Genomic DNA, 57,671 nt, shown 5'->3' on the forward strand with positions numbered 1-57,671 from the left:
ATGAAAGTTCTTTAGCATGTGCTCCTTCGCTATGTAAGTGAGTAGATAATACGCCACTCCCATCTTCTTTTTCATTTCTAGATAGAACCATTGCTCCTGCTCCATCTCCAAAAATAACAGAAACTCCTCTACCTCTAGTAGTCATATCCAATCCCCCACTATGATTCTCACTTCCAATAATCAAAACATTTTTATACATACCCGTTTTGATAAATTGATCAGCCACAGATAATGCGTACACAAATCCACTACACTGATTACGAACATCTAAGGCTGGCACAGTTCCCATATCCATCATATCCTGAACTCTTACACCACCACCAGGAAAGTACATATCCGGACTAAGTGTCGCAAAAATAATTAGATCAATATCATCTTTTGTCAGCTCAGCCCTTTCTAAAGCTATTTTTGCTGCTTTTACTCCCATTACAGAAGTACTATTTCCATCTCCTTTCTTGATATGTCGTCTTTCTTTTATTCCAGTTCGTTCTTGAATCCAAGCATCATTGGTATCCATTACCTTAGAAAGATCGTCATTAGTTACAACATTCTCAGGAACATAGCTCCCTAATCCTGTTACTTTTGAAGTATACATATATTTTTAATATTGAGTGTGTATTGTGTGCAATAATAGCTAAATACTAAAGTTGCTAAAAAACTGCAGAGCAAGATATGTATTCTTATGTTTTTGATAAAAGAAACCGCAATCTTATTGTATGCACGCATAATAAAATCCCCATATTCTTTATTTGTATGCTAAATATAGTCCAAGAAAATAATATGTTTATTGGAAAAACTAAAACAAAAAGGCACAGTTAAAACTTTAATATTTCTTTTGATATTTTATTTACATTATCAGTAACTTCAACCTTATACATCCCAGAAGGAAAAGGATTTAGAGACAATTTATTTCTTATAGATAAATTATTTTTTGATTTTATAATTTGCCCTTCTTTATTATATAAGACATAAGAAACGTTAGCATCTTCTTCATCTAAATCAATATAAATAGCATTTGAAGATTGAATTAAATATACCGAAAATGTATACTCTAAAGTTTCCTTTAAATCATTTTGAAATATAGAATGTGTATTCATATTAAACTATTTTATTTTTTAAAACAATAACGCTTAGTACTTTAGACAGAACTAATATTAATAATCATGGTGACTAAAACTACTGATTTAAAATATCTGAGTAGAGCGAAAATTTTTTATAAAAATCACTTTTTTCGACTAATGACTAATGACTAATAAAATCTACAAACGTATGTCAATAATAATTTTGAATTATCTTTTTCTAAAAAAAACAGGAAAACGAATTAAATGATTTTTAGTTTCTAATAGAATAACTAATAAAACGATTAGTGTTACGATACCAACATTGGAAAAATCCCTTGTTCAAAATTCGAAATAAAGTTTATGCTTATGATATAACACAAAACTACTTTCTATCAAATAGTACGGTATATCGACAAAAGAGTTTACAAAATGTTAAAATACCCGTTTGAACATACAATAACATTTGTTAAATTAAATATAAAATATCGTTAATTTAACATATTAAACACCTTAATTAAAGATAATTAAAAAAATTTAAAAACATAAACATGCGTTAAAACCATATTTTAATTCTTGTTAAACCATATTTAATATCGAAGTGTAATTCCTACATTTGACCCGAGGCTGTTATCATAGTAAAAATTCAAAAAGAGCAACCAACTCTAAATCGTAAACTATGAAAACTATATTAAAGTTTTACCATCTTTATTTAGACAAATCCTATTCCGTTTTAATCAGGAATCAGCGGGTTCAATGCTAAGGAATGTATCATGAATAAATTTGATAGATTCCATCGTGTATTAACCAAAACCTCTCTATTCCTAATTGCTTTAATAATCACCTTACTTATTGTCTACATAATTCTTCGAGTTTTTTAAGGATAAACATGTAGAAGATTAAAAACACATATAATGATTCATTAACCTATAAAATACAGAAAAACCAATCTAGTAAACCCTGAAAATCTGTTAGTTAAGATAGCAGCCTCAATTTTCAATATTTCACAGAATTGGTTCCGGGAACTATTATTTAGTTCCCGGTTTTAAAAAAACCATAAACGCAATACTTTATTTTGGTGTTTTAAAGTGCACAGCGGGTTATTTAGTATTGTCGTTTTACCGGAGGTTTTGTATTAATGAGCCTCCGGATTTAATTTGTCCCCAACCAAAAAAATATCTTTGAATTAAACTTAACGCACAATCATCAAATTTAATTTTAAAAGGTGTTTTCCGGGAGCTAACCCCATAGCTTCCGGTTTTTTTTTAAGGAATGTTTCTTTATATAATTAAAGCTTAAAAAAGCGAAAGGCACGCCAACCACAGCATGCCTTTCTAACAACCTAACCAATAAATAAACAAACCATAGTCAGTCGATTGACCGACTAAAGGTAATTTTCAAAATTTTTAACACGAATCGTTGATTTCAGATCGTGTAATAAATTGTATAAACCGAAAAATGTTCTATTGATATACAGGAAATGCTTACTTCCTCTATTACCATTCATCTTTCTTAACTCTGTATCTTTAGAATACTTTTCACTTAAATCTGTTATTTTATTCCAAAAATCTTCATCGGCAAAATCAAAAACCTCTTCATTAAAAGGTTTAGTGAATAGACTAAGCATTTCATAGAACAACTCCGAGAAAAATGCTTTCTCTTCTGCCGAGTCATCTTCTCGGAGTATTTCCAGTTCGAACATCTTTAGAGCAAAAAAATCGGGATTCTCGATATTTTCTTTATCAGCTAACTCAAAATATGGAGTATAAAACTCTAAAGGAACTTTTTTGACGCAACCGAAATCGATTGCTATTAAATTATCGTCTTTATCTACAAGAAAATTCCCTGGATGAGGATCGGCGTGCACGGCTTTCAGTACATGCATTTGATACATATAAAAGTCCCAAAGTGCTTGCCCAATTCTATCAGCTTTTTCTTGATCAGTATTTTCTTTTGCAAATTCGCTTAAGTGAACACCATCCATCCAATCCATAGTGATGATCCGTTTACTGGATAAATTTTCATAATAATTCGGGAATCTTAAATTAGGAATCCGCGAACAAGAACCAGTAATATCTTTGCTTTGCTGTACTTCTAAAACATAATCGGTTTCTTCTAGTAGCTTACCTTCTAATTCCTGAAAATATTTATCAGAATCTTTCCCTTTTAAATTAAACATTCTGATGGCGATGGGCTTTACCATCGCCAGATCAGAACTTATACTGTCTGCAACTCCAGGATATTGAATTTTCACAGCAAGTTTTTTCCCGTCTTTAGATGCCTTATGTACCTGTCCGATACTGGCAGCATTAACAGATTGAGTTGCAAACGTATCATATAATTCTTCCGGATATTTTCCGTGATATTTCTTAAATGTTTTTCTTACCAGTGGTGCAGATAATGGAGGAACGCTAAACTGTGCTAACGAAAATTTCTCCACATACGCGCTTGGTAAAATATTTTTTTCCATTGAAAGCATTTGCGCAACTTTCAACGCGCTACCTTTTAAATTTTTTAACCCATCATAGATATCAGCGGCATTACTCTCATTTAATTGATCTCTTGTAATATTAGGGTTTACTGCTTTTTTACTATAATATTTTAGATAATTACCACCTACTTTAACTCCTGTCTTTACAAGTTCGGTAGTTCGTCCAATTTTTGATGTAGGTATTTTATCAATTGTCTTCATATTCCTTTTCTATTCTTTAATTTTCTATAAAATATCTAGTTCCACATCGTTTTTTCTTTCCATAGAAACTTTCCAAAATCCAACACACTACTTAAAGGTGTATTGTCGAATAAATCGAAAATTGTATGTACTGATTTTTCTATAGCAACATCTGTTTTTTCGAATCCTGGAGATTCATCTTGCATCCAGAATTTTAAAAGAAATAGAAACTGTAACCAAGCTCCTTCTGAATATATAGACACCGGATTTTTAGCTATCCTAAACATTTTATCATCATTATCAACCTCAATTAATTCCTTAGCAAAATCCTTAATATGATTTCGTAAACTTTTTAATTGTCCTAAATTTTTAAGTGGCATTTCATGATATTTCAAAACTAAAAGAATATAACTCCTATTTAGTGTTAGTAATTCAAAAAAAGTGAAGAAAAATGTTAGCATTTTATCCTTACTTGATAAAGAATCATATTCTTTATTCCCATTCATTGCATCTATAGTAGTACTAAAAAAAGTGTTCCAAATTCCTTTATTTACACTGTCCAAACTACCAAAAAACTCATAGAACTCTTCCTCCTTAATTTTTGACTCTTTACAAAATTTGTATACCGATTTAGGGTACTTATCATGTTCGAGTACATAGTTCATATACTTCGTTATAATGTACTGACTATCTACAGTTTGTTTCTTATTAGATGCTGCCATAATTCTCATTTTACAGAGTAAAGATAATAATTGTTTAACTTTTTGTAAAAAAACTTGAACAAAAAAATTGTTAAAGTTGTTTCATAAAAAATGAAACTTAATTTCTCTTCTTTCTAATAGACGAAATTGTATTAATATACTTACGTTTTTGTATTCACAATTTTATTTCAATGTCAGTTTGTCAGCAAAATATAATTGGTATTTTTTTTGACTATAGAGAATCACAATAGTGATAATTAAAACTAAAACATAAAAAAATGGCAACAGGAAGTATTAATGTGTCGGTAGAAAACATTTTTCCTTTGATTAAAAAATTCTTGTATTCGGATCATGAGATCTTTTTAAGAGAATTAATATCTAATGCAACAGATGCTACGTTAAAATTAAAGCACTTAACTAATATCGGAGAAGCTAAAGTAGAATATGGTAATCCTAGAATTGAAGTTAAAGTAGATAAAGAGAATAAACGATTACATATTATCGATCAAGGAATCGGTATGACAGCCGAAGAGGTTGAAAAATATATCAATCAAGTCGCTTTTTCTGGCGCTGAAGAATTTTTAGAAAAGTATAAAGACAGTGCTAAAGATTCTGGTATAATAGGACATTTTGGGCTTGGTTTTTACTCTGCGTTTATGGTTGCAGAAAAAGTAGAGATCATTACCAAATCTTTTAAAGATGAACCAGCTGCCCATTGGACTTGTGATGGTTCTCCTACTTACACTATAGAAGCTCATGATAAAACCGAAAGAGGTACCGAAATTATACTTCATATTGGAGAAGAAGAAACTGAATTTCTTGAAGAAAATAGAATCAGTGAGTTATTAGTAAAATATAACAAGTTTATGCCTGTTCCAATTAAATTTGGAACTAAGACAGAAACATTACCAAAACCTGAAGGAGCAAAAGAAGAAGATCCTGCACCTACAGAAGAGGTTGACAATATTATTAACAATCCAAGTCCAGCCTGGACAAAACAACCTTCTGAACTAAAAGATGAGGATTATAAAGGATTCTATAGAGAATTGTATCCAATGCAGTTTGAGGAACCTTTATTTAATATTCACCTTAACGTCGATTATCCATTTAACCTTACTGGGATTTTATATTTCCCTAAGCTTGGTCAGGATATGAATATGCAGAAGGATAGAATTCAATTATATCAAAATCAGGTATTTGTAACGGATAATGTAGAAGGTATTGTTCCTGAATTCCTTACGATGCTTCGTGGTGTTATTGATTCTCCTGATATTCCTCTAAACGTTTCTAGATCATATCTACAAGCTGATGGCGCTGTAAAAAAGATTTCTAGTTACATTACTCGTAAGGTAGCAGACAAATTAAATTCTTTATTCAAAAATGATAGAGAAGATTTTGAAAAGAAATGGAATGACATCAAGGTAGTTATTGAATACGGGATGCTTTCTGAAGACAAATTCTTTGAAAAAGCAGACAAATTTGCATTATATCCTACTGTTGATGATACTTTTTTCACTTTTGATGAATTACAAGAGAAAATTAAAGATAGTCAAACAGACAAGGATAATAAGTTAGTAGTCTTATATGCATCTGACAAAGATGAGCAACATGCGTACATATCAGCTGCAAAAGATAAAGGATATGAGGTATTATTACTAGACTCTCCTATCGTTTCTCATTTGATCCAAAAATTAGAAACTAGCAAAGAGAATATTTCTTTTGTTCGTGTAGATGGTGATCATATTGATAATTTGATCAAAAAAGATGAAGAAACTATCTCTAAATTATCTGATGAAGAAAAAGATAGCCTGAAGGCTGATTTGGAAAAGGTTATTCCTGCTGAAAAGTATACAGTACAGCTAGAAGCTATGGATAGTAATGCTTCGCCGTTTATGATTACACAACCAGAATTTATGCGTCGTATGAAAGAGATGCAACAAACTGGAGGTGGTGGAATGAACATGTTTGGTAATATGCCGGAGATGTACAACCTTATAGTAAATACTAATCATGATTTAATTAGTGAAATAAAGGACACTAAAACTGATAAAAAGAAAGAACGCCTAATCAAGCAATCTCTTGACCTAGCAAGACTTTCTCAAAATTTACTAAAGGGTGAAGAATTAACTGAATTCATCAAACGTAGTTTTGAAATGATTAAATAATTAAAGAAAAGCGTGTACTTTTTCTTCTTTTAAGATTTTTAAATTAGAAGAATTAAGCTTTTTGGATATAAATTATAAGACCGCTTCACTGTCTAACAGTAGAAGCGGTTTTTATTTCTGATCTATACATGTATTACATATTTTATTATTTTTACAACATCACTCCTTTCTATTAAGATAATAAGACAAAATGAGAACTAAAATTTATCTTTTCATATTAATACTCTGCATTGGTTTTAATACGAATGGACAAGAAATCGTGTCAGGCTATTTACATATAGAAAACCCAAAAGATTGGGAACAAGAAGTACATCTAAGTAAGGTAGAATTAAATGAAAGTAATAACAGCTATACATATACTCCAATAGCGTCATCGGATATTTCTGAAAAGGGATACTTCGCTTTTGATCAAAAATGGTTTAATACTACTGATCATATATACAAAATCCACCTCAACCCTATATCAGAATCAAAAAATAAAGAATTAGTTAAAAATTCTAAGTTATTCATTTTATCAAAAAATGATTCTATTCATTTCGAAAAAGGAGAAACATTATTTGCAAATTATTCTACCAATAACCAAGCTGATAAAGAATGGCAACAGTTAAAGAAATTTGAATCTAAATTTGAAAGTTTACACGATAACTTTGATACTGAAGAATACTTGCTAAGGACAAAAGGATATATAAAAGACTCTTTACAAATACTATTGGTAAAATTAATCAGTATTAAAAAACTTGATGATAAAAAATTACTAGAAAAGGACATTAAAGAAAATACCGCATATTATAACAGCTTATTAAAAGAATTAAAATCTAGCGAAATTGATCCTTCTTTATTTATATATCTTGAGAACAAGCTTTCTTTAGTTGATAAAAGAATTACTGAAAAAAAATATTCTTTAAGTATGTTCTTAAATGGGATTGCTGGGTTTATTATATTAACGCTTGTCTTTTTAATTATAAGAAAACGAAAAAAAGGAAATAGTGCGCCCATAAGTGCATTAAGCAATCAAGAAAACACTATCAAAGAGTTAATTATTTCTGGAAAGAGTAACAAGGAAATTGCTAATGAGTTATTTATTAGTATCAATACAGTAAAAACTCATATCTCCAACATTTACAGCAAGTTAAACATAAGTAGTAGAAAAGAATTATTAGTTAAAAAGTAAAATCATACCCGTACTAGTACTTTATTACGACTTCTAAAATCACATTTTTTTTAATATATACGCTTCTTTTGATTACCAAAACAAAGGCTATCAAAACGAATGAATATTTCTCTTTTTAAAAAATGGAATTTATTACTTGGCTGGACCGTATTTACTATTTCTTTGGTAGTCTATGTAATAACTGCTGAACCTACAAATAGTTTTTGGGATGTAGGAGAATACATTTCTGCTTCTTCTAAATTGCAAATTGGACATCCTCCAGGTGCTCCTTTATTTCAGATGATCGGTGCATTTGCTTCTCTTTTCGCTACTGCTCCAGAGCAAATAGCATATACCTTAAACATTACCTCTGGAATTGCAAGCGCATTTACCATATTATTCATGTTTTGGTCGATTACCTTGCTTCTTAAAAATCTAGCAATTTCTAGATCAAGTTTTACAACTAGCTCAGCCATAACAATACTAGGTAGCGGCTTTACTGGTTCCTTAGCATTTGCTTTTACAGATAGTTTTTGGTTCAATGCAGTAGAAGCCGAAGTATACGCAATGGCTACTCTTATATTATCGGTTATGTTCTATTTAGGGCTTTTATGGCAGCGAGATATGTATACCCGTAACGGAAATAAGTGGATCATTCTAATTTCATTTATTATTGGGCTGTCTTTTGGTGTTCATTTTATGGGATTGCTTTCTATCCCAGCAATAGGTTTGTTATATTATTTCAAAAATTATAAAACTGTAACGTTCAAAAATTTTATTGTTGCTAATAGTATTGTTGTGGCTGCATTACTTTTCATTTTCAAAATGTTACTCCCCTACACATTAGCATTTTTTGGAACTTCGGAAATATTCTTTGTAAATTCTATTGGATTGCCTTTTCACTCAGGAACAATAATAGCAGGTACAATCTTGATCATTTGTTTTTATGTAGGTCTACGATATACTAGAAAAAAAGGGTATCCTTTGGCTAACACTTCTCTACTCTGCATTCTTTTTATTCTAATAGGATTTTCTAGTTGGTTAATGATTCCGGTTAGAGCAAATGCAGGTACAGTTATCAATGAAAACAATCCAAATAACGCTCGAGAATTATTAGCTTATTATAATCTAGAACAATATCCAAAAACTCATCTGTTTTACGGGCCTCAATTCTCTGAAATCTACGGAAACTTAGATGAGCAAGAACCCTATTTAGACGATAAACCTAAATATGAAAAAGATTTAAACACAAACAAATATGTGATTGTTAATGATTGGAAAAATGCCCGACAAAACTTGGATAATGCTCATAAAACTTTATTACCAAGAATGTGGAGCACTGAACATATTAGCAATTATATGTTATTCAGTGGACCTTTAGAATTCTCTGTTAAAAATGAATATCAAGATCAACAAGAACTGATTGAAACAGTCATTGATTTTAGAAAAAAGTATGCGTCTGGCGCATTAGATTATGATGATTATCACAAGTTCTTAGAATCATTTGGTCAGTTTTTAGATATAAAACCACCTTCTTTCTTTGATAATGTATCCTATTTATTTCAATACCAAATCAACTATATGTATTGGAGATATTTTATGTGGAACTTCGTTGGAAGACAAGATGATGTCCAAGGCAAGTTATCTTCTTTGCATGGAAACTGGCTCAGTGGAATCCCTATTATCGACGAATCCCGTTTGGGTTCTCAAAATAATTTACCAACAGATACATTAAAAAATAAAGCAAGAAACACCTATTACTTTCTTCCTTTAATTTTAGGATTAATTGGATTTATTTTTCACTTCCAAATTGATAGAAAAAATTTCTGGGTATTGCTAGTATTCTTTTTATTTACAGGATTGTCATTAAAAGTATATCTTAATGAAAGACCTTTTGAGCCAAGAGAAAGAGATTACGCCTTGGTGGGTTCTTTTTATGTGTTTGCTATTTGGATTGCATTTGGAGTCTATGCCCTTTTTGATATCTTAAAGAATCAGATTAATACTAGAAAAGCTGCATATTTAACTCTTGCAATTTCATTACTTGCCGCACCTTCATTATTAATTTCTCAAAACTGGGATGATCACGATCGATCTAATCGATATACTGCTCAATCCTCTGCAAAAACGTATCTATCTTCTTGTCAGAAAGATGCTATTTTATTTTCTATTGGAGATAATGATAGTTTTCCATTGTGGTATACACAAGAAATAGAAGGCTATCGAACAGATATACGGATTTTAATTACGAATTTATTGGCTACAGATTGGTATGTTGATCAAATGAAGAAAGCAGCCTATGAAGGTAAACCTGTTCTTTCGGGATTAGAGCATTCATTTTATGCCTATGGAAACAACGATGCTATTTTCTTTAAAGAGGTAACAAAAGATACCATGCATATTAAAAACTGGATGAGATGGATAACCTCTAATGATCCAAGAACGAAGGGTGAACTTATGAATGGAAAAACAGTATCTACCTTTCCTACTAAAAACATTAGGATTCCGGTTGATAAAGAGACGGTGTTAAAAAATGGAATTGTATCAGAAAAAGATGCCGATAAGATTGTACCCTATATAGATATTCATTTAAAAGGAAATTACATCCCAAAACATAGATTAGTCATGTTAGATATCATTGCGAATAACAACTGGGAACGTCCTATTTATTTCACAGGAGGTAGTTTTGGTGATGACGATTACATCTGGATGAAAGATTATTTACAGCTAGATGGAATGACCTATAAACTTGTCCCTATTAAAACAAAAGTAAATCCAAACAATCCTTATCAATTAGGCAGAGTGAATACGGATATTATGTATCAAAACGTAAAAGCTTGGGACTGGGGAAATGGAGATAGTACAGAAATTTATCACGATCCCGAAACTAGAAAAAATGGGATATCATACAGGACCAATTTAGGCAGACTCGCAAATCAATTAATAAAAGAAAATCAGTTGATTAAAGCAGAAGAAATTCTAGATTTAGGAATAGAAAAAATGCCTTTGGAATTCTACGAATATTATACTCCTTTACACGATTTTATAAATAGTTATTATCAGATAAGTAAACATGAAAAAGCAAGATCTCTTTGGAAACAAGTAGCTAAGAAATATCAGGAACAATTACAATATTTTGCAAATCTATCCTATGAAAATCAACAAGAACATTTTGAAAGTATTATGGATAATATAGCATATTATAGAGATCTTATAGACACACTTGTTGAAAATAAAGACACTGACTTAATCGATACAGAAATAGATTTATTTAACAGGTACATAGGCTTATTTCCGAGATTTTTCACAAAACAGGAAAGACCTACATTAGAAGATGAAGAAAACTTACTAAAGGAATTAAAATCAGAACAAGAAATTGAATGAAAAAAATAATATCTTGTATGCTTTTAATTGATTAAAAAACATACAAGATATATGAGACTGGCTTTATTTTTTCTTTTTGTAAGTTATATTTCTGTAAATGCGCAGCGCAAGGATATTGAGGTAGATATTGGTGATTCTTTTCCAGCTTTCGAATTGAAAAACTTAAACAATAAAACGGTTACTCTTGAAGATTTAAAAGGAAAAGTTATTTTCTTAAATACATGGTTTAATGGATGTAAACCATGTGTTGAAGAAATGCCAGAACTTAACAAACTTAGTAATAAATATAAAGATCGAGTACTATTCTTATCAATGACTTTAGATAATAAAGAGGAAACCAAAGAATTTTTGAAAACACATCCTTATAATTTTGAACATTTAGTAGATGCAGAGCCTTTTTTAAAGGATGTACTAGGTAGTAAAGCATATCCAAGAAATATTATCATAGACAGGAATGGAAAAATTCAGTTTATCACCTATGGATTGCCTCATATCAAACGTCCAGAAGATAAAGAACCAATAATGTCAGATTTTACTTTTTTTGAGAAACCACTTTTAAAAGTATTGTCTCTATAGTTTTCTTATCATATTCTTCTTTAAAGACATAAAAAAACCTCCTGACCCAAGTTTTCAGGAGGTTTTTACTACATAATCAAGTTAAAAATTATCCTTTAACAGGTTTTGTAGTTGTCTTTTTCCCAATGTGTTTTGCATAGAATCCCATCATTGCCTTATACATTGCTACAGAGTTTTCTTCTTTTGCAAAACCATGACCTTCATCATATTTTACCATATAAGGAACATCAAACCCTTTTTCTCTTAGCGCTTTTACGATTTGATCAGATTCATCAATATTAACACGAGGATCATTTGCCCCTTGTACTACAAATAATGGTTTCTTAATCTTATCTATTTGATATACTGGTGAAACTTCTTCCATAATAGCTTTTTCTTCAGCTACGTCTTCATCATACCAGATTTCTTTGATTATTTTTAAGTACGGTTTCCAATATGGAGGAATAGTTCTCATAAAAGTAAATAAATTAGATACTCCTACATAATCAACTCCGCAAGCATATAAATCTGGTGTTTTTGTTAACCCGCGTAGTACAGCATAACCCCCATGACTACCACCATAAATTGCTACTTTATCCTTATCGACCCAACCTTGATCAATTACATATTGTAATCCATCCTCTACATCATCCATAGCTTTTCTTCCAATTTGTTTGAATCCGGTTTCTAAGAATTCTCTACCATACCCTCCAGAAATTCTAAAATTTACCTGTAATGTAGCGTATCCTCTGCTTGCAAACAACTGTGACTCTGGATTGAATCCCCAAGAATCTCTTATTCCCTGTGGTCCGCCATGTGGATTTACAATTAAAGGTACTTTTTTACCTTGTATTGCTTCTTTAGGTAATGTAATATATCCGTGTATCGTTAATCCATCTCTACTCTTAAAAGTAATAGGACGCATCTCTGCCATATCATTTTCCTTAAGTTGAGGCATTAAGTTATACAGCAACTTAAACTCATCTTTTTTAACATCATATGAGTAATACACTCCGTACAATTTATCACTTTGGAAAAAGATCAAATATTTATCTTCATCATCAGTTTTTCCTGCTATAGAATATTGGTGATCAGGAAATTCTTTAGAAATTCTTTCGTGTAATTTCTTATAATAATCACTAACAGGAATGATTACTCTTTTTTCTCCTTGGTATGAGAAATAATCTAATTCATATCCTCTTTTTCTGGATAAAGAAAGATTAGAGACATCATACTTATCATTAGAGAATAACTTCTTAATTACTTTATCTTTTTTCAAGTCATACAAGTAGATTTGTGACTTGTCTGTATCTAAGTTAGATACCACATACGCATCATGAGGGTTATCTGTGGAATAATCATAGTTTAGGATAGAAAAAGTGTCTTTCCAATTCATTTGCTTAAGGACGTCATATTTTCCATCTTCTTTAGCGTAATAGAAATCTACATTTACTCCATCTCTTATCTTTCCATATCCTCGTAGATTACCATCCTTATCAAAATTATAGCCTGCTATTGGATTTGCAGCATCTTCATTGTTAAATAATTGCTTAATCTCTCCTGTAACAATATTGATTTTATAAGGTTCGAAGATTTGTTTATTATTCTTATTCATAGAGATGATCATATGATCTTTATCCTCTTTTAGGCCTTCTAATATATTTACCTGAACACCTTCATACGGAGTTAATTCTTTCTGATCGGTTCCATCTATGTTTGCTGCAAAAAGATGGTAGTCTTCATCTCCTCCTTTATCCATTACGTACACAAGTCGTTCATTATTAGCCCAACCATATCCACGAATTAATTCTTCTTTTTCTTCGATTACCCTAGTTACTTTATCCGAAGCTATTTCCTTAACATATACGTGATTTTTACTATTCTCATCCTTCTCTCGATAAGAAAGGTATTTTCCGTTTGGAGAAAACTGAAAACTTCTTGCTTTTGGTCTTGCAAAGTAATCTTCTACTGAATACTTATAATTACCTTGATCCAAACTTGCAATTTTATCTAATTCGACATCAGAAGAAACCAATGTTGGATTTCCAGGTATTGTTTTTTCTGATTTTTCCATTTCTAATGGTAGTTCCATTCCGCCTTGGTAAAAAGTTCCTGTTAACTTATTATTTCCCAGAGCTGCCACATATTTGATCCCTGCTTGTTTAAAAGTCAAAGTTAATTGATTGTTTTCAAAAACCGTAGTATCCATAGGAATTCCACTTGCGCCTTGAGATGGACTATCCATTTTAGAAGATAAAGCTCCTTCTTTTCCTTCTATATGGAATATTAAAGGCATTTCTGTACCCTGCACAGATAGTTTCCCTTTCCAAGTTCCTAGGACTTCTTGTCCATGTATTTGAGTAAATGACGCACATAATAATATTATGAACACCCCCATAAATGATTTTAATAAATGTTTCATTTGATTTTATTTAGATTGATGTAAATTATGTAGATATCTATCGAATTAGTAAACGTTATATGGTTTTTGTTACAATATTTATATCATTTAGCAAATATGGTTTCACAATTTTAGCTTAATTAAATCATCAATCTGTTACAATTTTCATAAAGATTATATCACTAATTATGCTTTTAGTACTTTAGTTTATGAACACAAATGACCCTCATTATGAAAAGAATTTTAGTAGTATTATTAACGATCTCTATTATAGGTTGTAATCAAAAGAAAAAAGAAAAAAAAACTGCTCCTGAAGTTACTGAGACTAAAGATGCTATTCCTTTGGAGCCTAATGGTGGAATCGGGGATGGAGCTTTATCAATCTCAGATCACTTTATTAAAAGCATAGAAAAGGCACATAAAAAGGATAAGTTTTTAGATCACAAGGCAGTTAGTTTTTACATTAAAATTATTTTCAACGGAAAAGAACACTTAGAGGGTAAAGTTACCATGCTCACTAATTCATCAAAAATTAGAATTGATAAAAAAGATGAAAGTAAACTTATTTATGATGGAGAGAAGGTATATCTCTGTCCTGCTGATGCTAATGATAAAGGAGCTCGTTTCGATATGTTTACTTGGACTTATTTCTTTGGGTTACCATACAAGTTAAGTGATCCTGGTACGAAATGGGAAATGCAAGATGATAGAACTCTTAATAATACTATACACAGTACCGCTAAACTTACTTTTGAAGCCGGAACAGGAGATGCGCCTGATGATTGGTATGTGATTTATGCTGATCCAGTTGCTAAATCACTACAAGCTGCTGCTTATATTGTTACTTTCGGAAGTGATGGTGATACTTCTAAAGCTGAGGCAGATCCTCACGCCATACACTATAAAGACTTTACCTCTATAGATTCTATTCCTTTTGCAACAAAATGGGAATTTTACGGTTGGACTTCAGAAAAAGGAATGACTGATAAGTTAGGGGAAGCTACTATTAGTGATATTACATTTCTAGAAAATGAAGGTAAATTATTTGATGATCCCGAAAACTCTAAAATCATTGACTAAAAATATTAGTTAAACAAAAAACACCGCTTTTAAAGCGGTGTTTTTTTTATTCACAACTTCAGTAAAGTTTACAATCCCAAAATTACGAATTCCTCCCAGTTTCCTATTGATATTCTATTACAAGTCATTGATTGACCGCCATTTTCTGAACTAATATACTTATCATTATTTCCTTTTAACGCGTATTTGTTTCCTCCTCTATCTACTAATGTAAATTGTTCCCAAGAACCTATTTGTGATCTATTACAAGTGATAGGCTTAGTACCATCCTCGCTACTTACATATTTTCCGTTATTCCCTTTAAGTGCTATTTTTCCACCACCTAATGTTATTACTTCAAATTTCTCCCATACTTGTGGACTTGTTCGATTGCAATTCATGGGTCCGCTGCCATTTTCGCTGCTCACATATTTACCATTACTCCCTTTTAGTTCAATTATATTGTTAGAAACCTGCGCCGGATACATCTTATTAATTCCGATAACATCACTATCAGACAAACCATTACGTTGAGCATTGTACGTATTCCCATTAATACGAGTTATGGTTGGCTGACCATTTTTAGAAAAAGCATATGATCCATACATCATAATACTTCCTAGATCTAGATTAGAAGTGTATTCATTACCGTCCTGGCCTTGTTCTATATAAGTTTTAAAGTTAAATTCTCTACCATTTTGAATATTTTCGAATACTACCTTAATATATTGATCTCGATCTTTTCTACTTTGTTCATGCCATAATCCAATAGCATGCCCAATTTCATGAATTGTATTACCAGTCGAACATCCATTTGCCAAGGTGATATCTTGGCGTCCTCCAATACGCCCAACGTATGAAAAACATCCTGATCCATTTTTAAAATACACATAATTGGATTGATTTGTGCGAGATTCGAATCTTAACGCTGTTTTAGATTCCCAATGAGCTATTGCATTTGTTATTCGAGCTTGATTAGGCATTCCACTCTGGATTGCATAATACACAATGTTATTAGGCCATCTCCCACCAGTTCTACCTACTCCTTTGTTTGTATCAGATAATTCTATTTTTATATCACCTTCTAAAATGTAATATTTATTAATGCTCTCAACATCTATCTCTTCTCCATTTAAAGTGATTTGTAACAACTCTCCTGTTTCATTTGGATATGCCTGCTCTAAACTAAAATCATCATATATAATTTGTTGATCATCGGATTGTAGTTCTTTTGATTCGCATGAAATTAACAATATGCTTATTATCAATCCTATCCATAAGGGTTTTAGAATTCTAAAAAAATCCTTCATAATATGAGTTTGTGTGGCTTTAAAAACAATGCTATATTAACTATAACTTTTCTTTTTATTTTATGGAAAATACTAAGTGCCGTAAAACTTTTAAAAAACGATGTATATAAAAAAGTATTCGTTTACACGATGCAAAAGGACTTAATAATTGTATTATACTTTCTCTATTTTTTGTATCTTGTAGTAAACACAGGATATCCAAACTTAAATTCAAACTCATGACTCCATTATTCAAAAAATTACAACTACCTCCATCACTTGATGAGATATTAATACTGAATGAACCAGAAGGATTTTGCAAAGAACTAGATTGCCTAAAGGATGTTATAGTAAAAGAATCTTTAATACAAGTATCTGAAGTTGATTTTGCACTAGTCTTTGTTATGGAACAAAAACAAATCGAAAACCGAATCGAAACTATTTTTCCTAAATTAGTTGGTGATGCTATTCTTTGGTTTGCTTATCCTAAGAAAAGTTCTAAAAAATACAAGTCTGAAATCACAAGAGATAACGGATGGGGAGTTTTAGGTGACTATAACTTAGAACCTGTAAGACAAGTAGCTATTGATGAAGATTGGAGTGCATTACGTTTTAGAAAAGTAAGTTTCATAAAGCATATGAAAAGAAGTAAAGATTTTGCACTTAGCAGTGCTGGTAAGGCAAAAACAACTGGAGTTTAATGAGTTGGCATTTATATATTTTATCCGGTATTTTTATAATTGCCGGTATTTTTCACTTTATTAAACCAAAGGCATTTATGAGAATTATGCCGCTATATATTCCATATCATAAGCAACTAGTATACCTAAGTGGTATTACTGAGATCATTGCTGGTATAGGTCTTTTATTTTCCCAGACACGGTTTTTTTCTATTTGGTCTATTATATGCATGTTAATTCTATTTTTTCCTGTTCATATACATATGCTTATGAATAAAAAAGCAGGTTTAAATTTACCAAAATCAATTCTCATTTTCAGGTTATTACTTCAATTTGGCTTGATTTATTGGGCACAATCATATCTTTAAAAAACAAAATCATTGAATCTATTTAGTTCTCAAAACGAACATATTCAGCTAAAAATGGCAGATGGAGATGTACATTATTATCCATTTCTTTTTAAAAAAACCGAAGCCGATCATTTTTTTGAAATATTAAAAGAGTCCATTCAATGGCAACAAGATAACATAAAGGTATTTGGGAAAACCCATAAGCAACCTCGCCTTACTGCCCTTTATGCAAATAATGAAAATACCTATTCATATTCTAACATCACCATGCAACCTCATCTATTTACAGATCATTTATTAAAGATTAAAAAAAAGGTAGAAGATGTAAGTTCTGAGATTTTCACAACTTGTTTACTAAATCTATATCGTAATGGTCAAGATAGTAATGGTTGGCATTCTGATAATGAAAAAGAACTTGGTCCAGAACCAATAATCGCATCTGTAAGTTTTGGCGAAGAAAGATGGTTTCATTTTAAACATAAAACTAAAGAACTAAAGCAAAAACTATTATTACAACACGGCAGTCTACTTCTAATGCGCGGAAAAACTCAAGAGAATTGGTTACATCAATTACCAAAATCTAAGAAAATTACAAATCCACGAATTAATCTTACCTTCAGGATTATTAATTAGTTTTTAATTATCTAAAGTGAGATTAGAGATATCTATTATATCATTAGATACATATCTCGAGAATAATCCATAGATTTTAAATTGTAATTATCTTTTTTCCATAATATTAAGGTGAGTATAAAAAATCCTAAATGTAATATCGATAGTTCTATTGAATTTGCATCTAATAAAAAGAATGATAAAAATAAAAACAAAATCGATGCACTTATTAGCGTATTTCTAGTAAAATAACCAAGAATCAGAAACATTCCCAAGACAAATTCTTCAAAAGGGACTAATGGGGCTAATGCTTCAACCAAGTCATATTTAAAAATTGTTATTCTTGTAAAATACGTATCAATTTCATTCAGAAATTCTGAATAAACAATCACATTATAAGTACTGTGCACAGTTAAAAAAGCCCCGAACAGTATCCGTACTACTGTATATAAATAAACTCTAAACCTCATTGCTGATTTGTGTGAAAAATTCGCAGGACAAAAATATCTAGTGCCATCAATTACCTACTTGTAGAATTATAGGAACTACCTGTACTTTTAAAACATAAATAGTTAATTATCAGTTAAATAAAGTAAAAATATTCAAAAACACTTGTACAAAACAGTTATTAGGTTTGATTTTATTTTTGTAACTTTAAAACAAAAGAAAAATTGATTATGAATCGTTATACCTTACACGAGACCTTTGTTGTACATCAATATTCATTCGATAAATGGGAAGCGGAACCTCATAATCACAATTATTTTGAGATCATTTTTGTCGAAAAAGGAAGCGGTTATCACACCATTAATGGTATCCGATTTCGATATAAAAAAAATGACATTTTTCTACTTGCTCCAGAAGACACCCATCATTTTGAAATAGAAAAACATTCTGGTTTTACTCACTTTAAATTTACCGAACTTTTATTTTCTAGTAAAGTCAACTTACCCGATAGGAAATATTGGTTACAACGAATTGAACAACTACTACATCATCCTAATATCATTCCAGGAGATGTAATTTCTCATGAAGAAGACAGAAGTATTATCTGGGATATTCATAATGTAGTTATGGAAGAGTTTAAAAATGAAAAGATTTATTATCAAGAGATAATTTCGAATGCAATCAGTACTATACTAAGTATTATTGTACGTAATATTTCTGACAAATACAGTTCTCATGATAGAAATGTTTCAATAAACGATTCGAGAATAGATCAAATACTTGGTCATATTAGACAAAATGTATATGACAATGATCTTACCAAAATTAGTTATATGGCTAATAAGTTTAATATGTCACAAAGCTCAATAAGTACTTATTTTAAAAAGGCAACTGGAGAATCCATACATCAATATGTAACTAAGTACAAAATGAAACTTGTAGAATATAGATTACAAAATACAGAGTTTACTATTGCAGAAATTGCCTATCAATTAGGATATACTGATGAGAGTCATCTTACTAAGACTTTCAAAAAGTATTTCTCTATGTCTCCTAAACAGTACCGAAAAGATCTTACAGTAAGTAAATAAATTATAGTTTTATTTAACCAAAAATATCATTCAATATTTTAGCTAAACGTATTCCTCCCTTTTGTAATTGGGCTCTTACAATTGGAAAATTATTATACATATACTTATAGCCTAACTTTTCTCCAATATTTGCAGAAGCATATACTTTCTTTGCAAGACTCTGTGATTCATATATCCAGTCTAATACTTCGCCTTTTTTTATTGCTTCTACTTCTAATGTGGATAATTCATCTGCATTATCAGCTAATTCGGTATAACTCATGCCATAATAATCTAGCATTTCGCTATCCCAAACTCTATGTAAATTAGACCCGTCTCTAAACCAACGTACCTGGATATCGTTTCCTCCTTTATCCTCTCCTCTTCCCACATGTAATGGTTGATGTAAATCACCAATAAAATGCACTAACATTTTAAGATAAAACTCTTTATCTTCTTCAGAAGAGTCCGCACTTTTCAAAACTTCTACACATTTTTGAATTCCTTGAACCAAATCTCCATGTTTACTCGGAGTTTCTTCTCCATATTTTTTGTCAAAAGAAAAATTCACATAATGCCAGGGGCTATAGCCTCTATAGCGATCATCGCTTTTTATTTCATCAGCATAAATTGATACAAACGCTAATCCTTTGCCCTTTAAAATGTTAGAAATATTTCTTTTTGCCTTTTCTGTAAGATAGCTATTTGCTATCTCTCCTGTAACTCTATGACCGGTTTTACCCCAATCATCATTAAATGAGAATGCGCTAAAGGAAATAGTAAACAATAATAAAAAGGTAATGTATCGGGTAATCATTGGTATATATTTTGAAGCAAAGATAAAAAAGGGTATGTTAGTGAATCGTTAAATATTATTTTTAACAAAGATATTTTACCAAAAGAATTTTAGATCAAAAATATGGTAGCATATTTATCGTTTCATAAAGACATATCCTATAAACCCCAATATATATGAAAATAAGATTTTCATTATTTCTGATTGCTTTTACAACATTTTGTTTCGCTCAAGAGAAAGAAGAAAAGGAATATAATTCTGCGACCGTTAGAGTTAATCGTCTTATCGAAGGTACATTAACAACTCCATACTCCGACGATAGCGTTCCTCTTGTTATTTTTATTATGGATGCTGGAGCTATCAACAGAGAAGGAAATGACAGAATGTCTAAAAATGATGCTTTTAAATTATTGTCCATAGCATTAGCAAAGAAAGGTGTAGCATCTTATCGTTATGACAAAAGATTGTTTAAAATTGATGCTTATGGAATTAGAGAGCATGAAATTTTATTAGAACATTTTATTCAAGATGCACAAGCAATAGTTAAATATTTCAAGGAAAACGGCAATTACACGAAGGTAGTTTTGGCTGGTCACGGACAAGGTTCTTTAATCGGGATTGTAGCTGCCAAGGAACATGTTGATGGTTTTATATCAATTGCAGGAAATGCACAATCGGTAGATCAAATTGTAATACAACAATTAGAAAAACAGGCACCAGGTTTGGATAAAAGTGCCGCAGTAGCTTTTACTGAGTTAAAAGAAAAAGGAAGAGCTACAGATTACGATCCAGCTTTAGAATCTATATTTGGTTATCAATTACAGCCTTTTATGAAATCTTGGATTAAGTATACTCCTTCAGAAGAGATACAGAACTTAGAAATACCAATTCTAATATTACAAGGTGATAAAGATTTACAAGTAGAAGTCTCTGAAGCAGAAAAATTAAAAGAGGCCGCTCCTAATGCCGAGTATGTAATTATAGAAAATATGAATCACATACTTAGAGAAATAAAAGGTAGTAGACTAGAAAACCATAAATCTTATAACGAATACTGGCTTAAAATTATGCCAGAAGTTATCTCTAGTATTGCTAACTTCGTAAAAGACTAACCAATTAGAAGAATCACTAACCCTAAGCTAATTTAATTGAATTCACATCGTATTGTATTTTCTGATATTGACGGAACACTTCTTAACGCAGAAAGAGAACTTTCTGAATTTACTATTTCAGAAATAAAACGAATAAAAGATACTATTCCTGTTATATTAATTTCTTCTCGTATGCCAAGTGCTATGATACATTTACAAGAAGAATTAGATATCACTCACCTACCACTAATTTGTTATAATGGAGGTTTAGTTCTAGTAGATAAAAAACCTATTCATTCTACCTTTATACATCCAGATATAATACAGGAACTCGACAACTTTAATAATAAGAGCTCATTTCATATAAGCTTGTATCATAATGATGATTGGTTTGTTCCCGAAATGGATTTTTGGGCAAATAGAGAATCACAAAACACTAAAGTAACTCCAGTTGTCAAGTCAACAAAAAAAGTTATAGAAGAATGGAAAGCGGAAAAAAAAGGAGCTCATAAGATTATGTGTATGGGGGACGAAAAATATATTGAAGAAGCTTTTATTTTTTTAAAAACACATTTTAGCGAAACATTACACTTATATAGATCAAAGCCTACATATATTGAAATTGCTCATAAAAGTATTTCAAAATTAACTGCGATTGAATTACTGCTTAATGAGCATTATAACATTTCTCTTTCTGAAGCAGTAGCTTTTGGCGATAATTATAACGATATTGCTATGATAAAAGCTGTTGGTACCGGAGTAGCTGTTGCCAATGCGAAACCTGAAACATTAAAAATTGCTGATGTAATAACACTACCCGGAAAAGAAGATGGTGTTGCTACATATATAAAAAACAATATCTAATACTTGTGCTAAAAAAAATTACTCTGATTAGAATTCTAATATTTTACATTTTTACTATCTACTCTTTTACAGGTTGCAAACCAACAAAATCTGCAATAAAAGTAGATACTACACCAATTATTGCATCCTTAGATTTGGTAAATATTATAGATGATAAAGTGAAGGTAGAATTAAAAATCAATAGCATAAACTCAGACACAATCAGTTATTACCTGCCTAAAATTGTTCCGGGAACATACCAAAACAATAATTACGGAAAATACATCGAAGATTTTAAAGCTTTCGATAATGAAGGCAACGAATTGTATGTAAAAAAACAAGGAGATAATCGCTGGAAAATAAACAGTGCAAAACAATTAAGTTCCATAACTTATTTAGTAAACGATACTTTTGATACAGAAAACAATCATCAAATATTCTCTCCTACAGGAACAAATATTCTACAAAGCAAAAACTTTGTTCTTAATTTATATGCTTTTGTGGGGTATTTTGATAACAAAAAAGAAAATAAGTACAACCTTTTTATTAAACATCCCATAGATATGGAAGCTTCAACTTCTTTATCTGAATATTTACCAAAAGAGCCACAAGAAGGAGCTTTATATGATACAGATGTTTTTATTTTTAAGAGATATGCTGATTTAGCTGATTCTCCAATAATGTATTCCATTCCGGATAAAATAACTTTTAACATCAATGAAATTGAGGTTTTATTAAGTGTTTATTCTCCTACTAAACTACATCGTGCCGCGCAATTAATACCGCAAATTGAACGAATGATAAGAGCACAAAAGAATTTTTTAGGATATATTAATACCACAAAAAAATATAGTATTCTACTGTATCTCTCTTCTTCTAAAAGCGATGATGCAAAAGGTTTTGGAGCTCTGGAACACAATACCTCCACCGTTGTTGTACTGCCTGAATCAATACCGTTAAAAAAACTAAATGAATCATTAATAGATGTTGTTTCTCACGAGTTCTTTCATATTGTAACCCCATTAAGTATACACTCTGAAGAGATTCATGATTTTGATTATAATAACCCAAAAATGTCAAAGCATTTATGGCTATATGAAGGTACTACTGAATATTTCTCTTTATTATTTCAGATTAATCAAGCACTTATCGAAAAAGAAGATTTCTTTGAAAGAATTTTAGAAAAAATAAATAATTCTAAAAATTTTGATCAAAGCTTTTCTTTTGCAGAAATGAGTAAAAACATATTGCAAGATCCATATTTAGAAAATTATCGTAATGTCTATGAAAAGGGTGCTCTAATTTCCATGTGTATCGATATTATAATGCGAGAAAAAAGTAGTGGAGTTTATGGTATTGTTGATCTTATAAAAGGATTATCAGGAAGATTTGGAAGTGAAACTCCTTTTAAAGATGAAGAGTTGATTGATGTAATAAAAGAAGTTTCTTATCCAGAAGTAGCAGATTTTCTAAAATCTCATGTTATGAATAGTACGCCAATTGATTATGGATATTATTTAGAAAAAGCTGGTTTGATTTACAATACTATAGAAATTCCTTCCGAATATTTTATTCATGAACAAGAACCTTTTATTAAAGGTTCTGAAACTACTAAAAAGGTAGTTTTTACTGCTGGTGCAGAACGTAATAACTTTCTAAAAAAAGTAGGAATAAAAAGAGGAGATATTCTATTAGGCATCGATAATAAAACATATACCATAAAAAACATTTATGACCTTTTTAGTGATTCTAATAAATGGAATATCGGTGATGATGTTGTTTTTACGATCGAACGAAATCAAAATATTTTAAAACTTACTTCTAAAGTAATTACTCCTGCTGTAGAAAAAATAATTCTTAAACAGAATCCTGACGCTACTGAAGCACAAATAGCTATTCTAAAGAGCTGGATTAATGATTAACTCAACTTAGGAAGTTAATTTAATTTTAATCCAAAAATTGTATTTTGCAACGCATCTCACAATATAATGAACTCACACTATGGAAAATGTTCCTTTTTTTACCAATGACGCCATTGTTTTTGGAATTCTAATGCTATGCTTAGGTCTTGTTTTTTACACTTCATCGATTAAAACAAGTTTTTGGGAAGGGTTTTATAAATTTGTCCCAGCATTATTACTGTGCTATTTACTCCCTGCTATATTTAACTCCTTAGGAATTATATCTCCTGAATGGAAAGAACTAGATACTAATGGAGAGATTATCAAAAAATCTTCTAATGTATATTACATAGCAAGTAGATACTTATTACCTGCTTCCTTAGTATTGATGACACTTAGTATAGATTTAAAAGCAATCTTTAATTTAGGGCCAAAAGCATTAATTATGTTCGCTACAGGAACTATCGGTATCATAATTGGGGGGCCTATCGCTATTTTATTAATCTCTTTAATTTCTCCAGAAACTGTTGGAGGTGCTGATTTTGATGCGGTCTGGAGAGGTTTATCTACACTTGCTGGTAGCTGGATTGGTGGAGGAGCTAATCAAGCTGCTATGTTAGAAATTTACGAATATAATCCTGATAAATACGGAGGTATGGTACTCGTAGATATTGTAGTGGCAAACCTTTGGATGGCTATTTTACTAATTGGTATTGGAAAAAGTAAAAAAATTGACAAATGGCTAAAAGCGGATAGTAGTGCCATTGAATCACTAAAAGAAAAGGTGTCCTCTTATGCAGAAAGCGTAAATAGAAATCCTACTTTAACGGATTATATAATTATGTTATCTATCGCTTTTACGACCGTGGGCTTAGCACATTGGGGAGCAAATGGAATGTCTGGATTTTTATCCAATAACTTCGAAGTATTTAATGATAAAAGTTCTGCCTTATCATCCTTTACTTCTCAATTCTTTTGGATGATCACTATAGCAACCGCTATTGGAATTCTACTGTCCTACACCAAAGCGAAAAAATATGAAGGAGCAGGAGCTAGTAAAATCGGTAGCATTTTTATTTATATTCTAGTTGCAACAATTGGGATGAAAATGGATTTAAAAATGATATTAGAAAATCCTGGATTAATTGGAATTGGGTTGGTTTGGATGACCATACATGCACTTCTTTTAATTGGAGTTGCTAAATTGATAAAGGCACCCTACTTTTTCCTAGCTGTGGGTAGTCAGGCTAATGTAGGAGGAGCAGCATCAGCTCCAGTAGTAGCAGCAGCATTTCATCCATCCCTAGCAACAGTTGGCGTACTCTTAGCAGTGTTTGGTTATGTGGTAGGAACCTATGGTGCAATTCTATGTACAATATTAATGCAAATTGCTTCTGGAAGTTAGTTTTTCAATCTAATTTATAGCATCTTTGTATTCGATTTTTTCAAAATTAAAAACCCATCAATGCGACAATTTTTTACCATATTATTGTTATCTACTCTCATCCTAAGTTGTAGTTCTCCTAAAAAAGAAGGAAATGTTTCTATAAACGGAACAGTAAAAGGACTTAAAAAAGGAACATTATATCTTCAAAAAATTAAAGATACTATCTTAATAAACTTAGATTCTTTAGTTATCGATGGAGATCCTCAGTTTACATTTCAAACTACTGTTCAAGAACCTGAAATTCATTATTTATTTTTAGATAAACATGATGGAACTCAATTTAATGATCGTATTGATTTTTTTGCAGAGCCAGGAGTAATTACGATCAACACTTCTTTGAATGGTTTTGAAAAGGAGGCAATTATTGCCGGAGGCAAAAATCAAACTAAATTGATTGAGTACAACAAAATGAATAAAAGATTCAAAGAAAGAAATCTAAGAATTATAAAAGAAGATTATGAGGCGAAGAAACAGAATGATGATGAAAAATTAGCTGAAAACGATATCGCTTACAAAAATCTACTTCGACAAAAATATTTGTACACTATCAATTTTGCCATCACCAATAGAAAACTAGAAGTAGCTCCATACATAACTCTTCACGAAGTTTTTGATGCCAATATTAAATATCTAGATACTGTAGCAAAATCATTATCTCCAAAAGTTAAAAAATCAATATATGGCAAACAACTAACTGATTACTTAAAAGAGAGAAAAACAAAAGAAGCTGAAAGAGTAGAAAAAGATCAGTAAATATATTTTTCTAAAAACAATGACATCGTAATTTAACCATAAAATATTGATAGAAATACCGCAGGCTACTTAAAACAATTTTCATTAACTTAATTGACTCACAATTAACTCTTTAAACTACAATTATGTTAAAAAAAATTTTAAACTTACAAGGGGCTCAACAATTAAATAGAAAAGAACAAAAAGGTATTTCTGGAGGAGGACGTCCTGGTGCTGGAGGCGGTGGATGCTGTAATCCTTCATTGTCTTGTTGTACAACTACTGACTTAGTTAATAATCCAGCATGCGGAGCGACTTACATTCCTGGATGTTACTTTCATCCCGCTAATCCAAATACACCAAGTTATCCTTACTATAACTGCTGTATCTAAAAAGTTATCTTACATTTTTTTTGGTAAAAACGTTATTAAAAAATAGTAAGTGATATCACTTAAGACATTAATAGCCCTAAACTTCTAAAGAAGATTAGGGTTGTTTATTTAATAGAATGTATTAAGAAGGATATTTAACTCGAAATAATTTTCTATTCTTATTAGAAATATATCCAATAAAAAAAATCCCAACTCCTTTAGGAATTGGGACTTACACTATTAAGAGCCGATGGAGGGACTCGAACCCACGACCTGCTGATTACAAATCAGCTGCTCTAGCCAGCTGAGCTACATCGGCAAAGCGGTTGCAAATATAATTTCTGAAATCATATTTGCAAATACTTTTTTAAAAAAATTATAATGAATTTACTTTTTCAGCTAAAGACTTCGCTGTTTTTTCTAAATCTTCTTTGATAGATTTAAAGTGTTTTGCCGCATTTTCTACATTACGATCACTAACTCTTGCCATAAAAGCATCAAAAGAGTTGATTGCCTCATCTATAATAACTTCTCCTGCCTTTTTATCTTTATCTGGATTATTCTCTTCCCAGATGTATACTTCTTCTATGATATCCCCTAATACGTAGTTAATATCTTTCTTAAGATTTCTTTTATTTGCCATTTTCTAAAATATTTTATGCAAAATTAGTCTTTTAAACCATTTATCAAACGGTTTTACTTTTAAATATAGACTTGTAGTAGTTTTGCCCCTTCAGAAATCAAGTTAATTTCTTTTATCGAAGCGGGAACTAAAATTGTCTCTCCAACAGCAATAGTAACTTTTTGAGACCCATTTATCAACTGAGCTTTACCTTTTACACACATATATATTACAAAAGAATCTAATTTAGTATGTGACATAGAAATTTCTTTATCCACTTCTACAAGATTCGTAATAAAGTGTGGACATTGAACTAAATCAGTTATTTGATTATTTTTTGAAGTATACTCTACTTTATAATCAGAATTATTATTAAAATCAATTGCCTCTAAAGCATCTTGTTGATGTAATTCTCTGTAGTTACCATCAGAATCTTTACGATCCCAATCATAAACTCGATAAGTAATATCAGATGTTTGCTGTATTTCTGCTAACAGCACTCCTTTTCCTATTGCGTGTATCAACCCTGAATACACAAAAAATGTATCTCCTTCGGTAACCGACTCATAATGCAAAATATCTTTGATGGTCTTATCGGCAACATGTTTTTGATATAATTCAGAATTTACTTTTTGATTAAAGCCAATTATAATATTAGCTCCTTCATCTGCTTGAGTAATATACCACATCTCCGTTTTACCTAATGAATTATGCTTCGCTTTAGCGATTTCGTCACCGGGATGCAACTGCACAGAAAGATCCTGTTTAGCATCTATAAATTTTATTAGCAAAGGAAATTTTGCTCCAAATCTATCAAAGTTCTTTTGTCCTATCAATTCTTCTTGATAATTAACCAAAAGTTCTTTTAGTGTTTTTCCTTCAAATTCACCATTAATAACAACCGAACAATCTCCTTCTACATCACTTATCTCCCAACTTTCTCCAACAAAAGAACCCTCAGGTTTCTTTCCTAAAAGATTATTTAATTTGGTGCCTCCCCATATTTTTTCCTTTAAAATGGGCTGAAACTTAAGCATGTAAAGTGAATCGTTACTCATTCATTATTTTTTTGACAGTTCTAATGGCTTGTTTTAAATGTTTCGAAGCGTTAATGCTATTAAATTTTAACCTAATTACGCCTTCTTTATCTATAACATATGTTTCTCTTCCCGGTAATACTCCAAACAAACCTGACTTAACACCAAAAAGCTTTCTTAAACTACCGTCGGCATCTGATAAAAAAATAAAAGGTAAATTATATTTATTTTTAAATCTTTCGTGAGATTTTACATTATCGGCACTTATTCCTATTACTTCTACCCCTTCTTTTTTAAAATCTTCGTAACTATCTCTAAAATCACAAGCTTCTTTTATGCAACCAGGAGTAAAATTTTTAGGATAAAAATAAATTACCAATGGGGTTTGACCAATATAATCTACGCTATGAAAATCACCCCCATCATCTTTGATTGCAGTAAATTGGGGAATTTTGCTTCCTAATTCTAAGGCCATAAATAATTTTATTTACCGTCGTATATTACATAATTCCGTGGAGTTTCGAATAATGTAACTTCGATATCATACCTTAAATCTAGCTTTTTACGAAGTCTATTCCAAATTACAAAGGCGATATTTTCCGCAGTTGGATTTAATTTTTTAAATTCTTCTACCTCTTCATTAAGGTTTTTATGATCCATATAATCTTCGACTTCAGACTTAATATAATCTTTTAAAATCTTTAAATCTATTAAGAAACCTGTTTCTGGATCCACATCTCCTATGACGGCTACTACTAATTCATAGTTATGCCCGTGATATCTAGGATTACTGCATTTTCCGAAAATTTGAGTATTCTTTTCATCTGTCCAATCTTTTCTATACAATCTATGTGCAGCATTAAAATGCGCTTTTCTACAAGCTTTTATTCTCATATTACTATATGTTCATAAAATTTATCAAAAATGATCTTAAACCAAGCCGTATAATCATTAGGATTCTCAATAATATCCTTCTTTACATCTTCTATAGGCATCCATTTCCAATCCGACACTTCATCTGGATTGATAATAGGATCCTCTTCATACTGACCAACTAACACATGATCCAACTCATGTTCTGTAAGTCCATTATCAAAAGGTGCTTTATATATAAATGATATTGTTTCTTTAAGAGGCGTAGTAAATCCCATTTCTTCCTCTAATCTTCTTGTTCCAGCCTGAATATTACTTTCTCCTTCTCGTTGATGACTACAACAAGTGTTCGTCCATAAACTTGGTGAATGGTACTTGTGATGAGCTCTTTGTTGCAACATTAATTCTTTTTTGTTATTAAGAATAAATACTGAAAATGCTCTATGTAATATAGCTTTCTCGTGTGCTTCAAGCTTAGGCATTAAACCAATTTGCTCATCATTTTCGTTAACTAAAATGACTTTTTCTTCTTTCATTGCTTTGTATTGGCTCAAAGCTACGAAATCGTAATAGCAATTCATAATCTATGCATTTTTTGACATAAAATAAAGAATTGTTTACCCATATAATAAAAAAACACCTTAACTATATAAGGTGTTTTTTTTAAAATTAATACGGTTTTTTCTATTAAACCATAGTAAGCATATCTATTACTTAACGATTATAAATTCGCTTCGTCTATTTAACTGATATTCTGATTTTTTACAGTTAGAATCATTTCCACAATCGTTAACTGGTTGTGTTTCTCCATATCCTTTACTAGTCAATCTGTCTGCCGCGATTCCCTTAGCTACCATATATTTTACGGTAGATTTAGCTCTTTCGTCAGATAACCAAAGGTTATAATCATCATTTCCATGACTATCGGTATGAGACCTTACATCAATTTTCATATTTGGATATTGATTCATTACTTCGATAACTTTCGCTAATTCTATAGCAGCATCAGGACGAATATAATGTTGATCAAAATCAAAGTAAATAGGATTTAACGATAACACTTTAGCAAGATCATCCCCTACATCAGCAGTTTTGATCTTTTTCTCTAACAATAATGGTACATCTAAAGTTTCTGTCTTTCCTGGAGTACTCACTAACTTTTCTAATGTCAAATACTCTTCTTTTTCTGCACGTACGAAGTACTTAGAACTACATTTAACTACATGGCTATAAGATGCATCATCTCCGACAATAAAGCTTTCTAATAAATTATTACTACTATCATAGATTGAAACTTTCGCTCCAGAAAGTAATTCTTGAGTATCCTTATCCTTAACAACACCCGTAATAGTGATCTCACAGAAACTTTTAAGATCTTCTAACTGCAGAAAGCTATAAATATCATCTTTCCCTCTTCCGCCTTCTCTATTTGAAGAAAAATATCCTCTTTTAGACTCATCATCTACAATAAAAGCAAAATCGTCATCAGGGCTATTCACAGGTTTACCTATGTTAACAACTAACTTTTCTTCATCTGTTTGAGGGTTTAATCGAGTTACATAAACATCTAAACCACCAAGTCCAATATGACCATCTGAAGCAAAGTATAAATCATTATTAATACTAACGAAAGGAAAAGTTTCTTTTCCTTCTGTATTAATTCTGTTTCCTAAGTTTTTAGGTTCTCCGAAACTCCCATCAGAATTAATTGCTATTTCATAAATATCTGACTGACCTTCTCCTCCAGGCATATCCGAAGAGAAATACAGTGTTTTCTCATCTAGACTTAACGTTGGATGTGCAGTGGAGTATTGATCACTATTAAACGGTAAATTTTGTGGAGTCGTCCAACTACCTTGAGTATTTTTATAAGATCGATAAATTTTTAATCGATTAGTTCCTTTCTTATCGCTACCGTATTTTCTACCGTCATAGTTATTTCTTGTAAAATAAACTGTATTACCATCTTTAGAAAAAATAGGTGTAGACTCGTGAAACTTACTATTTATCTTGCTGTCAAATTTTTCAATTTCAGAAAGTTCCCCATTAGTAGGATTATATTCTGCTCTATACAGGTCTAAAAATGGTTCTTCATTCCATTGGTGAAGCGTTTTCTTAAATAGAAGAGTATCTCTCGAGGAACTAAAAACTATAAATCTTCCGAAAAAAGCCGAACCAAAATCAGTATATGAAGAATTAATAGAAGAATTCTCTATCTCAAATCTTCCTGATTGGAAATCTATTCTTTTAAGGTAGTTAGGTTCTTCTTCAAACAATTGCGCTCTTTGGTCATCGGAACTAGCTTCTACAAACTTATTCATAAACACATCAGCATCATCATACCTTCCTACAGATTTTAAGGTTTGAGCGTATCTGAAATAATATTCAGGTTCTACTTCATTTGGATAGGAATTTACCAATTCTTCGTACCACTTAGAAGCTTCTTCGAATTGACTATTAAAATAGTAGCTATTTCCTAGATTCTTATAAAGATCTGCACTTTTATACCCTTTCTTAACTACTTTAAGATATGTCTCTTGAGCATTAATATATTCATATTTATCATATTGACTTTGAGCAGTCTTCAATTTTCTTTCTTGAGAAAATGTAGCACCTACAAAGAAAAACACAACAAAAACAAATACTAATTTGTGTAATAATCCCTTCATTTTATTTTGGCTATATATTGTATATTATAAAAATAACTAATCTAAACTCTATAATTAATCAGAAAAACGATGTATTCTAATTAAAAGAAACGAGGAGTTAGCATTCTGTTATACTTTCTGAATAATTCAAAACGTAACATAACTTCATAACTTCCATCATTAAACTGTGTTCTACCCAATTCTGTAGATTCCTTATCATATGCAAATCCGATCATTAAAGAATCTGATACCTGGAACCCAGCCATCGCACTAAATGCTGCACTCCATCTATATCCTACTCCAAGAGTAAGTTTATCATACAACAAGAAGTTAGCTGATAAATCTACTTGCAGCGGAGCTCCAAAAACTAACTTACTTAAAATCGCTGGTTTAAACTTTACGGTATCACTTAGATCAAAAACATGACCTGCTATTAAATAATAATTAATTCGTTCTTCTGCTATAAATGAGGAATTCCCATTACTATCTATCGCTGCACTTTCATCAAAATGATCTGTTTCTAATAAATTAGGAGCACTTAATCCTAAATAGAACTTATCAGTATGATAATAAATACCTGCACCTACATTAGGGCTAAATTTGTTATCTATATTTCCATTATTAAAAAGAGGATCTCCAGTATCAAACTGTGACAAACGATCAAAATCTACATTTAATAAATGTCCACCTGCTTTTATTCCAAAACTTAATTTTCCAGTATCCGAAGTAGGAATCGTATAAGAAAAATCAATATCAAAATATGTTTCATCAGTTGGTCCAATCTCGTCATTTACAATTGACAAACCTAACCCAACTCGATTATTATCTCCTATAGGTGTATTTAGAGTTAATGTTTGAGTACGTGGAGCTCCATCAAGTCCTACCCATTGACTACGATGTAAACCCATTATACTCATAACTCCTCGACTACCCGCATAAGCAGGATTTACACTAATAGTATTATACATATACTGAGTATACTGAGCGTCTTGTTGGGCAACAGCATAATTGGAAATTAAGCTACACACAATCAGCATAAATATTGTTAATAGTCTATTCATAAGTATTATAATTTGATTTAGGGAATAACAAATATATACTATTCCAAATATAAATTTATCTGTTAATATATAAGTAACCTGCTTTATATGTATTTACTCCTCTCGCATTTATGTATTCTAAGACATAGTAATAGGTACCTACAGGTAATTTATTATTCTGCGAAATAGTAACTCTACCATTACTTATTCCTGTAAATAATTCTACACCTGGTTGTTCATAACCATCTTCTTCAAATACCTGAACTCCCCATCTGTTATAGATTCTTAATGTATTATCTGGGAAGTTTCTTAAACCTACAATCCTGAAATCATCATTGATTCCATCTCCATTAGGAGTTATACCTGTATAGATTATGATTGGATCATCAGGATCTGTAAATACTCCTTCGATAATTGTTACCGTTTCATCTTCTGCATCTCCGTCATTATCAAGATCTACATCTGTTGTATCTGTAGGATCATCAGAAAGATCAATAACATCATCTCCATTTGGATCCTGACCAGTCACTGTAGCTTGGTTTATAACTTCTCCTAAAAGAACATCCTCTGCCGTTAATACATAAGTAGCAGTAAATGTGGTCATATCTATCTCGCCAACTGCTAAATCTATTGGACCTCCAGTAACAACAATACCCTCCAATGGATCAGTAAGAACAATATTAGTAACATCAACATTACCTGTGTTCTCTACCGTAAAGGTGTACTGAATCTCATCGCCTACATTTGGAAGATCATCACCATTAACATCAACATAAAAACCTGTCTTAGTTAAAGCTAAATTAGGTAGCTGTTCTATATCCGTAATCGTCTCATCATTGGTAGGATCACCATCTCCATTATCATCAACAGTCTCATCTCCATTATCAGATATATCAATAACATCATTGTCATCAGGATCATCTCCAATTACAGTTGCACTATTGATCACTTCACCATTATTAATATCGGTCTGTGTAATCACATACTCTACTGTAGCAATACCTTCTTCACCTGGAGCTAATATTGATGGACTAACAGCAAGATTTGTACTTCCTGTAAGAATATCATCTATAAAGATATTATCAATAGTTACATCTCCTGTATTAGTAACTGTAAAAGTGTATGTAATAACATCTCCTACATTAGAACCGCTAGCTACACCTGTTTTAACTAATGTTAATTCTGGATCTTGACTTAAATCAGTCACCGTGGTATCATTAGTAGGATCTGAATCTGTACTACCATCTCCATCTGGTGTCTCAACAGTCTCATCACCAGCATCAGATACATCACTAACATCATCTGGACCTCCTAATGGACTATCTCCTGTTGCTGTAGCACTGTTCTCTATATAACCTGCATCAATATCAGCCTGAGTAATTGTTTGATTCGCCGTTACTGTTACACTAACTCCTGGTGCTAAACTAACTATTGGACTACCTACAATACTTCCTGCATCTGCATTATCATCAGTGATCTCAATATTTGTCAAAGTAACATTACCTGTATTGGTAACCACAATATCATATTCGATTACATCATTCAATACAGATCCAGCAACTCTAACTGTCTTGATAACACTTAGACTTGGTGATGGTGTAAAGGTAGTCACCGTTGTATCATTAGTAGGATCTGAATCTGTACTACCATCTCCATCTGGTGTCTCAACAGTCTCATCACCGGCATCAGATACATCACTAACATCATCTGGACCTCCTAATGGACTATCTCCTGTTGCTGTAGCACTGTTCTCTATATAACCTGCATCAATATCAGCCTGAGTAATTGTTTGATTCGCCGTTACTGTTACACTAACTCCTGGTGCTAGACTAACTATTGGGCTACCTACAATACTTCCTGCATCTGCATTATCATCAGTGATCTCAATATCTGTCAAAGTAACATTACCTGTATTGGTAACCACAATATCATATTCGATTACATCATTTAATACAGATCCTGCAACTCTAACTGTCTTGATAACACTTAGATTTGGTGATGGTGTAAAGGTAGTCACCGTTGTATCATTAGTAGGATCTGAATCTGTACTACCATCTCCATCTGGTGTCTCAACAGTCTCATCACCAGCATCGGATACATCACTAACATCATCTGGACCTCCTAATGGACTATCTCCTGTTGCTGTAGCACTGTTCTCTATATAACCTGCATCAATATCAGCCTGAGTAATTGTTTGATTCGCCGTTACTGTTACACTAACTCCTGGTGCTAAACTAACTATTGGACTACCTACAATACTTCCTGCATCTGCATTATCATCAGTGATCTCAATATTTGTCAAAGTAACATTACCTGTATTGGTAACCACAATATCATATTCGATTACATCATTCAATACAGATCCAGCAACTCTAACTGTCTTGATAACACTTAGACTTGGTGATGGTGTAAAGGTAGTCACCGTTGTATCATTAGTAGGATCTGAATCTGTACTACCATCTCCATCTGGTGTCTCAACAGTCTCATCACCGGCATCAGATACATCACTAACATCATCTGGACCTCCTAATGGACTATCTCCTGTTGCTGTAGCACTGTTCTCTATATAACCTGCATCAATATCAGCCTGAGTAATTGTTTGATTCGCCGTTACTGTTACACTAACTCCTGGTGCTAGACTAACTATTGGGCTACCTACAATACTTCCTGCATCTGCATTATCATCAGTGATCTCAATATCTGTCAAAGTAACATTACCTGTATTGGTAACCACAATATCATATTCGATTACATCATTTAATACAGATCCTGCAACTCTAACTGTCTTGATAACACTTAGATTTGGTGATGGTGTAAAGGTAGTCACCGTTGTATCATTAGTAGGATCTGAATCTGTACTACCATCTCCATCTGGTGTCTCAACAGTCTCATCACCAGCATCGGATACATCACTAACATCATCTGGACCTCCTAATGGACTATCTCCTGTTGCTGTAGCACTGTTCTCTATATAACCTGCATCAATATCAGCCTGAGTAATTGTTTGATTCGCCGTTACTGTTACACTAACTCCTGGTGCTAAACTAACTATTGGGCTACCTACAATACTTCCTGCATCTGCATTATCATCAGTGATCTCAATATTTGTAAGCGTCACATTACCTGTATTGGTAACCACAATATCGTACTCAATTACATCATTTAATACAGATCCTGTAACTCTAACTGTCTTGATAACACTTAGATTTGGAACGTCAGGCGTAGCACTCGTCTCATCATCCTCAACAGGTGCATCTGTATCTGGAGTAGCATCTGGACTACTGTCTAGATCAAAATTATCACTCGCCGTAATCTCTGCAAAGTTTGTATAGTTTCCAGTAGCTGTAACTACTGCAGTATAGGTCAATACTAAACTCATTCCTGAGTTAATCGATAACCCACTCCAACTAATCAATCCACCACTCTCACTTCCACTATCACTAATACTACTAATAGTCGTATATCCATCTGGAACCGTATCTCCTACGCCAACACCCGTAGCATTGTTAGGACCTGCATTGGTTACTGTAACACTAAAAGTAACTGTATCTCCAACACTAATCACTGTATCAGTATCTGCATCGGTAGTTAATACTACACTCTTAGCAATACTTAAATCACTTACTGGAGCAACTCCTGGGTCTGCATCATCTTGGTCATCCTCCGCCAATACATCATTGTTCGGTGTACTGTCTGGATCAAAATTATCACTAGCCGTTACTTCAGCTACATTCACATAAGTACCCGTAGCATTTACCGTAGCTATTATCGTTAAGGTAGCATTACCACTCGTATTTATAGTACCAACATCCCAAACTCCGGTACCTACTGTATAGGTACCTTGACTTACCGTTGGGGTACCTACAATCGTATAACCAGTTGGAACCTGATCGGTTACTTCAACTCCAGTTGCATTTGCAGAACCGCCATTGCTTACGGTTACTGTAAAGGTAACGGTATCTCCTGCAGTAGCAGTCGTACTACCATCTGCATCCGTTGTTAACACAACACCTTTGGTAAGCGATACATCACTTACTGGAGCAACTCCTGGGTCTGCATCATCTTGGTCATCCTCCGCCAATACATCATTATTCGGTGTACTGTCTGGATCAAAATTATCACTAGCCGTTACTTCAGCTACATTCACATAAGTACCCGTAGCATTTACCGTAGCTATTATCGTTAAGGTAGCATTACCACTCGTATTTATCGTGCCAACATCCCAAACTCCGGTACCTACTGTATAAGTACCTTGACTTACCGTTGGGGTACCTACAATCGTATAACCAGTTGGAACCTGATCGGTTACTTCAACTCCAGTTGCATTTGCAGAACCGCCATTGCTTACGGTTACTGTAAAGGTAACGGTATCTCCTGCAGTAGCAGTCGTACTACCATCTACATCCGTTGTTAACACAACACCTTTGGTAAGCGATACATCACTTACTGGAGCAACTCCTGGGTCTGCATCATCTTGGTCATCCTCCGCCAATACATCATTATTCGGTGTACTGTCTGGATCAAAATTATCACTAGCCGTTACTTCAGCTACATTCACATAAGTACCCGTAGCATTTACCGTAGCTATTATCGTTAAGGTAGCATTACCACTCGTATTTATAGTACCAACATCCCAAACTCCGGTACCTACTGTATAGGTACCTTGACTTACCGTTGGGGTACCTACAATCGTATAACCAGTTGGAACCTGATCGGTTACTTCAACTCCAGTTGCATTTGCAGAACCGCCATTGCTTACGGTTACTGTAAAGGTAACGGTATCTCCTGCAGTAGCAGTCGTACTACCATCTGCATCCGTTGTTAAAACAACACCTTTGGTAAGCGATACATCACTTACTGGAGCAACTCCTGGGTCTGCATCATCTTGGTCATCCTCCGCCAATACATCATTATTCGGTGTACTGTCTGGATCAAAATTATCACTAGCCGTTACTTCAGCTACATTCACATAAGTACCCGTAGCATTTACCGTAGCTATTATCGTTAAGGTAGCATTACCACTCGTATTTATCGTGCCAACATCCCAAACTCCGGTACCTACTGTATAGGTACCTTGACTTACCGTTGGGGTACCTACAATCGTATAACCAGTTGGAACCTGATCGGTTACTTCAACTCCAGTTGCATTTGCAGAACCGCCATTGCTTACGGTTACTGTAAAGGTAACGGTATCTCCTGCAGTAGCAGTCGTACTACCATCTGCATCCGTTGTTAAAACAACACCTTTGGTAAGCGATACATCACTTACTGGAGCAACTCCTGGGTCTGCATCATCTTGGTCATCCTCCGCCAATACATCATTATTCGGTGTACTGTCTGGATCAAAATTATCACTAGCCGTTACTTCAGCTACATTCACATAAGTACCCGTAGCATTTACCGTAGCTATTATCGTTAAGGTAGCATTACCACTCGTATTTATCGTGCCAACATCCCAAACTCCGGTACCTACTGTATAGGTACCTTGACTTACCGTTGGGGTACCTACAATCGTATAACCAGTTGGAACCTGATCGGTTACTTCAACTCCAGTTGCATTTGCAGAACCGCCATTGCTTACGGTTACTGTAAAGGTAACGGTATCTCCTGCAGTAGCAGTCGTACTACCATCTGCATCCGTTGTTAACACAACACCTTTGGTAAGCGATACATCACTTACTGGAGCAACTCCTGGGTCTGCATCATCTTGGTCATCCTCCGCCAATACATCATTATTCGGTGTACTGTCTGGATCAAAATTATCACTAGCCGTTACTTCAGCTACATTCACATAAGTACCCGTAGCATTTACCGTAGCTATTATCGTTAAGGTAGCATTACCACTCGTATTTATAGTACCAACATCCCAAACTCCGGTACCTACTGTATAGGTACCTTGACTTACCGTTGGGGTACCTACAATCGTATAACCAGTTGGAACCTGATCGGTTACTTCAACTCCAGTTGCATTTGCAGAACCGCCATTGCTTACGGTTACTGTAAAGGTAACGGTATCTCCTGCAGTAGCAGTTGTACTACCATCTGCATCCGTTGTTAACACAACACCTTTGGTAAGCGATACATCACTTACTGGAGCAACTCCTGGGTCTGCATCATCTTGGTCATCCTCCGCCAATACATCATTATTCGGTGTACTGTCTGGATCAAAATTATCACTAGCCGTTACTTCAGCTACATTCACATAAGTACCCGTAGCATTTACCGTAGCTATTATCGTTAAGGTAGCATTACCACTCGTATTTATAGTACCAACATCCCAAACTCCGGTACCTACTGTATAGGTACCTTGACTTACCGTTGGGGTACCTACAATCGTATAACCAGTTGGAACCTGATCGGTTACTTCAACTCCAGTTGCATTTGCAGAACCGCCATTGCTTACGGTTACTGTAAAGGTAACGGTATCTCCTGCAGTAGCAGTTGTACTACCATCTGCATCCGTTGTTAACACAACACCTTTGGTAAGCGATACATCACTTACTAAACCAACTCCTGGGTCTGCATCATCTTGGTCATCCTCCGCCAATACATCATTATTCGGTGTACTGTCTGGATCAAAATTATCACTAGCCGTTACTTCAGCTACATTCACATAAGTACCCGTAGCATTTACCGTAGCTATTATCGTTAAGGTAGCATTACCACTCGTATTTATAGTACCAACATCCCAAACTCCGGTACCTACTGTATAGGTACCTTGACTTACCGTTGGGGTACCTACAATCGTATAACCAGTTGGAACCTGATCGGTTACTTCAACTCCAGTTGCATTTGCAGAACCGCCATTGCTTACGGTTACTGTAAAGGTAACGGTATCTCCTGCAGTAGCAGTCGTACTACCATCTGCATCCGTTGTTAAAACAACACCTTTGGTAAGCGATACATCACTTACTGGAGCAACTCCTGGGTCTGCATCATCTTGGTCATCCTCCGCCAATACATCATTATTCGGTGTACTGTCTGGATCAAAATTATCACTAGCCGTTACTTCAGCTACATTCACATAAGTACCCGTAGCATTTACCGTAGCTATTATCGTTAAGGTAGCATTACCACTCGTATTTATAGTACCAACATCCCAAACTCCGGTACCTACTGTATAGGTACCTTGACTTACCGTTGGGGTACCTACAATCGTATAACCAGTTGGAACCTGATCGGTTACTTCAACTCCAGTTGCATTTGCAGAACCGCCATTGCTTACGGTTACTGTAAAGGTAACGGTATCTCCTGCAGTAGCAGTTGTACTACCATCTGCATCCGTTGTTAACACAACACCTTTGGTAAGCGATACATCACTTACTGGAGCAACTCCTGGGTCTGCATCATCTTGGTCATCCTCCGCCAATACATCATTATTCGGTGTACTGTCTGGATCAAAATTATCACTAGCCGTTACTTCAGCTACATTCACATAAGTACCCGTAGCATTTACCGTAGCTATTATCGTTAAGGTAGCATTACCACTCGTATTTATAGTACCAACATCCCAAACTCCGGTACCTACTGTATAAGTACCTTGACTTACCGTTGGGGTACCTACAATCGTATAACCAGTTGGAACCTGATCGGTTACTTCAACTCCAGTTGCATTTGCAGAACCGCCATTGCTTACGGTTACTGTAAAGGTAACGGTATCTCCTGCAGTAGCAGTCGTACTACCATCTGCATCCGTTGTTAAAACAACACCTTTGGTAAGCGATACATCACTTACTGGAGCAACTCCTGGGTCTGCATCATCTTGGTCATCCTCCGCCAATACATCATTATTCGGTGTACTGTCTGGATCAAAATTATCACTAGCCGTTACTTCAGCTACATTCACATAAGTACCCGTAGCATTTACCGTAGCTATTATCGTTAAGGTAGCATTACCACTCGTATTTATAGTACCAACATCCCAAACTCCGGTACCTACTGTATAGGTACCTTGACTTACCGTTGGGGTACCTACAATCGTATAACCAGTTGGAACCTGATCGGTTACTTCAACTCCAGTTGCATTTGCAGAACCGCCATTGCTTACGGTTACTGTAAAGGTAACGGTATCTCCTGCAGTAGCAGTCGTACTACCATCTGCATCCGTTGTTAACACAACACCTTTGGTAAGCGATACATCACTTACTAAACCAACTCCTGGGTCTGCATCATCTTGGTCATCCTCCGCCAATACATCATTATTCGGTGTACTGTCTGGATCAAAATTATCACTAGCCGTTACTTCAGCTACATTCACATAAGTACCCGTAGCATTTACCGTAGCTATTATCGTTAAGGTAGCATTACCACTCGTATTTATCGTGCCAACATCCCAAACTCCGGTACCTACTGTATAGGTACCTTGACTTACCGTTGGGGTACCTACAATCGTATAACCAGTTGGAACCTGATCGGTTACTTCAACTCCAGTTGCATTTGCAGAACCGCCATTGCTTACGGTTACTGTAAAGGTAACGGTATCTCCTGCAGTAGCAGTCGTACTACCATCTGCATCCGTTGTTAAAACAACACCTTTGGTAAGCGATACATCACTTACTGGAGCAACTCCTGGGTCTGCATCATCTTGGTCATCCTCCGCCAATACATCATTATTCGGTGTACTGTCTGGATCAAAATTATCACTAGCCGTTACTTCAGCTACATTCACATAAGTACCCGTAGCATTTACCGTAGCTATTATCGTTAAGGTAGCATTACCACTCGTATTTATCGTGCCAACATCCCAAACTCCGGTACCTACTGTATAAGTACCTTGACTTACCGTTGGGGTACCTACAATCGTATAACCAGTTGGAACCTGATCGGTTACTTCAACTCCAGTTGCATTTGCAGAACCGCCATTGCTTACGGTTACTGTAAAGGTAACGGTATCTCCTGCAGTAGCAGTTGTACTACCATCTGCATCCGTTGTTAACACAACACCTTTGGTAAGCGATACATCACTTACTGGAGCAACTCCTGGGTCTGCATCATCTTGGTCATCCTCCGCCAATACATCATTATTCGGTGTACTGTCTGGATCAAAATTATCACTAGCCGTTACTTCAGCTACATTCACATAAGTACCCGTAGCATTTACCGTAGCTATTATCGTTAAGGTAGCATTACCACTCGTATTTATAGTACCAACATCCCAAACTCCGGTACCTACTGTATAGGTACCTTGACTTACCGTTGGGGTACCTACAATCGTATAACCAGTTGGAACCTGATCGGTTACTTCAACTCCAGTTGCATTTGCAGAACCGCCATTGCTTACGGTTACTGTAAAGGTAACGGTATCTCCTGCAGTAGCAGTCGTACTACCATCTGCATCCGTTGTTAACACAACACCTTTGGTAAGCGATACATCACTTACTGGAGCAACTCCTGGGTCTGCATCATCTTGGTCATCCTCCGCCAATACATCATTATTCGGTGTACTGTCTGGATCAAAATTATCACTAGCCGTTACTTCAGCTACATTCACATAAGTACCCGTAGCATTTACCGTAGCTATTATCGTTAAGGTAGCATTACCACTCGTATTTATAGTACCAACATCCCAAACTCCGGTACCTACTGTATAGGTACCTTGACTTACCGTTGGGGTACCTACAATCGTATAACCAGTTGGAACCTGATCGGTTACTTCAACTCCAGTTGCATTTGCAGAACCGCCATTGCTTACGGTTACTGTAAAGGTAACGGTATCTCCTGCAGTAGCAGTTGTACTACCATCTGCATCCGTTGTTAACACAACACCTTTGGTAAGCGATACATCACTTACTGGAGCAACTCCTGGGTCTGCATCATCTTGGTCATCCTCCGCCAATACATCATTATTCGGTGTACTGTCTGGATCAAAATTATCACTAGCCGTTACTTCAGCTACATTCACATAAGTACCCGTAGCATTTACCGTAGCTATTATCGTTAAGGTAGCATTACCACTCGTATTTATAGTACCAACATCCCAAACTCCGGTACCTACTGTATAGGTACCTTGACTTACCGTTGGGGTACCTACAATCGTATAACCAGTTGGAACCTGATCGGTTACTTCAACTCCAGTTGCATTTGCAGAACCGCCATTGCTTACGGTTACTGTAAAGGTAACGGTATCTCCTGCAGTAGCAGTTGTACTACCATCTGCATCCGTTGTTAACACAACACCTTTGGTAAGCGATACATCACTTACTGGAGCAACTCCTGGATCTGCATCATCTTGGTCATCCTCCGCCAATACATCATTATTCGGTGTACTGTCTGGATCAAAATTATCACTAGCCGTTACTTCAGCTACATTCACATAAGTACCCGTAGCATTTACCGTAGCTATTATCGTTAAGGTAGCATTACCACTCGTATTTATAGTACCAACATCCCAAACTCCGGTACCTACTGTATAGGTACCTTGACTTACCGTTGGGGTACCTACAATCGTATAACCAGTTGGAACCTGATCGGTTACTTCAACTCCAGTTGCATTTGCAGAACCGCCATTGCTTACGGTTACTGTAAAGGTAACGGTATCTCCTGCAGTAGCAGTCGTACTACCATCTGCATCCGTTGTTAACACAACACCTTTGGTAAGCGATACATCACTTACTGGAGCAACTCCTGGGTCTGCATCATCTTGGTCATCCTCCGCCAATACATCATTATTCGGTGTACTGTCTGGATCAAAATTATCACTAGCCGTTACTTCAGCTACATTCACATAAGTACCCGTAGCATTTACCGTAGCTATTATCGTTAAGGTAGCATTACCACTCGTATTTATAGTACCAACATCCCAAACTCCGGTACCTACTGTATAGGTACCTTGACTTACCGTTGGGGTACCTACAATCGTATAACCAGTTGGAACCTGATCGGTTACTTCAACTCCAGTTGCATTTGCAGAACCGCCATTGCTTACGGTTACTGTAAAGGTAACGGTATCTCCTGCAGTAGCAGTCGTACTACCATCTGCATCCGTTGTTAACACAACACCTTTGGTAAGCGATACATCACTTACTGAAACCAACTCCTGGGTCTGCATCATCTTGGTCATCCTCCGCCAATACATCATTATTCGGTGTACTGTCTGGATCAAAATTATCACTAGCCGTTACTTCAGCTACATTCACATAAGTACCCGTAGCATTTACCGTAGCTATTATCGTTAAGGTAGCATTACCACTCGTATTTATAGTACCAACATCCCAAACTCCGGTACCTACTGTATAGGTACCTTGACTTACCGTTGGGGTACCTACAATCGTATAACCAGTTGGAACCTGATCGGTTACTTCAACTCCAGTTGCATTTGCAGAACCGCCATTGCTTACGGTTACTGTAAAGGTAACGGTATCTCCTGCAGTAGCAGTTGTACTACCATCTGCATCCGTTGTTAACACAACACCTTTGGTAAGCGATACATCACTTACTGGAGCAACTCCTGGATCTGCATCATCTTGGTCATCCTCCGCCAATACATCATTATTCGGTGTACTGTCTGGATCAAAATTATCACTAGCCGTTACTTCAGCTACATTCACATAAGTACCCGTAGCATTTACCGTAGCTATTATCGTTAAGGTAGCATTACCACTCGTATTTATAGTACCAACATCCCAAACTCCGGTACCTACTGTATAGGTACCTTGACTTACCGTTGGGGTACCTACAATCGTATAACCAGTTGGAACCTGATCGGTTACTTCAACTCCAGTTGCATTTGCAGAACCGCCATTGCTTACGGTTACTGTAAAGGTAACGGTATCTCCTGCAGTAGCAGTCGTACTACCATCTGCATCCGTTGTTAAAACAACACCTTTGGTAAGCGATACATCACTTACTGGAGCAACTCCTGGGTCTGCATCATCTTGGTCATCCTCCGCCAATACATCATTATTCGGTGTACTGTCTGGATCAAAATTATCACTAGCCGTTACTTCAGCTACATTCACATAAGTACCCGTAGCATTTACCGTAGCTATTATCGTTAAGGTAGCATTACCACTCGTATTTATAGTACCAACATCCCAAACTCCGGTACCTACTGTATAGGTACCTTGACTTACCGTTGGGGTACCTACAATCGTATAACCAGTTGGAACCTGATCGGTTACTTCAACTCCAGTTGCATTTGCAGAACCGCCATTGCTTACGGTTACTGTAAAGGTAACGGTATCTCCTGCAGTAGCAGTCGTACTACCATCTGCATCCGTTGTTAACACAACACCTTTGGTAAGCGATACATCACTTACTGGAGCAACTCCTGGGTCTGCATCATCTTGGTCATCCTCCGCCAATACATCATTATTCGGTGTACTGTCTGGATCAAAATTATCACTAGCCGTTACTTCAGCTACATTCACATAAGTACCCGTAGCATTTACCGTAGCTATTATCGTTAAGGTAGCATTACCACTCGTATTTATCGTGCCAACATCCCAAACTCCGGTACCTACTGTATAGGTACCTTGACTTACCGTTGGGGTACCTACAATCGTATAACCAGTTGGAACCTGATCGGTTACTTCAACTCCAGTTGCATTTGCAGAACCGCCATTGCTTACGGTTACTGTAAAGGTAACGGTATCTCCTGCAGTAGCAGTCGTACTACCATCTGCATCCGTTGTTAACACAACACCTTTGGTAAGCGATACATCACTTACTGGAGCAACTCCTGGGTCTGCATCATCTTGGTCATCCTCCGCCAATACATCATTATTCGGTGTACTGTCTGGATCAAAATTATCACTAGCCGTTACTTCAGCTACATTCACATAAGTACCCGTAGCATTTACCGTAGCTATTATCGTTAAGGTAGCATTACCACTCGTATTTATAGTACCAACATCCCAAACTCCGGTACCTACTGTATAAGTACCTTGACTTACCGTTGGGGTACCTACAATCGTATAACCAGTTGGAACCTGATCGGTTACTTCAACTCCAGTTGCATTTGCAGAACCGCCATTGCTTACGGTTACTGTAAAGGTAACGGTATCTCCTGCAGTAGCAGTCGTACTACCATCTGCATCCGTTGTTAACACAACACCTTTGGTAAGCGATACATCACTTACTGGAGCAACTCCTGGGTCTGCATCATCTTGGTCATCCTCCGCCAATACATCATTATTCGGTGTACTGTCTGGATCAAAATTATCACTAGCCGTTACTTCAGCTACATTCACATAAGTACCCGTAGCATTTACCGTAGCTATTATCGTTAAGGTAGCATTACCACTCGTATTTATAGTACCAACATCCCAAACTCCGGTACCTACTGTATAGGTACCTTGACTTACCGTTGGGGTACCTACAATCGTATAACCAGTTGGAACCTGATCGGTTACTTCAACTCCAGTTGCATTTGCAGAACCGCCATTGCTTACGGTTACTGTAAAGGTAACGGTATCTCCTGCAGTAGCAGTTGTACTACCATCTGCATCCGTTGTTAACACAACACCTTTGGTAAGCGATACATCACTTACTAAACCAACTCCTGGGTCTGCATCATCTTGGTCATCCTCCGCCAATACATCATTATTCGGTGTACTGTCTGGATCAAAATTATCACTAGCCGTTACTTCAGCTACATTCACATAAGTACCCGTAGCATTTACCGTAGCTATTATCGTTAAGGTAGCATTACCACTCGTATTTATAGTACCAACATCCCAAACTCCGGTACCTACTGTATAGGTACCTTGACTTACCGTTGGGGTACCTACAATCGTATAACCAGTTGGAACCTGATCGGTTACTTCAACTCCAGTTGCATTTGCAGAACCGCCATTGCTTACGGTTACTGTAAAGGTAACGGTATCTCCTGCAGTAGCAGTCGTACTACCATCTGCATCCGTTGTTAAAACAACACCTTTGGTAAGCGATACATCACTTACTGGAGCAACTCCTGGGTCTGCATCATCTTGGTCATCCTCCGCCAATACATCATTGTTCGGTGTACTGTCTGGATCAAAATTATCACTAGCCGTTACTTCAGCTACATTCACATAAGTACCCGTAGCATTTACCGTAGCTATTATCGTTAAGGTAGCATTACCACTCGTATTTATAGTACCAACATCCCAAACTCCGGTACCTACTGTATAGGTACCTTGACTTACCGTTGGGGTACCTACAATCGTATAACCAGTTGGAACCTGATCGGTTACTTCAACTCCAGTTGCATTTGCAGAACCGCCATTGCTTACGGTTACTGTAAAGGTAACGGTATCTCCTGCAGTAGCAGTCGTACTACCATCTGCATCCGTTGTTAAAACAACACCTTTGGTAAGCGATAAATCACTTACTGGAGCAACTCCTGGATCTGCATCATCTTGGTCATCCTCCGCCAATACATCATTATTCGGTGTACTGTCTGGATCAAAATTATCACTAGCCGTTACTTCAGCTACATTCACATAAGTACCCGTAGCATTTACCGTAGCTATTATCGTTAAGGTAGCATTACCACTCGTATTTATAGTACCAACATCCCAAACTCCGGTACCTACTGTATAGGTACCTTGACTTACCGTTGGGGTACCTACAATCGTATAACCAGTTGGAACCTGATCGGTTACTTCAACTCCAGTTGCATTTGCAGAACCGCCATTGCTTACGGTTACTGTAAAGGTAACGGTATCTCCTGCAGTAGCAGTCGTACTACCATCTGCATCCGTTGTTAACACAACACCTTTGGTAAGCGATACATCACTTACTAAACCAACTCCTGGGTCTGCATCATCTTGGTCATCCTCCGCCAATACATCATTGTTCGGTGTACTGTCTGGATCAAAATTATCACTAGCCGTTACTTCAGCTACATTCACATAAGTACCCGTAGCATTTACCGTAGCTATTATCGTTAAGGTAGCATTACCACTCGTATTTATCGTGCCAACATCCCAAACTCCGGTACCTACTGTATAGGTACCTTGACTTACCGTTGGGGTACCTACAATCGTATAACCAGTTGGAACCTGATCGGTTACTTCAACTCCAGTTGCATTATTAGGACCCGCATTATCTACCGTTACTGTAAAGGTAACGGTATCTCCTGCAGTAGCAGTCGTACTACCATCTGCATCCGTTGTTAACACAACACCTTTGGTAAGCGATAAATCACCTGATGGCGGTATCACCGTACAAAAATCAAATCCTCCTATTGCAGAACCGTGTTGAACTGAAGGATTACAAGTAGTACAATTTTGCCACACAATAGTTATACTAGCTATTCCATCAAGGTCTTCAAAATTAACACCTATTTGGTCATCTTGATTATTTACTGAATTCGCATTAGCATCAATAACTCCTGTCCCACTGTTAGAAGTGTAAGAAGGTGTCACAGAATTAGTAAATGTTGGAAAAATTGTATTTCCTAAGCCATCAGTCGCAGTTACCGTAAACAAATCTCCATTTCCAGAACCATTAGCATTAATATGATAAAGATCAAATCCTACAGAATATATATCTGTACTAAATGTTATTGTTTGTGTAATTCCAGTTGCTCCGAAACCAGTTGTAAAATATTCCAATACTTCGTCACCTAAGTTTGCTGTTGCATTAGAATCTACACTAGGACTTACAGTAGAACCTGTTGTAGGCCAAGTACCTAAAGTCCCCGTTTCTCCAGAAAAAGTATGAGTTATATTTATTCCCGATCCATCCACATCAGAAAACGTATTGGTAAGAGCTCCATCAGGAGTCCAATCGAATTGATCTACACCATTAGGTACGAACCCATCCCATACTAAATTATAAACAGTACCACTACAATCAGGATTCTGATGTAATATTACCGGTGCAGGAGCTGTACATATATTTGCTCCACTAGCAGTAACATTAGCATTTGTTCCTAAAGTATAATCTACTCCTGTTTCTGTAACTAAACCTGAACCATCTACTGTTGCAGGATCTATCGAACCAAACTGTCCGCCATCACCTCCATCTGCATTACTATCATTATAGGCTTCATTAGCATCACTACAACCATCATCATCACTATCTGTATCAAATTGATTCGCAATTCCATCTCCATCGGCATCACATAATCTTTGTGTAATCAAAATATCGTCGATTGCAAGATCATTGCCACCGCCTCCAGGTGCATTATTTATTAACACAAATTCTATCGGAGTATTTGCTGAAGGAACAAAGTTTCCAGTAAATTCAAGCCAATCTGATGTTCTTGGTAAATCACCTGTAGAAAAAGTAAAAACAACAGAGCCACCTTGTTCTATATTACAAGTAATATTAGGTAAAACCCTAGTGTTGGTAGAAGGAGGATTTTCAAAATCAAGATTTAAACCCCAAAATGAAATATCAATAGTTTGTCCTTCTTGCACATCAGGAATTGTACGTCTGTAAAATTCTAAACCTGCTGTACTATTTGCATTATAAATTGCCATCCTACCTGTAAAATCAGATGGACCTGTGGTATGATCACCAATAGTTTTCCACACTACCGGGGCAAAATTTGCTGTAGCCTGAATATCCTCAAAAACGGTATATTCTCCATCTTGTAAATCTTCAGGAATACCAGCTCCACTTCCAGAACCAGTACCATCTTCATAACTATAATTTGTAAAATCGGTAGAAACTCTGTTTCCAGTTCCCAAACCAAAATCCTCATCCAACAAAGTAAAGTTTACGAAATCACCTACAGTTCCGCAAGAATTTTCAACTGTATCTAAAATACCATCATTATCATCATCGAGATCATCAATATCTGCTACCCCATCATTATCTGTATCCGCATTTACAGTAACAAATACAGTACCTATATCTGTTTCTGCAGTAAATAAACAGGTACCATTATCTCTAATTGTATATGTAAACGAAGTAGTTCCTGAAAAACCTGGATTAGGAGTAAATGTTATTGTTCCATCTCCATTTAAAATAGCAGAACCATTAGTCGGCTGAGTAATTACTGTTGTTACAATTGACTCTCCTTCTGGATCAAAATCAGCACCATTTCCATTATTCACAAACGGGTCAAATGTTACTGCATCTCCTTCATCAGTCCTAATAAAATCATCTTGAGCAACCGGAGGCTGATTAATCGAAGTTGTAAGTGCCGTTAGTATATTTATAGAACCATTATTAAAATCAGAAGGTACTAATTGCTGTCTTACAACCACCCGACCAGTTGTAGTCCTAGGAAATGCTACTTCAACAACAATAGGAGTATCAGGTCCTCCAGGTAAGCCAAAGTGAACTACTCCGGGTTCCTGTGTACCATGTCCATATCCTCCATTTACTTCTCTTATCCCTGAAATCACATTACCATCACAATCTAAAATTTGTAAGGTAGCACCAACTCCAAATCTTCTTTCCAAATTAAGCAATCCAAATTCATCACGATCTTCTATCACATCTATAAAAAGATGATCCCCTCTAGCCGAAGCTCCTAATTGATTTATATACAATGAATTATTCCCATTTCTATTCATATAAAGATCTAAATCTCCATCTTCATCTAAATCAATAAAAGAACACCCTTCTCCAGAAGTGTTAAAAGTTAAACCAGAGTCAATAAAAGTCATAGCAGGACTTCCATTATTAATCTGATTAAGATATAAGGCACTAGAATTATTACCTGTTAGAAAAATATCTATATCTCCGTCATTATCAACATCTCCACAAGCTAAGCCTTCTATAGCACCTGGGAAATTGATTGGAATACCCGTTCCTGCACCCAATCCTGTCCAGGTTCCATCACCATTATTCCTATGTATTTGGTTATCACCATTTTCAGTCCAAAACAAATCAAAATCTCCATCATTATCAAAATCATAAAACCCTACAGCACCCTTATTACCATTTTGAGCATCATCGATATCAACACCATCTTGAAAAGTTCCACCTAAATTTGTAAAAAGATCTACTTGTCCTCTTTTTCTAGCTACAATATCTACCCACCCATCATTATTAAAGTCTGTTGCGGATCCATAATCACCATCTGTAGCATCCTGAACTAAACCTAAAGGCCAAGTAGTTGGGTCGTTCTGATCGTATGGCGGATTTGGGCTATCTACTCTTCTGGTTACATGTGTAAAAAAACCATTCCCATCGTTCTGAAGAATATCTATACCAAAATTATGATTATCTATAAAAATATCTAAATCTCCATCTCCATCATAATCCAAGGCTCCAGCACCTTCAGAATTAAATTCATTCCCAAAATTACCATCATTAAAAACTTGATTTGGTGTAGTTCCACCAGTACCATTACCAAAACGATTGGTATTAGGATCTTGTAGATAAATATTTGCTTGATTAGAATCATTTCGAAACAAATCTGGATAACCATCATTATTAAAATCCAGAAAAAGAACTTGTCTCTCTAAGGTATTAGAATTAAGATCAGGTGCAAGAGCTGTAGTTTGATCGGAAAATGTTCCCCCATCATTTCTCAGTAAATAACCTTGACCGTTAGTATTGATAACAATATCAAAATCTCCATCAAGATCATAATCGGCCCATCCATGACCTCCATCTTTGTTACCTCCAATATTAAGGTTATAAGAAGCCGAACTTTCTACAAAAGTAGTTTGAGCTTTTAGTTCAGAATTAAGAAACACAATAAAACTAAAGGTCAAAAGACACGTAAACGTACTTTGACCCAACAAGATTTGGGTAATTTTTTTCATATGACGATGGTTTACAACAGTATATAAAAGCTTGGGTATAACCTTTATTTACTATTTATAAATATCTAAATAATATTTATATTTTTTTTAAAATATTACAAATATACGGTAAAACCGTAATTCATTATATATACAAATATGGCATACATTAGAACAATTAACACTTAATTCCCCAAATTTTTTTCTTTTTTTCGACGAAATACACTTTTCGAACGGCGAAAAACGACTGAAATTTATAACATTTCAAAATAACGTAGTTTTTAAGTCTCTTATCTTCATTGTACATTTATATAGTATATTTGCAAACTTTAGCAATAGAACTACAATGAAATTCTCAGAAGAAATAAAGCGACGAAGAACCTTTGGTATCATTTCTCACCCTGATGCAGGTAAAACAACATTAACGGAAAAATTACTTCTATTTGGTGGTGCAATTCAAGAAGCAGGGGCTGTTAAATCAAATAAGATTAAAAAAGGTGCTACTAGTGACTTTATGGAAATCGAACGTCAAAGAGGAATTTCTGTAGCTACTTCTGTTCTAGCATTTGAATACCAAGGAGTTAAAATAAATATATTAGATACACCAGGGCATAAAGATTTTGCAGAAGATACTTTTAGAACTTTAACCGCTGTTGATAGCGTTATAGTTGTTATTGATGTTGCCAAAGGTGTAGAGGAACAAACCGAAAAACTAGTTTCGGTATGTAGAATGAGAAATATTCCAATGATTGTTTTTATTAACAAACTGGATAGAGAAGGGAAAGATGCTTTCGAGCTTTTGGATGAAGTAGAACAAAAACTTGGATTAAAAGTAACCCCTTTAAGCTTTCCAATTGGTATGGGATATGATTTTAAAGGTATCTATAATATTTGGGAAAAGAACATCAACCTTTTTAGTGGAGATAGCAGAAAAAATATTGAAGAAACTATTGAAGTATCCGATTTATCATCTCCTGAACTTACAACTTTAATCGGAGATACTGCTGCAGATACCTTGCGAGAAGAAATTGAATTAGTAGAAGGTATTTACCCATCTTTTGATAAAGAATTATATCAAAAAGGAGATTTACAACCTGTTTTTTTTGGTTCTGCTTTAAACAATTTTGGTGTTCGAGAATTACTAGATTGCTTTATATCTATAGCTCCAACTCCAAGAGCTAAAGAAAGTGATATAAGAGTCGTACAACCTGACGAAAAAGATTTCACAGGGTTTGTATTTAAGATCCATGCAAATATGGATCCTAAACATAGAGATAGATTAGCTTTTATTAAAATAGTATCAGGAACTTTTGAACGTAACGTACCCTATTTACATACACGACATAACAAAAAACTTAAATTCTCTAGTCCAAATGCATTTTTTGCAGAGAAAAAAGAAATTGTCGACATCTCATACCCAGGAGATATCGTGGGATTACATGATACTGGTAATTTTAAAATTGGTGACACATTAACAACAGGTGAAAAGTTAAACTATAAAGGTATTCCTAGTTTTTCTCCAGAACATTTTAGGTACATCAACAATGCAGACCCTCTAAAATCAAAGCAGTTAGCAAAAGGAATTGATCAATTGATGGATGAAGGTGTAGCCCAATTGTTTACATTAGAACTAAATGGAAGAAAGGTAATCGGAACGGTTGGTGCCCTACAGTATGAGGTAATACAATATAGATTAGAACATGAATATGGTGCAAAATGTACTTATGAAAATCTAAATGTACATAAAGCTTGCTGGGTAGAAGTTGAAGATGAAAACAATGATGAATTTAAGGATTTCAAAAGAGTAAAAAGTAAATTCCTTGCCAAGGATAAACAAGGACAATTAGTATTTTTAGCAGACTCTTCTTTTAGTTTGCAAATGACACAACAAAAATATCCTTCTATCATTTTTCATTTTACATCTGAATTCTAAAATCATTTTAAATAGCTTTTTAGCGTGATTTATAGAACAAACTACAGTACATTATGTTTTTAAATTAAAAATGGATCAAATAAAAAACATTTGATCCATTTTTAATTTATATATCATTAATTTTTATGGTAAATACTTTATTTATAATCAAAAACTATTTTTAATCTTTCGAACTATCAAACGCTCGTTTTCCCAAAAGAATCTCAAAAAACAATTTAAAATCTGAAATCAAACTCCAAAAAGGATATTTAAAAGTTGCAGGTTTATTCTTTTCAAAAAAAGCATGACCAACCCATGCAAATCCATAACCAACTAAAGGAACCAAAAACCACTTCCAACCCCATCCATTATATATAGCAATACCTATAATAATAAAAACCAAAAAGGTCCCTACAAAATGTAAAGTCCTACTCGTTTTATTTTGATGTTCAGTAAGATAAAATCTATAAAATTCTGAATATGTTTTAATTCTGTCGGACATATCTGTTATATTAAATAAAAGAAAGTTTAAGATACTAAAAATATATTTCCTTATCAAACTCTATAGTATTCATAAAAAAACCCATTGTTAAAAAAACAATGGGCAAATATATTTTATAACAATATGTTGTTATGCCTGTCCTGTAGGTCCAAAATTTAAAGGGATTGGTGGTTGATCATAATCCTTTATTTCGCCATGAGCAGCTTCAAACCTTGACACATTATCACCTAAAGCTTTTAATAATCTTTTAGCATGTTGAGGAGTTAAGATAATTCTACTCTTTACTTTGCTTTTAGGCCGTCCCGGCATAATATTAACGAAGTCTACCACAAACTCGGATACCGAGTGATTAATAATTGCCAAGTTACTATATACTCCATCAGCTATTGCATCATCCAACTCTATATTTAACTGATTTTGTTTTTGTTTCTTTTCCTCTGCCATTTTATATTATTTTACAAAAGCCAATAGCTTTCTAAAAACAGAAAGCCTGCCAATTGGCAGGCTTAACTGATTAATTATAATTTACTTCTTGTCTTTGTTCCATTCGATCTTCGAATTCTTCTTTAGAACCAACTATGATACTTTCGTAGTCTCTCATACCCGTTCCTGCAGGAATTCTATGTCCAACGATTACATTCTCTTTTAATCCTTCTAAATCATCAACTTTACCACTTACAGCAGCTTCGTTTAATACTTTAGTAGTTTCCTGGAATGAAGCTGCAGAAATAAATGACTTAGTTTGAAGTGACGCTCTTGTAATACCCTGAAGGATTGGAGTCGCCGTCGCAGGAGTAACATCTCTTGCTTCTACTAAGTTTTTATCTTCTCTTCTTAATATAGAATTCTCATCTCTAAGATCTCTTGGAGAAATAATTTGACCTGCTTTTAGGTTTTCACTATCTCCAGCTTCTTCTACCACCTTCATTCCGAAGATAGCATCGTTTTCTTGGATGAAATCTGATTTATGAACTAATTGATTCTCTAAGAAAATAGTATCACCTGGATCTTGAATTCTTACTTTACGCATCATCTGACGTACTACTACCTCAAAATGCTTATCATTAATCTTCACACCTTGTAATCGATATACTTCCTGTACTTCATTAACTAAGTACTGTTGCACAGCTGAAGGTCCTTTGATCTTAAGAATATCTTCTGGAGTTACAGAACCATCAGATAATGGCATACCAGCACGAACAAAGTCATTCTCCTGAACAAGAATCTGATTAGACAACTTCACAAGATACTTCTTGATCTCACCTATCCTAGATTCTACGATAATCTCACGATTACCACGTTTAATTTTTCCAAAAGAAACTACACCATCAATTTCACTAACTACAGCAGGATTAGATGGATTACGTGCTTCAAATAATTCCGTTACACGTGGAAGACCTCCTGTAATATCACCAGCTTTTGCTGACTTACGAGGAATTTTTACTAAAATCTTACCAACATTAATCTTATCATTGTCATCAACCATTAAGTGGGCTCCAACCGGAAGGTTGTAAGAACGAAGAACTTCGTCATCTTTACCCATAATTAATAGCGTTGGTATTTTTTTCTTATCACGAGATTCTGAGATTACTTTTTCCTGGAATCCAGTTTGTTCATCTATTTCTACTTGATAAGTAATACCTTGTTCAACATTTTCATAACTTACTTTTCCTGCAAATTCTGAAATGATCACACCGTTATATGGATCCCATTGACAGATACTTTGATCTTTCTTAACGGTATCTCCACTGTTAATAAATAACTGCGAACCGTAAGGGATTAAGTTTGTACTAAGTACGATCTTAGTTTTAGGATCTACAACCTTAACTTCAGAAGTACGAGAGATTACCACATCAATTTCATTTCCGTCAGAATCTTGACCTTTTACAGTTTTCAATTCATCTATCTCTGCCTTACCAGCAAATTTAGACTTCAATTGATTTTCTTCAGAAATGTTACTTGCAATACCTCCTACGTGGAATGTACGCAATGTAAGCTGAGTTCCAGGCTCTCCAATCGATTGAGCTGCCACAACACCAACTGCCTCACCACGCTGAACTGTTTTACCAGTTGCTAGGTTACGACCATAACATTTTACACAAATACCTTTTTTAGCCTCACAAGTTAATGCTGAACGAACTTCAACAGATTCTACTGGAGAATTCTCAATGTTTTTAGCAGTTACATCATCAATCTCAACTCCTGCTTCTACAAGCACTTCCTGAGTTAGAGGGTTTATAACATCTACTAATGAAGTCCTACCGGTAATTCTAGCAGCAAGACCTTCAATAATTTCTTCATTTTTCTTCAAAGGAGTAACCTCTACCCCACGTAATGTTCCACAATCTTCGATATTAACAATAACATCTTGTGCAACATCAACTAAACGACGTGTAAGGTATCCAGCATCGGCAGTTTTAAGTGCAGTATCCGCAAGACCTTTACGAGCACCGTGTGTTGAGATAAAGTACTCAAGAATCGAAAGACCTTCTTTAAAGTTAGAAAGAATTGGATTCTCAATAATCTCTCCACCAGCTGAATTCGATTTCTTTGGTTTTGCCATTAATCCACGCATACCTGTAAGCTGACGAATCTGTTCTTTAGATCCCCTGGCTCCAGAATCAAGCATCATATATACTGAGTTAAACCCTTGCTGATCCTCTCTAATACGTTTCATTGACAATTCTGTCAATTCCGCATTGGTCGATGTCCATATATCAATTACCTGGTTATAACGCTCATTATTAGTAATAAGACCCATGTTATAATTAGCAACTATATTGTCTACCTGACCATTAGCATCAGCGATCATTTTATGCTTCTCTGCAGGAATAATAATATCACCTAAACTAAAGGATAATCCTCCTCTAAATGCGAAGTTATATCCTAACGTTTTAATTTCATCTAAGAAAGCAGCAGTTTCTGGTACACTAGTTACTTTTAAAATACCCCCAATAATATCTCTAAGAGATTTTTTGGTTAATACTTCATTAATATAACCAGCTTTTTCAGGAACTTTTTCATTAAATAAAACTCTACCTGTAGTAGTTTCTATAATTTTAGTTACCACTTCTCCATCTTCGATATCTTTTGTTCTAACCTTAATATTAGCGTTAATATCAAGACGTTTTTCGTTATAAGCAATAACTACTTCTTCTGGAGAATAGAACGTTAAATCCTCACCTTTAATAACTAATTCAGGTGTTGATCTACGAGATTTAGTCATATAGTACAGACCCAATACCATATCCTGAGAAGGTACAGTAACCGGCGAACCATTAGCAGGATTCAAAATGTTATGAGAAGCTAACATTAATAATTGTGCTTCCAATATTGCTTCTGGTCCTAATGGTAAATGCACCGCCATCTGATCACCATCAAAATCGGCATTAAATGCTGTACACACTAATGGGTGTAACTGTATTGCTTTACCTTCAATAAGTTTTGGCTGGAATGCCTGAATACCTAATCGGTGAAGCGTAGGAGCACGGTTTAGTAATACTGGATGTCCTTTAAGAACATTCTCCAAGATATCCCAAACTACAGGCTCTTTTCTATCTATAATTTTCTTGGCAGACTTTACTGTTTTTACTATACCACGCTCAATCAATTTTCTGATTACAAATGGC

At 34.5% G+C, this 57,671-nt stretch carries 36 protein-coding genes and 1 tRNA gene (2 of these 37 running past the window's edge); 16 read left to right on the forward strand and 21 right to left on the reverse strand.

Translation table 11 applies throughout. The features are described 5' to 3' along the window. The 4 genes from NMK29_RS14610 to NMK29_RS14625 form a co-directional block, all read right to left on the reverse strand. Positions 1 to 595, reverse strand: the 5' portion of a protein-coding gene (locus tag NMK29_RS14610) for a 3-oxoacyl-ACP synthase III family protein (protein WP_108803530.1). It extends 416 nt beyond the left edge of the window; 595 of the gene's 1,011 nt are visible here — the first part of the coding sequence; its start codon is at positions 593 to 595; its stop codon lies beyond the left edge, outside the window. 220 nt (positions 596 to 815) lie between these two features. Beyond that, positions 816 to 1,097 (reverse strand): T9SS type A sorting domain-containing protein, encoded by a 282-nt coding sequence (locus tag NMK29_RS14615; RefSeq protein ID WP_108803529.1) that lies wholly within the window; start codon positions 1,095 to 1,097, stop codon positions 816 to 818. A gap of 1,345 nt (positions 1,098 to 2,442) precedes the next feature. Further along, positions 2,443 to 3,750, reverse strand: coding sequence for an AarF/ABC1/UbiB kinase family protein (locus NMK29_RS14620; protein ID WP_108803528.1), 1,308 nt, complete (start codon positions 3,748 to 3,750; stop codon positions 2,443 to 2,445). A gap of 35 nt (positions 3,751 to 3,785) precedes the next feature. Further along, complete coding sequence (locus tag NMK29_RS14625; RefSeq protein ID WP_108803527.1) at positions 3,786 to 4,451, reverse strand: TetR family transcriptional regulator C-terminal domain-containing protein; 666 nt, start codon at positions 4,449 to 4,451, stop codon at positions 3,786 to 3,788. 257 nt (positions 4,452 to 4,708) lie between these two features. Between NMK29_RS14625 and htpG the strand changes: the two genes are divergently transcribed. The 4 genes from htpG to NMK29_RS14645 all read left to right on the forward strand — a co-directional run bounded on the left by htpG (position 4,709) and on the right by NMK29_RS14645 (position 11,705). Further along, positions 4,709 to 6,595, forward strand: a complete 1,887-nt coding sequence (gene htpG, locus NMK29_RS14630; protein ID WP_108803526.1) for a molecular chaperone HtpG — start codon at positions 4,709 to 4,711, stop codon at positions 6,593 to 6,595. Positions 6,596 to 6,785: 190 nt separating this feature from the next. After that, on the forward strand, positions 6,786 to 7,766 hold the full coding sequence (locus NMK29_RS23850; RefSeq protein WP_108803525.1) for a LuxR C-terminal-related transcriptional regulator: 981 nt from the start codon (positions 6,786 to 6,788) through the stop codon (positions 7,764 to 7,766). Between the two features lie 99 nt (positions 7,767 to 7,865). Beyond that, on the forward strand, positions 7,866 to 11,129 hold the full coding sequence (locus NMK29_RS14640; protein WP_108803524.1) for a protein O-mannosyl-transferase family: 3,264 nt from the start codon (positions 7,866 to 7,868) through the stop codon (positions 11,127 to 11,129). A 51-nt stretch (positions 11,130 to 11,180) separates the two neighbouring features. Next, on the forward strand, positions 11,181 to 11,705 hold the full coding sequence (locus tag NMK29_RS14645) for a TlpA disulfide reductase family protein (protein WP_108803523.1): 525 nt from the start codon (positions 11,181 to 11,183) through the stop codon (positions 11,703 to 11,705). Positions 11,706 to 11,793: 88 nt separating this feature from the next. On the opposite strand, the gene NMK29_RS14650 is transcribed toward NMK29_RS14645, so the two are convergent. Next, entirely contained in the window at positions 11,794 to 14,106 is a 2,313-nt protein-coding gene (locus tag NMK29_RS14650; protein ID WP_108803522.1) for a S9 family peptidase, read from the reverse strand. A gap of 210 nt (positions 14,107 to 14,316) precedes the next feature. Between NMK29_RS14650 and NMK29_RS14655 the strand changes: the two genes are divergently transcribed. Then, positions 14,317 to 15,165, forward strand: coding sequence for a DUF6503 family protein (locus NMK29_RS14655; RefSeq protein WP_108803521.1), 849 nt, complete (start codon positions 14,317 to 14,319; stop codon positions 15,163 to 15,165). A gap of 68 nt (positions 15,166 to 15,233) precedes the next feature. Here NMK29_RS14655 and NMK29_RS14660 read toward each other — a convergent pair whose 3' ends face one another. After that, positions 15,234 to 16,454, reverse strand: coding sequence for a M12 family metallopeptidase (locus NMK29_RS14660; protein ID WP_108803520.1), 1,221 nt, complete (start codon positions 16,452 to 16,454; stop codon positions 15,234 to 15,236). A 218-nt stretch (positions 16,455 to 16,672) separates the two neighbouring features. On the opposite strand from NMK29_RS14660, the gene NMK29_RS14665 reads away from it, so the two are divergent. From NMK29_RS14665 to NMK29_RS14675, 3 genes are read left to right on the forward strand one after another with little or no spacing between them, the layout of a single operon-like run. Next, entirely contained in the window at positions 16,673 to 17,134 is a 462-nt protein-coding gene (locus NMK29_RS14665; RefSeq protein WP_108803519.1) for a hypothetical protein, read from the forward strand. Beyond that, positions 17,134 to 17,481 (forward strand): MauE/DoxX family redox-associated membrane protein, encoded by a 348-nt coding sequence (locus NMK29_RS14670; protein WP_108803518.1) that lies wholly within the window; start codon positions 17,134 to 17,136, stop codon positions 17,479 to 17,481. Before NMK29_RS14665 ends, NMK29_RS14670 begins: the two co-directional genes overlap by 1 nt. 12 nt (positions 17,482 to 17,493) lie before the next feature. Then, on the forward strand, positions 17,494 to 18,096 hold the full coding sequence (locus NMK29_RS14675; RefSeq protein WP_234424270.1) for an alpha-ketoglutarate-dependent dioxygenase AlkB: 603 nt from the start codon (positions 17,494 to 17,496) through the stop codon (positions 18,094 to 18,096). Positions 18,097 to 18,131: 35 nt separating this feature from the next. On the opposite strand, the gene NMK29_RS14680 is transcribed toward NMK29_RS14675, so the two are convergent. Further along, positions 18,132 to 18,545: a DoxX family membrane protein gene (locus tag NMK29_RS14680; RefSeq protein WP_108803516.1), complete on the reverse strand. Its 414-nt coding sequence runs from the start codon at positions 18,543 to 18,545 to the stop codon at positions 18,132 to 18,134. A 207-nt stretch (positions 18,546 to 18,752) separates the two neighbouring features. On the opposite strand from NMK29_RS14680, the gene NMK29_RS14685 reads away from it, so the two are divergent. Further along, positions 18,753 to 19,613, forward strand: coding sequence for an AraC family transcriptional regulator (locus tag NMK29_RS14685; protein ID WP_108803515.1), 861 nt, complete (start codon positions 18,753 to 18,755; stop codon positions 19,611 to 19,613). A gap of 13 nt (positions 19,614 to 19,626) precedes the next feature. On the opposite strand, the gene NMK29_RS14690 is transcribed toward NMK29_RS14685, so the two are convergent. Beyond that, on the reverse strand, positions 19,627 to 20,409 hold the full coding sequence (locus tag NMK29_RS14690; protein ID WP_108803514.1) for a S1/P1 nuclease: 783 nt from the start codon (positions 20,407 to 20,409) through the stop codon (positions 19,627 to 19,629). Positions 20,410 to 20,564: 155 nt separating this feature from the next. On the opposite strand from NMK29_RS14690, the gene NMK29_RS14695 reads away from it, so the two are divergent. The 6 genes from NMK29_RS14695 (at position 20,565) to NMK29_RS14720 (ending at position 26,794) form a co-directional block, all read left to right on the forward strand. Then, a complete protein-coding gene (locus tag NMK29_RS14695; protein WP_108803513.1) occupies positions 20,565 to 21,500 on the forward strand; it encodes an alpha/beta hydrolase in 936 nt (311 codons plus the stop codon). 36 nt (positions 21,501 to 21,536) lie between these two features. Next, entirely contained in the window at positions 21,537 to 22,343 is an 807-nt protein-coding gene (locus NMK29_RS14700) for a Cof-type HAD-IIB family hydrolase (protein WP_108803512.1), read from the forward strand. A 5-nt stretch (positions 22,344 to 22,348) separates the two neighbouring features. Further along, complete coding sequence (locus tag NMK29_RS14705) at positions 22,349 to 24,244, forward strand: peptidase M61 (protein ID WP_108803511.1); 1,896 nt, start codon at positions 22,349 to 22,351, stop codon at positions 24,242 to 24,244. Between the two features lie 79 nt (positions 24,245 to 24,323). Then, a complete protein-coding gene (locus tag NMK29_RS14710; RefSeq protein WP_108803510.1) occupies positions 24,324 to 25,628 on the forward strand; it encodes a DUF819 domain-containing protein in 1,305 nt (434 codons plus the stop codon). A 60-nt stretch (positions 25,629 to 25,688) separates the two neighbouring features. Next, entirely contained in the window at positions 25,689 to 26,423 is a 735-nt protein-coding gene (locus tag NMK29_RS14715; RefSeq protein WP_108803509.1) for a DUF4369 domain-containing protein, read from the forward strand. 125 nt (positions 26,424 to 26,548) lie between these two features. Continuing rightward, positions 26,549 to 26,794, forward strand: a complete 246-nt coding sequence (locus NMK29_RS14720; RefSeq protein ID WP_108803508.1) for a hypothetical protein — start codon at positions 26,549 to 26,551, stop codon at positions 26,792 to 26,794. A gap of 224 nt (positions 26,795 to 27,018) precedes the next feature. On the opposite strand, the gene NMK29_RS14725 is transcribed toward NMK29_RS14720, so the two are convergent. From NMK29_RS14725 to NMK29_RS14770, 10 genes are all read right to left on the reverse strand, one after another. Further along, positions 27,019 to 27,092 (reverse strand) — tRNA-Thr (locus tag NMK29_RS14725). 57 nt (positions 27,093 to 27,149) lie between these two features. Further along, positions 27,150 to 27,416 carry a hypothetical protein gene (locus NMK29_RS14730; protein WP_027392353.1) on the reverse strand — a complete coding sequence of 89 codons (267 nt, stop codon included), beginning with the start codon at positions 27,414 to 27,416 and terminating at the stop codon, positions 27,150 to 27,152. Between the two features lie 59 nt (positions 27,417 to 27,475). Beyond that, positions 27,476 to 28,453: a type I phosphomannose isomerase catalytic subunit gene (locus NMK29_RS14735; protein ID WP_108803507.1), complete on the reverse strand. Its 978-nt coding sequence runs from the start codon at positions 28,451 to 28,453 to the stop codon at positions 27,476 to 27,478. After that, the gene (locus tag NMK29_RS14740; protein ID WP_108803506.1) at positions 28,446 to 28,907 is read right to left on the reverse strand and encodes a peroxiredoxin; all 462 of its coding nucleotides are present in this window, start codon (positions 28,905 to 28,907) and stop codon (positions 28,446 to 28,448) included. Before NMK29_RS14740 ends, NMK29_RS14735 begins: the two co-directional genes overlap by 8 nt. A gap of 8 nt (positions 28,908 to 28,915) precedes the next feature. Continuing rightward, complete coding sequence (locus tag NMK29_RS14745; protein ID WP_108803505.1) at positions 28,916 to 29,326, reverse strand: 6-carboxytetrahydropterin synthase; 411 nt, start codon at positions 29,324 to 29,326, stop codon at positions 28,916 to 28,918. After that, positions 29,323 to 29,841 (reverse strand): isopentenyl-diphosphate Delta-isomerase, encoded by a 519-nt coding sequence (gene idi / locus NMK29_RS14750; RefSeq protein ID WP_108803504.1) that lies wholly within the window; start codon positions 29,839 to 29,841, stop codon positions 29,323 to 29,325. The genes NMK29_RS14745 and idi overlap by 4 nt, the downstream gene beginning before the upstream one ends. 174 nt (positions 29,842 to 30,015) lie before the next feature. Continuing rightward, positions 30,016 to 31,974 (reverse strand): OmpA family protein, encoded by a 1,959-nt coding sequence (locus tag NMK29_RS14755; RefSeq protein WP_108803503.1) that lies wholly within the window; start codon positions 31,972 to 31,974, stop codon positions 30,016 to 30,018. A gap of 80 nt (positions 31,975 to 32,054) precedes the next feature. After that, positions 32,055 to 33,014, reverse strand: a complete 960-nt coding sequence (locus NMK29_RS14760) for a type IX secretion system membrane protein PorP/SprF (RefSeq protein WP_108803502.1) — start codon at positions 33,012 to 33,014, stop codon at positions 32,055 to 32,057. A gap of 55 nt (positions 33,015 to 33,069) precedes the next feature. Next, positions 33,070 to 44,070, reverse strand: coding sequence for a gliding motility-associated C-terminal domain-containing protein (locus tag NMK29_RS14765; protein ID WP_254097226.1), 11,001 nt, complete (start codon positions 44,068 to 44,070; stop codon positions 33,070 to 33,072). After that, a complete protein-coding gene (locus tag NMK29_RS14770) occupies positions 44,009 to 51,649 on the reverse strand; it encodes an S-layer family protein (RefSeq protein WP_254097228.1) in 7,641 nt (2,546 codons plus the stop codon). The genes NMK29_RS14765 and NMK29_RS14770 overlap by 62 nt, the downstream gene beginning before the upstream one ends. A gap of 325 nt (positions 51,650 to 51,974) precedes the next feature. Here NMK29_RS14770 and NMK29_RS14775 point away from each other — a divergent pair, with 325 nt between their 5' ends. Next, on the forward strand, positions 51,975 to 53,561 hold the full coding sequence (locus tag NMK29_RS14775) for a peptide chain release factor 3 (protein WP_108802447.1): 1,587 nt from the start codon (positions 51,975 to 51,977) through the stop codon (positions 53,559 to 53,561). Between the two features lie 160 nt (positions 53,562 to 53,721). Here the strand turns inward: NMK29_RS14775 and NMK29_RS14780 are convergent, their stop codons facing one another. The 3 genes from NMK29_RS14780 to rpoC all read right to left on the reverse strand — a co-directional run. Continuing rightward, positions 53,722 to 54,042 carry a DUF962 domain-containing protein gene (locus tag NMK29_RS14780; protein ID WP_108802446.1) on the reverse strand — a complete coding sequence of 107 codons (321 nt, stop codon included), beginning with the start codon at positions 54,040 to 54,042 and terminating at the stop codon, positions 53,722 to 53,724. 129 nt (positions 54,043 to 54,171) lie between these two features. Further along, positions 54,172 to 54,486 (reverse strand): DUF3467 domain-containing protein, encoded by a 315-nt coding sequence (locus NMK29_RS14785; protein WP_027393803.1) that lies wholly within the window; start codon positions 54,484 to 54,486, stop codon positions 54,172 to 54,174. 70 nt (positions 54,487 to 54,556) lie between these two features. After that, a protein-coding gene (gene rpoC, locus NMK29_RS14790) for a DNA-directed RNA polymerase subunit beta' (protein WP_108802445.1) crosses the window boundary here: on the reverse strand, positions 54,557 to 57,671 show its 3' portion. The gene runs 1,184 nt beyond the window's last position; only the last 3,115 of its 4,299 coding nucleotides appear in the window; its start codon lies beyond the right edge, outside the window; the stop codon is at positions 54,557 to 54,559.

This window comes from Aquimarina sp. Aq107 (assembly GCF_943733665.1).
GTDB lineage: Bacteria > Bacteroidota > Bacteroidia > Flavobacteriales > Flavobacteriaceae > Aquimarina.

Coding starts and splice junctions, on each gene's coding strand:
- NMK29_RS14770 (WP_254097228.1), bottom strand. CDS start 51,649: ATGAAAAAAATTACCCAAATCTTGTTGGGTCAAAGTACGTTTACGTGT.
- NMK29_RS14650 (WP_108803522.1), bottom strand. CDS start 14,106: ATGAAACATTTATTAAAATCATTTATGGGGGTGTTCATAATATTATTA.
- NMK29_RS14785 (WP_027393803.1), bottom strand. CDS start 54,486: ATGGCAGAGGAAAAGAAACAAAAACAAAATCAGTTAAATATAGAGTTG.
- idi (WP_108803504.1), bottom strand. CDS start 29,841: ATGAAAGAAGAAAAAGTCATTTTAGTTAACGAAAATGATGAGCAAATT.
- NMK29_RS14640 (WP_108803524.1), top strand. CDS start 7,866: ATGAATATTTCTCTTTTTAAAAAATGGAATTTATTACTTGGCTGGACC.
- NMK29_RS14645 (WP_108803523.1), top strand. CDS start 11,181: ATGAGACTGGCTTTATTTTTTCTTTTTGTAAGTTATATTTCTGTAAAT.
- NMK29_RS14690 (WP_108803514.1), bottom strand. CDS start 20,409: ATGATTACCCGATACATTACCTTTTTATTATTGTTTACTATTTCCTTT.
- NMK29_RS14665 (WP_108803519.1), top strand. CDS start 16,673: ATGACTCCATTATTCAAAAAATTACAACTACCTCCATCACTTGATGAG.
- NMK29_RS14760 (WP_108803502.1), bottom strand. CDS start 33,014: ATGAATAGACTATTAACAATATTTATGCTGATTGTGTGTAGCTTAATT.
- NMK29_RS14715 (WP_108803509.1), top strand. CDS start 25,689: ATGCGACAATTTTTTACCATATTATTGTTATCTACTCTCATCCTAAGT.
- NMK29_RS14740 (WP_108803506.1), bottom strand. CDS start 28,907: ATGGCCTTAGAATTAGGAAGCAAAATTCCCCAATTTACTGCAATCAAA.
- NMK29_RS14680 (WP_108803516.1), bottom strand. CDS start 18,545: ATGAGGTTTAGAGTTTATTTATATACAGTAGTACGGATACTGTTCGGG.
- NMK29_RS14670 (WP_108803518.1), top strand. CDS start 17,134: ATGAGTTGGCATTTATATATTTTATCCGGTATTTTTATAATTGCCGGT.
- NMK29_RS14745 (WP_108803505.1), bottom strand. CDS start 29,326: ATGAGAATAAAAGCTTGTAGAAAAGCGCATTTTAATGCTGCACATAGA.
- NMK29_RS14625 (WP_108803527.1), bottom strand. CDS start 4,451: ATGGCAGCATCTAATAAGAAACAAACTGTAGATAGTCAGTACATTATA.
- NMK29_RS14685 (WP_108803515.1), top strand. CDS start 18,753: ATGAATCGTTATACCTTACACGAGACCTTTGTTGTACATCAATATTCA.
- NMK29_RS14620 (WP_108803528.1), bottom strand. CDS start 3,750: ATGAAGACAATTGATAAAATACCTACATCAAAAATTGGACGAACTACC.
- NMK29_RS14695 (WP_108803513.1), top strand. CDS start 20,565: ATGAAAATAAGATTTTCATTATTTCTGATTGCTTTTACAACATTTTGT.
- NMK29_RS14730 (WP_027392353.1), bottom strand. CDS start 27,416: ATGGCAAATAAAAGAAATCTTAAGAAAGATATTAACTACGTATTAGGG.
- NMK29_RS14615 (WP_108803529.1), bottom strand. CDS start 1,097: ATGAATACACATTCTATATTTCAAAATGATTTAAAGGAAACTTTAGAG.
- NMK29_RS14765 (WP_254097226.1), bottom strand. CDS start 44,070: ATGATGTATTGGCGGAGGATGACCAAGATGATGCAGACCCAGGAGTTG.
- NMK29_RS14655 (WP_108803521.1), top strand. CDS start 14,317: ATGAAAAGAATTTTAGTAGTATTATTAACGATCTCTATTATAGGTTGT.
- NMK29_RS14660 (WP_108803520.1), bottom strand. CDS start 16,454: ATGAAGGATTTTTTTAGAATTCTAAAACCCTTATGGATAGGATTGATA.
- NMK29_RS14710 (WP_108803510.1), top strand. CDS start 24,324: ATGGAAAATGTTCCTTTTTTTACCAATGACGCCATTGTTTTTGGAATT.
- NMK29_RS14775 (WP_108802447.1), top strand. CDS start 51,975: ATGAAATTCTCAGAAGAAATAAAGCGACGAAGAACCTTTGGTATCATT.
- NMK29_RS14755 (WP_108803503.1), bottom strand. CDS start 31,974: ATGAAGGGATTATTACACAAATTAGTATTTGTTTTTGTTGTGTTTTTC.
- htpG (WP_108803526.1), top strand. CDS start 4,709: ATGGCAACAGGAAGTATTAATGTGTCGGTAGAAAACATTTTTCCTTTG.
- NMK29_RS14720 (WP_108803508.1), top strand. CDS start 26,549: ATGTTAAAAAAAATTTTAAACTTACAAGGGGCTCAACAATTAAATAGA.
- NMK29_RS14780 (WP_108802446.1), bottom strand. CDS start 54,042: ATGTCCGACAGAATTAAAACATATTCAGAATTTTATAGATTTTATCTT.
- NMK29_RS14735 (WP_108803507.1), bottom strand. CDS start 28,453: ATGAGTAACGATTCACTTTACATGCTTAAGTTTCAGCCCATTTTAAAG.
- NMK29_RS23850 (WP_108803525.1), top strand. CDS start 6,786: ATGAGAACTAAAATTTATCTTTTCATATTAATACTCTGCATTGGTTTT.